The 42,835-nt window shown below is 53.9% G+C and carries 36 protein-coding genes; 31 read left to right on the top strand and 5 right to left on the bottom strand.

Translation table 11 applies throughout. The features are described 5' to 3' along the window. Positions 1–196: 196 nt before the first annotated feature. A complete protein-coding gene (gene pspF / locus M8370_RS17665; RefSeq protein WP_047023082.1) occupies positions 197–1,174 on the bottom strand; it encodes a phage shock protein operon transcriptional activator in 978 nt (325 codons plus the stop codon). 166 nt (positions 1,175–1,340) lie between these two features. On the opposite strand from pspF, the gene pspA reads away from it, so the two are divergent. From pspA to M8370_RS17740, 15 genes are all read left to right on the top strand, one after another. Beyond that, entirely contained in the window at positions 1,341–2,009 is a 669-nt protein-coding gene (gene pspA / locus M8370_RS17670) for a phage shock protein PspA (protein WP_013096403.1), read from the top strand. Between the two features lie 54 nt (positions 2,010–2,063). Beyond that, positions 2,064–2,288 (top strand): envelope stress response membrane protein PspB, encoded by a 225-nt coding sequence (pspB, locus tag M8370_RS17675; protein ID WP_013096404.1) that lies wholly within the window; start codon positions 2,064–2,066, stop codon positions 2,286–2,288. Further along, positions 2,288–2,647: an envelope stress response membrane protein PspC gene (gene pspC, locus M8370_RS17680; protein ID WP_250021509.1), complete on the top strand. Its 360-nt coding sequence runs from the start codon at positions 2,288–2,290 to the stop codon at positions 2,645–2,647. Before pspB ends, pspC begins: the two co-directional genes overlap by 1 nt. A gap of 12 nt (positions 2,648–2,659) precedes the next feature. Then, positions 2,660–2,881 carry a phage shock protein PspD gene (gene pspD / locus M8370_RS17685; protein WP_222168454.1) on the top strand — a complete coding sequence of 74 codons (222 nt, stop codon included), beginning with the start codon at positions 2,660–2,662 and terminating at the stop codon, positions 2,879–2,881. 209 nt (positions 2,882–3,090) lie between these two features. After that, positions 3,091–4,776 (top strand): sugar phosphorylase, encoded by a 1,686-nt coding sequence (locus tag M8370_RS17690; RefSeq protein WP_250021510.1) that lies wholly within the window; start codon positions 3,091–3,093, stop codon positions 4,774–4,776. A gap of 15 nt (positions 4,777–4,791) precedes the next feature. Then, positions 4,792–6,084: an ABC transporter substrate-binding protein gene (locus tag M8370_RS17695; protein WP_013096408.1), complete on the top strand. Its 1,293-nt coding sequence runs from the start codon at positions 4,792–4,794 to the stop codon at positions 6,082–6,084. A 23-nt stretch (positions 6,085–6,107) separates the two neighbouring features. Next, positions 6,108–6,989, top strand: coding sequence for a carbohydrate ABC transporter permease (locus M8370_RS17700; protein ID WP_250021511.1), 882 nt, complete (start codon positions 6,108–6,110; stop codon positions 6,987–6,989). Beyond that, positions 6,976–7,818, top strand: a complete 843-nt coding sequence (locus M8370_RS17705) for a carbohydrate ABC transporter permease (RefSeq protein WP_047361675.1) — start codon at positions 6,976–6,978, stop codon at positions 7,816–7,818. Before M8370_RS17700 ends, M8370_RS17705 begins: the two co-directional genes overlap by 14 nt. Before the next feature lie 28 nt (positions 7,819–7,846). Beyond that, positions 7,847–8,899: a D-guloside 3-dehydrogenase gene (gene ycjQ, locus M8370_RS17710; RefSeq protein WP_013096411.1), complete on the top strand. Its 1,053-nt coding sequence runs from the start codon at positions 7,847–7,849 to the stop codon at positions 8,897–8,899. Positions 8,900–8,917: 18 nt separating this feature from the next. Beyond that, complete coding sequence (ycjR, locus tag M8370_RS17715; protein ID WP_038420918.1) at positions 8,918–9,706, top strand: 3-dehydro-D-guloside 4-epimerase; 789 nt, start codon at positions 8,918–8,920, stop codon at positions 9,704–9,706. Between the two features lie 11 nt (positions 9,707–9,717). After that, on the top strand, positions 9,718–10,776 hold the full coding sequence (ycjS, locus tag M8370_RS17720) for a D-glucoside 3-dehydrogenase (RefSeq protein WP_248048530.1): 1,059 nt from the start codon (positions 9,718–9,720) through the stop codon (positions 10,774–10,776). Continuing rightward, positions 10,770–13,049: a glycoside hydrolase family 65 protein gene (locus M8370_RS17725; RefSeq protein ID WP_250021512.1), complete on the top strand. Its 2,280-nt coding sequence runs from the start codon at positions 10,770–10,772 to the stop codon at positions 13,047–13,049. Before ycjS ends, M8370_RS17725 begins: the two co-directional genes overlap by 7 nt. After that, positions 13,039–13,716, top strand: a complete 678-nt coding sequence (pgmB, locus tag M8370_RS17730) for a beta-phosphoglucomutase (protein WP_250021513.1) — start codon at positions 13,039–13,041, stop codon at positions 13,714–13,716. Before M8370_RS17725 ends, pgmB begins: the two co-directional genes overlap by 11 nt. Positions 13,717–13,718: 2 nt before the next feature. After that, entirely contained in the window at positions 13,719–14,801 is a 1,083-nt protein-coding gene (locus M8370_RS17735) for an ABC transporter ATP-binding protein (RefSeq protein WP_029883673.1), read from the top strand. A gap of 66 nt (positions 14,802–14,867) precedes the next feature. After that, on the top strand, positions 14,868–15,782 hold the full coding sequence (locus M8370_RS17740; RefSeq protein ID WP_038419574.1) for an OmpG family monomeric porin: 915 nt from the start codon (positions 14,868–14,870) through the stop codon (positions 15,780–15,782). Positions 15,783–15,816: 34 nt separating this feature from the next. Here M8370_RS17740 and M8370_RS17745 read toward each other — a convergent pair whose 3' ends face one another. Next, positions 15,817–16,827 carry a LacI family DNA-binding transcriptional regulator gene (locus tag M8370_RS17745; RefSeq protein ID WP_114518853.1) on the bottom strand — a complete coding sequence of 337 codons (1,011 nt, stop codon included), beginning with the start codon at positions 16,825–16,827 and terminating at the stop codon, positions 15,817–15,819. 151 nt (positions 16,828–16,978) lie between these two features. Between M8370_RS17745 and M8370_RS17750 the strand changes: the two genes are divergently transcribed. The 3 genes from M8370_RS17750 to tyrR all read left to right on the top strand — a co-directional run bounded on the left by M8370_RS17750 (position 16,979) and on the right by tyrR (position 21,080). Next, a complete protein-coding gene (locus M8370_RS17750) occupies positions 16,979–18,376 on the top strand; it encodes a YcjX family GTP-binding protein (protein ID WP_194500093.1) in 1,398 nt (465 codons plus the stop codon). Then, a complete protein-coding gene (locus tag M8370_RS17755; protein WP_161657673.1) occupies positions 18,373–19,425 on the top strand; it encodes a YcjF family protein in 1,053 nt (350 codons plus the stop codon). Before M8370_RS17750 ends, M8370_RS17755 begins: the two co-directional genes overlap by 4 nt. Before the next feature lie 113 nt (positions 19,426–19,538). Further along, positions 19,539–21,080: a transcriptional regulator TyrR gene (gene tyrR, locus M8370_RS17760; RefSeq protein ID WP_013096421.1), complete on the top strand. Its 1,542-nt coding sequence runs from the start codon at positions 19,539–19,541 to the stop codon at positions 21,078–21,080. Between the two features lie 35 nt (positions 21,081–21,115). Here the strand turns inward: tyrR and M8370_RS17765 are convergent, their stop codons facing one another. Beyond that, positions 21,116–22,324, bottom strand: coding sequence for an aldose 1-epimerase family protein (locus M8370_RS17765; RefSeq protein ID WP_095439533.1), 1,209 nt, complete (start codon positions 22,322–22,324; stop codon positions 21,116–21,118). Between the two features lie 319 nt (positions 22,325–22,643). Beyond that, positions 22,644–23,150 carry a thiol peroxidase gene (gene tpx, locus M8370_RS17770; protein ID WP_013096423.1) on the bottom strand — a complete coding sequence of 169 codons (507 nt, stop codon included), beginning with the start codon at positions 23,148–23,150 and terminating at the stop codon, positions 22,644–22,646. 107 nt (positions 23,151–23,257) lie between these two features. On the opposite strand from tpx, the gene ycjG reads away from it, so the two are divergent. Continuing rightward, positions 23,258–24,223, top strand: coding sequence for an L-Ala-D/L-Glu epimerase (gene ycjG, locus M8370_RS17775; RefSeq protein WP_250021514.1), 966 nt, complete (start codon positions 23,258–23,260; stop codon positions 24,221–24,223). On the opposite strand, the gene mpaA is transcribed toward ycjG, so the two are convergent. Beyond that, positions 24,214–24,927 carry a murein tripeptide amidase MpaA gene (mpaA, locus tag M8370_RS17780; protein WP_013096425.1) on the bottom strand — a complete coding sequence of 238 codons (714 nt, stop codon included), beginning with the start codon at positions 24,925–24,927 and terminating at the stop codon, positions 24,214–24,216. The two genes, ycjG and mpaA, sit on opposite strands and share 10 nt — an antisense overlap. 182 nt (positions 24,928–25,109) lie before the next feature. Here mpaA and M8370_RS17785 point away from each other — a divergent pair, with 182 nt between their 5' ends. The 12 genes from M8370_RS17785 (at position 25,110) to M8370_RS17840 (ending at position 42,742) form a co-directional block, all read left to right on the top strand. Continuing rightward, complete coding sequence (locus tag M8370_RS17785; RefSeq protein WP_250021515.1) at positions 25,110–26,726, top strand: peptide ABC transporter substrate-binding protein; 1,617 nt, start codon at positions 25,110–25,112, stop codon at positions 26,724–26,726. A gap of 584 nt (positions 26,727–27,310) precedes the next feature. After that, a complete protein-coding gene (gene tssB, locus M8370_RS17790; RefSeq protein ID WP_013096428.1) occupies positions 27,311–27,802 on the top strand; it encodes a type VI secretion system contractile sheath small subunit in 492 nt (163 codons plus the stop codon). A 41-nt stretch (positions 27,803–27,843) separates the two neighbouring features. Next, complete coding sequence (gene tssC / locus M8370_RS17795; RefSeq protein ID WP_045294366.1) at positions 27,844–29,379, top strand: type VI secretion system contractile sheath large subunit; 1,536 nt, start codon at positions 27,844–27,846, stop codon at positions 29,377–29,379. Between the two features lie 17 nt (positions 29,380–29,396). Then, positions 29,397–30,737, top strand: coding sequence for a type VI secretion system baseplate subunit TssK (gene tssK / locus M8370_RS17800; RefSeq protein WP_250021516.1), 1,341 nt, complete (start codon positions 29,397–29,399; stop codon positions 30,735–30,737). Further along, positions 30,734–31,426 (top strand): type VI secretion system protein TssL, short form, encoded by a 693-nt coding sequence (gene tssL, locus M8370_RS17805; protein ID WP_250021517.1) that lies wholly within the window; start codon positions 30,734–30,736, stop codon positions 31,424–31,426. The genes tssK and tssL overlap by 4 nt, the downstream gene beginning before the upstream one ends. Continuing rightward, positions 31,423–33,117, top strand: a complete 1,695-nt coding sequence (locus tag M8370_RS17810; RefSeq protein ID WP_250021518.1) for an OmpA family protein — start codon at positions 31,423–31,425, stop codon at positions 33,115–33,117. The genes tssL and M8370_RS17810 overlap by 4 nt, the downstream gene beginning before the upstream one ends. A 5-nt stretch (positions 33,118–33,122) precedes the next feature. Beyond that, a complete protein-coding gene (hcp, locus tag M8370_RS17815) occupies positions 33,123–33,614 on the top strand; it encodes a type VI secretion system effector Hcp (RefSeq protein ID WP_038985100.1) in 492 nt (163 codons plus the stop codon). Between the two features lie 172 nt (positions 33,615–33,786). Beyond that, positions 33,787–36,423 carry a type VI secretion system ATPase TssH gene (tssH, locus tag M8370_RS17820; RefSeq protein WP_250021519.1) on the top strand — a complete coding sequence of 879 codons (2,637 nt, stop codon included), beginning with the start codon at positions 33,787–33,789 and terminating at the stop codon, positions 36,421–36,423. Continuing rightward, entirely contained in the window at positions 36,420–38,792 is a 2,373-nt protein-coding gene (locus M8370_RS17825) for a type VI secretion system Vgr family protein (protein ID WP_250021520.1), read from the top strand. Before tssH ends, M8370_RS17825 begins: the two co-directional genes overlap by 4 nt. A 9-nt stretch (positions 38,793–38,801) precedes the next feature. Next, positions 38,802–39,662: a DUF4123 domain-containing protein gene (locus M8370_RS17830; protein ID WP_048970895.1), complete on the top strand. Its 861-nt coding sequence runs from the start codon at positions 38,802–38,804 to the stop codon at positions 39,660–39,662. A 1-nt stretch (position 39,663) separates the two neighbouring features. Continuing rightward, complete coding sequence (locus tag M8370_RS17835; protein WP_250021521.1) at positions 39,664–42,249, top strand: T6SS effector BTH_I2691 family protein; 2,586 nt, start codon at positions 39,664–39,666, stop codon at positions 42,247–42,249. A 1-nt stretch (position 42,250) separates the two neighbouring features. Beyond that, positions 42,251–42,742 (top strand): hypothetical protein, encoded by a 492-nt coding sequence (locus M8370_RS17840; protein WP_250021522.1) that lies wholly within the window; start codon positions 42,251–42,253, stop codon positions 42,740–42,742. Positions 42,743–42,835: the final 93 nt, after the last annotated feature.

Consider the following 42,835-nt stretch of genomic DNA (forward strand, 5'->3'; position numbering starts at 1 on the left):
ACATTGCCGATAATGACAGCTATCTCAACCACCTGTCGTTTGAAGGTGATAATGCCTTACTCACCTACGGCGACAGCAGCGTCACGCTGGTCGGTGTGAATACCGATATGCTTTCGCAGATGCATATTGCGGTAGCATGACTCTTATCCCCGCGGGATCCTCGCGGGGATAAATCCCGTCAGAATGGCTCTGCCCGTCAGCGCATCTGGTGCTTTTTGAGCAATGCTCTTAACTGGTGGTAGGTCAGCCCCAACAGTTCAGCTGCCCCTTTCTGGTTATATTTCGCCATCCTCAGGCTCTGCTCCAGTAGCTGTTGTTCCTGCTTATGCTGAAACTGGCGCAGATCGAGCGGGAGTGAGGGCCCATCGTTCGAACGCGCCGGCGCGGTAACAGATGGCGCGTTACGCTGAAAAGGATCGAGAATAATGTTGTCCAGTTCCGTTTCGCTGCTGCCGTGACGGTAGACAGAGCGTTCGACGACGTTCTTCAGCTCGCGAATATTCCCCGGCCAGGGGTAGTTAAGCAGCGTCTCCCGGGCATTATCGCTAAAGCCCGGAAAGAGCGGCAGACCCAGCTCACGGCACATCTGGATGGCAAACTGTTCCGCCAGCAGCATAATATCGCTGCGCCGTTCACGCAGCGGCGGAAGCTGGACGACGTCAAAAGCCAGGCGGTCGAGCAGGTCGGCGCGAAATTTATCCTCAGCCACCATTTCCGGCAGGTTGGCATTTGTCGCACAGACCAGACGCACGTTAACCTGTAGCGGCTGGCTGCCGCCGACGCGTTCCAGCTCGCCATATTCAATGACGCGCAACAATTTTTCCTGAACCAGCATTGGCGCGGTGGCCAGCTCGTCAAGGAACAGGGTGCCGCCGTCAGCACGCTCGAAACGGCCAGGGTGGCGCTTTTGCGCCCCGGTAAAGGCTCCCGCTTCATGGCCGAACAGCTCGGTATCCAGCAGGTTCTCATTCAGCGCGGCGCAGTTAAGCGAAATAAAAGGACCATCCCAGCGCCCGGACAGATAGTGGAGTCGGTTGGCGATCAGCTCCTTGCCCGTGCCGCGCTCACCGATAATCAGCACTGGTTTGTTGAGAGGGGCGAGGCGTGAAACCTGCTCCAGCACTTCGAGAAAGCTGTTAGCCTCACCGAGTAAATTATCTTTATATTCAGCCATGATGAAATTAACCACTCCTTAGCGAGATTCACCAGGTGAGCTTAGTTCCATAGTGAGCGAAAATCAATCACATTCAGTGAAATCAATAAGATAAAAAGTTGGCACGGGAATTGTATTATCTGTACAGCAGGGCATCGCCCGATAACAGAAATGTGAGGATTGAATTATGGGTATTTTTTCTCGTTTTGCCGACATCGTGAACGCCAACATCAACTCGCTGCTTGAGAAAGCGGAAGATCCGCAAAAGCTGGTGCGTCTGATGATTCAGGAAATGGAAGATACACTGGTTGAAGTGCGTTCTACCTCCGCCCGTGCGCTGGCTGAGAAAAAGCAGTTAACCCGCCGTATTGAGCAGGCTACCGCCCAGCTTAATGAATGGCAGGAAAAAGCCGAACTGGCGCTGCGTAAAGATAAAGAAGATCTGGCCCGTGCCGCATTGATTGAAAAACAGAAACTGGCGGATATGGTTACCGCGCTGGAACATGAAGTTACGCTGGTGGACGACACGCTCACCCGTATGAAGAAAGAGATTGGCGAGCTTGAGAACAAGCTGAGCGAAACCCGGGCGCGTCAGCAGGCACTTACGCTGCGTCACCAGGCGGCAAACTCTTCCCGCGATGTACGCCGTCAGCTGGACAGCGGTAAGCTTGATGAAGCAATGGCGCGTTTTGAGTCCTTCGAACGTCGTATCGATCAGATGGAAGCGGAAGCGGAAAGCCACAGCATCGGTAAGCAAAAATCGCTCGATCAGCAGTTCGCCGATCTGAAAGCGGACGATGAAATCAGCGAGCAGCTGGCGGCCCTGAAAGCCAAAATGAAGCAAGACAATCAATAATAATTCATGCGGCACCTGAGCGTGCCGCCACGCATCGTACGACAAGGAGTACACATGAGCGCGCTTTTTCTCGCTATTCCCCTGACCATTTTCGTGCTGTTCGTGCTACCGATTTGGTTATGGCTGCACTACAGTAACCGTTCTTCACGGGACGCCCTTTCCCAGAGCGAGCAACAACGTCTGGTACAGCTGTCCGATCAGGCGAATAAGATGCGTGAACGTATTCAGGCGCTGGAAGCTATCCTGGATGCGGAACACCCGAACTGGAGGGAGCGTTAATGTCAGGAGTGAATCTGAATAAAAAGCTGTGGCGGATCCCACAGCAGGGCATGGTTCGTGGCGTCTGTGCGGGGCTTGCCCACTATCTGGATGTACCGGTTAAGCTGGTGCGCGTGGTAACGGTGTTATCGATTTTCTTCGGTCTGGCGTTTATCACTCTGGTGGCGTACATCATATTGTCGTTTGTGCTCGACCCCATGCCGGAAGGCGAACTGGCTGCAGAAGGCGCACCGAGCAGTAGTGACATTCTGAACCAGGTGGATGCTGAACTCGCCGCAGGTGAAAAGCGGTTGCGCGAAATGGAACGTTACGTCACGTCTGATACCTTTACGCTGAGAAGTCGTTTTCGTCAGCTTTAAGAGAGAACATAGATGAACAAAAACTGGCAACAGGCCGGTCAGAAGGTAAAACCCGGCCTGAGAATCGCAGGTAAACTGGTCCTGCTGACGGCGTTACGTTATGGTCCGGCAGGCGTGGCTGGCTGGGCAATAAAATCTGTTGCCCGAAAGCCGGTAAGACTGTTATTGGCCGTGGCGCTGGAGCCGCTGCTGCAAAAACTGGCCAAACGTTTTTCCCGTCGATACTTATCCTGATCTCAATGTATACCGCAGTCTTTCTCTTATGAGAGGAGGGCTGCCGGCATTTCTCTTCGTTTTCTTCCTTTTCTGTCTTTCTTTGCGGCAGCTCACATTACTGCGCTGAGTTGCCTTGAGAAGACGTTTTTACCCCCTCAGGTCCGTTGACAGATATTTTTCATGGGAGTAGATTGCGTTCCGTGGGACCGCTACCATGGAAAAATAAAGTGAACGATAAAATTAAAAATTTAATCAATCTTGTTTACGGTGAATCGTTTTCTGAGGCGCACCGTGAAACACTGTCAGGGAAAATCTCCAGAGCTGTAGCTGTTATTACCGAAAGGCGTAAATCCGGTTGGGATGAAAAAGATATCGTCCTGATTACCTATGCCGATCAGTTCTACAATAAAGGGGAGAAAGCGCTGCCTGTTTTTACCCGTTTTTATAACAGATGGCTTTCTCGTTCATTTTCTCATGTGCATCTTTTACCTTTTTACCCGTGGTCCTCTGATGATGGTTTTTCCGTTATCGATTACCATGACGTTGCGCCTGAAACGGGAACATGGCAAGACGTTGCTGAATTAAAACAATATGCCAGTTTAATGTTCGATTTTGTTTGCAACCATATGTCAGCGAAAAGCCAATGGTTCGCTCATTATCTTGCGCAAAAACCGGGCTATGAAGATTTCTTTATTTCCGTGGATCCGCAAACTGATTTATCTGCTGTGACACGGCCTCGTGCATTGCCTCTCCTGACACCTTTTACACTTGATGACGGAAGCGTTCGGCATCTGTGGACGACCTTCAGCGATGATCAGATTGACCTCAATTTCGCCTCTCCTGAGGTGTTGATTGCAATGGTGGATGTGCTTCTCCATTACCTGATGGAAGGAGCGCGCTATATCCGCCTTGATGCGGTAGGTTTTATGTGGAAGATCCCTGGAACAAGCTGCATCCATCTTGAACAAACGCACCGTTTGATTCAGCTCTTCCGCGCCATTACGGACGCTGTGGCACCGGGTACGGTGATCATCACTGAGACCAATGTCCCGCATAAAGACAACGTTTCTTACTTTGGTGACGGCAAGAATGAAGCCCAGATGGTGTATCAGTTCTCCTTGCCACCACTGGTTCTGCATGCCGTTCATCGTCAGGATGTACGGGCACTTTGTCAGTGGGCCACATCGCTGGAACTGCCGTCAAAGCAAACCACCTGGTTTAACTTTTTGGCTTCGCATGACGGGATCGGACTTAATCCGTTACGCGGAATTTTACCGGAATCGGAAATTCTGTCGCTGGTGGAAACACTCCAGCAGGAAGGCGCGCTGGTTAACTGGAAAAATAACCCTGATGGTACGCGCAGCCCGTATGAAATCAATGTAACCTACCTGGATGCATTAAGTGCTAAGAAGGATGAGGATACTCTGCGCATAGCCCGTTTTATTCTGGCTCATGCCGTTCTGTTGAGTTTCCCGGGTGTGCCTGCAATCTATATTCAGAGTATTATTGGCTCCCGTAATGATTATGAGGGTGTGGAGCGGTTAGGGTATAATAGAGCAATAAACCGAAAGAAATATCAGGCCGGTGAAATTGATCATAAACTCGACGATATTAATAGCCTTCGTCATAAAGTTTATTCTGGATTGAGTGCGTTAATTTCGTTACGCCGTCAGGAAAAAGCGTTCCACCCGGACAGTCAGGCGCGCTTTGAAACATCCGGGGAGCATGTTTTGAAAATAGTTCGCATTGCCAATAACGGCGAGCGAATTACAGCGCTCTTTAATTTCAGTAATGATATTCAGCACGTCCCTTCAAATAGTCAGGCAGGAAAAGATTTAATAACCGGGAACAATATTAACGATACGACGTTGACCCTAAATCCATGGCAGGTTATGTGGATTAAAGAAAACTAAAAAAGGACCTTAACAATGAAAATGCCGAGAATTGTGCTGATTTCAGCACTGGTTTCGTGCGCCCTGTTATCAGGCTGCAAGGACGACACACAATCTTCTGTGACCATCGAGTTTATGCATTCGTCGGTGGAGCAGGAGCGTCAGGCCGTCATCACGAAACTGATTGAGAAATTCGAGAAAGAGAATCCCTCCATTACGGTGAAACAGGTGCCGGTGGAAGAGGATGCATACAACACCAAGGTCATTACCCTCGCGCGGACCGGCGCACTGCCGGAGGTGATTGAGGTCAGCCATGACTATGCAAAAGTGATGGATAAAGAGCAGTTGCTGGACCGTGACGCAATTGGCGAAGCCATTAAAGCCGTCGGTGAAAAGACATTTTATGACGGCATTCTCCGTGTTGTTCGCACGGAAGACGGCACCGCGTGGACGGGGGTGCCAATTAGCGCCTGGCTGTCAGGCGTCTGGTACCACAAAGATGTTCTCGCCGCGGCGGGTATTAAAGAGCCGCATAACTGGCAACAGCTGCTGAAAGCCAGTCAGATGCTCAACGACCCGGCTAAGAAACACTACGGTATCGCGCTTCCAACCGCTGAAAGCGTCATGACCGAGCAGGCCTTCTCCCAGTTTGCCCTTTCAGGTGGGGCAAACGTCTTCGACGCGCAGGGCAACATCCAGATCGATACGCCTGAAATGTTAAACGCGCTGGCGTTTTATAAAGAACTGGCGAAGAACACGATGCCAGGCTCGAACGACGTCATGGAGATCAAAGACGCGTTCATGAACGGTTCCGCGCCAATGGCGGTTTACTCCACCTACATTCTGCCTGCCGTGTTTAAAGAAGGGGATCCTGCCAACCTGGGCTTTGTGGTTCCAACGGAAAAATCGTCTGCGGTTTACGGCATGGTGACGTCGCTGACGATCACGACCGGCCAGACTGAAGAAGAAACCAAAGCCGCTGAGAAATTTGTGACCTGGATGGAGCAGGCTCAAAACGCCTCGGACTGGGTCATGATGTCTCCGGGGGCGGCGTTACCGGTGAACAAACTGGTGGTGGATACCGAGAGCTGGAAAAACAACGAGGTCATCAAAGCCTTTGGTCAACTGCCGTATGAGCTGATCGCACAGTTCCCGAATGTGCAGGTATTTGGGGCCGTGGGCGACAAAAACTTTACCCGCATGGGTGACGTGACAGGTTCCGGCATCATCAGTTCGATGGTGCATAACGTGACGGTAGGGCAGCAAGACCTCAACACCACGTTAAGCAACAGCCAGAAACGCCTGACTGACCTGGTTTCTCAACGATAGGAGCGCTTCTGCGGAAGGAAATTATGAAGACGTTGTTTTCTGGTCGTTCAGATATGCCTTTCGCCATGCTGCTGTTGGCCCCCAGCCTGATTTTGCTGGGGGGCCTTGTGGCCTGGCCAATGATTTCCAACATTGAAATCAGTTTCTTACGCTTGCCGCTCAACCCGCGCATTAGCGCGGTGTTTGTTGGGCTGGATAACTATATCCGTATTCTGAGTGATGCAGCGTTCTGGCACTCCCTGTGGATGACCTTCTGGTACACGGCCCTGGTGGTGATAGGTAGCACGGGACTCGGGCTGGCTGTCGCCATCTTCTTTAACCGGGAATTTCGGCTGCGCAAAACGGCGCGTTCGCTGGTGATTTTATCTTATGTCACGCCGTCTATTTCACTGGTGTTTGCCTGGAAGTACATGTTCAACAACGGCTACGGCATCGTGAACTACCTGGGGGTAGATCTGCTGCATCTGTATGACCAGGCACCGCTGTGGTTCGACAACCCCGGCAGCAGCTTTGTGCTGGTGGTGCTATTCGCCATCTGGCGCTACTTCCCGTATGCGTTTATCTCGTTTCTCGCGATCTTACAAACGATTGATAAAACGTTATACGAAGCAGCAGAAATGGATGGTGCGAATGGCTGGCAACGTTTTCGCATCGTCACGCTGCCCGCGATTATGCCGGTGCTGGCCACGGTCATCACGCTGCGCACCATCTGGATGTTTTACATGTTTGCGGACGTGTACCTGCTGACTACCAAAGTCGATATTTTGGGCGTCTATCTCTACAAAACGGCGTTTGCCTTTAATGATTTGGGTAAAGCTGCGGCTATCTCAGTGGTGCTGTTTGTGATCATTTTCGCCGTCATTCTGCTGACCAGAAAAAGGGTAAATCTCAATGGCAACAAATAAACGCATACTGGGTCGTATTGGCTTTTATCTGGGGCTCGCGGCGTTCCTGATCATCACACTGTTTCCGTTTTTCGTGATGCTGATGACCTCCTTTAAAAGCGCCAGAGAGGCGATATCGCTGCATCCGACCATTCTGCCGCAGGAGTGGACGTTACAGCATTACATCGACATCTTTAACCCGCTGATTTTCCCGTTTGTGGATTACTTCCGTAACAGCATGGTGGTGTCACTGACTTCGTCGATCGTTGCGGTGTTTCTCGGCACGCTGGGGGCTTACGCCTTATCCAAACTGCGTTTTAAAGGGCGCACGACGATCAACGCCAGTTTCTACACCGTCTACATGTTTTCAGGGATTTTGCTGGTGGTGCCGCTGTTCAAAATCATCACCGCGCTCGGCATCTATGACACCGAACTGGCGCTGATTATCACCATGGTGACTCAGACATTACCCACGGCGGTATTTATGCTGCGCAGCTATTTCGACACCATCCCGGACGAAATAGAAGAAGCTGCGATGATGGATGGTCTTAACCGCCTGCAAATCATCTTTCGCATTACCGTTCCGTTGGCGATTTCGGGCCTGGTGTCGGTCTTTGTCTACTGCTTCATGGTGGCATGGAACGACTATCTGTTTGCCTCCATTTTCCTGTCCAGCGCCAGCAACTTCACCTTGCCGGTCGGGCTGAACACGCTTTTCAGTACGCCAGATTACATCTGGGGCCGCATGATGGCGGCATCGCTGGTGACGGCACTGCCGGTGGTCATCATGTATGCGCTGTCTGAACGTTTTATTAAAAGTGGTTTGACCGCCGGTGGCGTTAAGGGCTGAGGCGGCCAATTTTAACAAGGAGTGAGTAATGAAGAAGTTAGTTGCGACAGCGCCGCGTGTGGCTGCGCTGGTCGAATATGAAGACCGTCCCGTTGCCGTTCATGAAGTGAAAATTCGCGCCCGCTTTGGCGCACCGAAACACGGCACCGAAGTGGTGGATTTCAGGGCGGCGAGTCCGTTTATCGATGAAGAGTTTAACCCTGACTGGCAGCTGTTTACGCCGCGTGAAGAGGGGGCGGCTCGCGGGATCGAGTTTGGCAAATTCCAGCTCGGGAACATGATTGTCGGGGACATCATTGAGTGTGGCGCTGACGTAACGGAATACCGTGTCGGAGACCGCGTTTGCTGTTATGGACCGCTACAGGAAACGGTCATTGTGAATGCCGTCAATAACTACAAACTGCGCAAAATGCCTCAGGGCGCCTCCTGGAAAAATGCGGTCTGCTACGACCCGGCACAATTCGCAATGAGCGGCGTACGTGACGCCAATGTGCGGGTAGGGGATTTTGTCGTCGTCGTTGGGCTTGGCGCGATTGGTCAGATTGCCATCCAGCTGGCAAAGAAAGCCGGTGCGTCAATCGTTATCGGTGTCGACCCTATCGCGCACCGCTGCGACATTGCCCGTCGCCATGGGGCAGACCACTGTCTGGATCCGATTGGCACGGATGTTGGTCTGGAAATCAAAAAACTGACCGGCAAGCAGGGCGCGGATGTGATTATCGAAACCAGCGGCTTTGCTGATGCGCTGCAGTCTGCGCTGCGCGGACTCGCTTACGGCGGCACCATCTCATACGTGGCCTTTGCGAAACCGTTCGCGGAAGGCTTTAACCTCGGCCGTGAAGCGCATTTCAATAATGCGAAAATTGTCTTCTCCCGCGCCTGCAGCGAGCCAAATCCTGATTACCCACGCTGGAACCGTAAGCGTATTGAAGAGACCTGCTGGGAATTGCTGATGAACGGCTATCTCAATTGCGAAGATTTAATCGACCCGGTCGTAACGTTTACCACCAGCGCTGAGAGTTACATGACCTATGTCGATCAGCATCCTGAACTGAGTATCAAAATGGGCGTCACGTTCTGAGCTAAGGAGAGCATGAAAATGAAAATCGCAACGCAAAACCAGGCTTTTTTCCCGACAAATATCCTGGAAAAATTCCAATACATCAAGGCCATGGGCTTTGATGGGTATGAGATAGACGGCAAGCTGCTGGTGGAGAACCTTGAAGAGGTTAAAGCGGCCATTAAGGCTACAGGGCTGCCGGTTACCACGGCCTGCGGCGGGTACGATGGCTGGATTGGTGACTTCATCGAAGAGCGTCGCCTGAACGGATTAACGCAGATCGAACGCATCCTTGAAGCGTTAGCAGAGGTGGGCGGAAAAGGAATCGTTGTTCCTGCCGCCTGGGGGATGTTTACCTTCCGCCTGCCGCCGATGACGTCGCCGCGTAGCCTTGAAGGAGACCGCAAGGCGGTGAGCGCCTCGCTGCGCTGGCTGGATGAGGTAGCGGCGCGTACCGGCACCACCGTTTACCTGGAGCCGCTGAACCGCTATCAGGATCACATGATCAACACCCTCGCGGATGCACGTCGCTACATCGAAGAGAATGGGTTGAAACATGTGCAGATTATCGGCGATTTCTATCATATGAATATTGAAGAAGACTCGCTGACGGAAGCGCTGCACCAGAACCGCGACCTGCTGGGCCATGTGCATATTGCCGATAACCATCGTTATCAGCCGGGAAGCGGCTCTCTTGATTTTGCCGCTCTGTTCGACCAGCTGCGTGCCGATTGTTATCAGGGTTACGTTGTTTACGAGTGCCGCGTTCGCGCTGACGATCCTGCGAAGGCCTATCAGGATTCTCTCACTTATCTGCGTGAATGCTAAGGATGACCAGCGTGATGAGTGCTTTAACACCTTCGCCTCTGCGTGTCGCCATTATTGGTGCCGGGCAGGTCGCGGACAAAGTGCATGCCTCGTATTACTCCACGCGCAGTGATGTTCAGATGGTGGCTGTCATGGACAGCCATCCTGAACAGGCTCAGGCTTTTGCTGAACGCCATGCCATTCCGTCGGCATGGCAGGACGTGAATGAAATGCTGCAAGCGGTCAAACCGGATGTGGTGAGCGTCTGTTCGCCCAACCGTTTTCATTTTGAACATGCGATGGCAGCCCTGGAAGCCGGGTGCCATGTAATGTGCGAAAAACCCCCGGCCATGACGCCACATGAAGCCGACCGGATGCGTGTGGCGGCCCGAACGGCGGGAAAGGTGCTGGCCTATGATTTTCACCACCGCTTTGCACGTGATACGCAACTGCTGCGTGAGGCGGTAATGAACGGGACATTGGGTGAAATCTACTTCACCACGGCGCAGGCATTGCGCCGCTGCGGCGTTCCCGGCTGGGGCGTATTCACCAATAAAGCACTGCAGGGGGGCGGGCCGCTGATTGATATTGGCATCCATATGCTCGACGCCGCGATGTATGTACTGGGTTTCCCGGCGGTAAAACGCGTGACGGCGCACAGCTTTCAAAAACTGGGAAACCGCAAAAACTGTGGCCAGTTTGGTGAATGGGATCCTGCACAGTTTACCGTTGAAGATGCCCTGTTCGGGACGATTGAATTTTGCAATGGCGGCATTCTGCGTCTGGATACCTCCTTTGCGCTCAATATCCGCGAGCAGTCCATCATGAATGTCGCCTTTTGCGGTGAAAAAGCGGGGGCAACGCTGTTCCCGGCCCATATTTACACCGATGAAGGCGGAGTTTTGCAGACCCTAACCCTGCGCGAAGAGGCAGACGATCAGCGGCATTTACGCAGCATGGATGCGTTTGTCCGTCACGTCATGGGAGAGCCGGTAATGATTGCCGATGCCGAACAAGGGCTGGTGATCCAGCAACTGGTCGCCGCACTGTACGAGGCGGCAGAAAAAGGGGAAAGCGTAACGTTATGCTGAACCTGTCTGTATTAAACGATCCGGGTTTTTGCCCTCACAGCCTCAATAAATACGCGTCAATCATGGCCTGCGGCAACGGCTATATGGGCATACGTGCGGCGCATGAGGAAAACTACACGCAGCAGACCCGGGGAATGTATCTTGCCGGGCTTTATCATCGTGCAGGTCGTAACGAGACCAACGAACTGATCAACGTGCCTGACATCATCGGCATGGATATCGAACTGGACGGCATCAATTTCACCTTGCTGTCAGGGGAGATTATTGACTGGCAGCGGGAGCTGGATTTTGCCAATGGCGAACTGCGTCGTCGCGTAGTGTGGCGCTCGCCAGACGGAAAGCGCTACCGTGTGGAAAGCCGCCGTTTTGTCTCACTGGATCAACTGCCGTTGGTGGCAATGCAGCTCTCCGTCACTCCGCTGGATGCCTCATCAGACGTTATGCTGAGCACGGGGATTGATGCGACGCAAACCAACAGCGGCCGTCAGCATCTGGATGAAATCTCGGTCAGAGTCTTTGACCAGCACTACATGCAGGGCGTGTATGAAACGCAGGATCGTGCTGCGGATGTGGTGATATCGGCATGCTGTCGTCTCTCAACCACCAGCGACAGCTGCTTTACCGCGAAAAACCGGCGTATCACGGTTCATCACGCCATAAAGGTCGCTCAGGGTGACACTGTCACGCTTGAGAAGCTGGTCTGGGTGACGCATCGCAGCGATAAAGCGCTTTCACAGGACACGTTTGCCCGCAATGCTCTGGCTAAGCTCAAAACCTGCGCGACAAGAGGGTATGCCGCGTTACTCGAAAGCGCGGCGTGCGCCTGGAAAAAGGTCTGGCATGACTGCCGGGTGGACGTCACGTCGACCGAACATCAGGATCAGCTGGCGCTGGATTACGCGGTCTGGCACCTCACGGCCATGACGCCTGCCCATGATGAACGGAGCAGTATTGCGGCCAAGGGCCTGACCGGGGAGGGCTATAAAGGCCACGTGTTCTGGGACACCGAAATTTTCCTGCTGTCTTTCCATCTCTTTACCCGACCAGATGTTGCCCGCCGTCTGCTGCGCTACCGCTGGCTTAACCTGCCGGGGGCCCGGGAAAAAGCACGCCGTAACGGCTGGCCTGGCGCCTTGTTCCCCTGGGAGAGTGCCGCGAGCGGTCAGGAAGAGACGCCGGAATTCGCAGCGATCAACATCCGCACCGGCGTTCGTCAGAAAGTGGCCTCCGCGCTGGCTGAACATCATATCGTGGCGGATATCGCGTGGGCCGTTGTCGCCTACTGGCAGGCAACGCACGATGACGCCTTTATGCGCAATGAAGGCCTGACGCTGCTCATGGAAACCGCGCTGTTCTGGATGGGACGCGCGACGGAAGTTGGCGACCGTCTGGAGATCCATGACGTGATTGGGCCGGATGAATACACGGAGCACGTGAATAACAACGCCTACACCAACTATCTGGCGTGGCACAACGTCGCCAGTGCCTGCCGGTTTATGTCGATGTTTGAGCGTGAAGATGCGCGTTTTATGGAAAATGCGCAACGGTTCCTGGCGCGCTTATGGCTGCCCGAGGCTAACGCCGACGGGGTCATACCGCAGGATGACACCTTCATGTCCAAACCGGCGATCGATCTGAGCCGCTATAAAGCCAAAGCGGGCAAGCAGACCATTCTGCTGGATTACTCGCGCGCTGAAGTTAACGAGATGCAGATCCTCAAACAGGCCGATGTGGTAATGCTTAATTACCTGTTGCCGGAACGCTTTACGCCGCAGCAGTGCGCGGCCAACCTGGCATTCTATGAGCCGCGCACAATTCATGACTCGTCTCTGAGCAAAGCCATCCACGGCATTGTTAACGCGCGCTGTGGTGATACAGAAGGGGCTTACGCCTTCTGGCGTGATGGCATTGCCATCGATCTGGGCGACGATCCGCACAGCAGTGATGACGGTATTCATGCTGCCGCAACGGGCGCGATCTGGTCAGGTGTTATTCAGGGATTTGCCGGGCTGCAGATCGTGGACGGGGAGCTACATCTGGCACCCAGGATGCCTGCGCACTGGCAAAGGCTGGCGTTTCCGCTGCGTTGGCAGAATGCGCAGCTGCACTTCATCGTGACGAAAGAGGCACTTTCGGTGACCAGTTCTGCTCCCGTCACGCTAACGCTCTGGGGTAAAACCCTCCAGCTTTCGGGACGGCAGGTCTTGTCCTGCAAGGATTTTCTTACGCCTGTTACTGGGACCGCTACCACGGAGGGAAGAGATGAACCTTAATGCCGTTGTATTCGATCTGGATGGGGTGATCACCGACACCGCTCATCTGCACTTCCTGGCCTGGCGCGCTGTCGCGAAGGAGGTCGGGATCACCATTGATGAAGCCTTCAATGAAACGCTGAAAGGGATTAGCCGCATGGACTCCCTGCAGCGGATCCTGCGTCACGGTGGCAAAGAAGACGCGTTCGATGAACAGCAGCGCCTGGCGCTTGCGCGTAAAAAAAACGCGCTCTATGTCCAGTCGCTGGCTTCGCTTACGCAAGCGTCACTGCTCCCGGGCATTCGTGAGGTGCTGGCCGACATACGCGCGGCAAACGTCAAAATTGGGCTGGCATCTGTTTCACTTAACGCTCCCGGCATTTTGCAGGCGCTGGGGATCCACAGGGCGTTTGATTTCTGTGCCGATGCGTCCCGTATTGCCCGCTCCAAACCGGACCCGGAAATCTTCCTTGCTGCCTGTGCGGGTCTTAACGTCCGCCCGGAGGAAGCTATCGGGATTGAGGATGCCGCCTCCGGCGTTGAGGCGATCAACGCCGCAGGGATGTTGTCGGTGGGAATAGGGGCAGGCCTCAACCATGCGGGACTTCAACTTCATTCAACGCGGGAGCTGACCTGGAAATGCCTGACAGATTTCTGGGCTTCCCGGACGGTACTGATAAGGAATTAAGAATGGCGCAACTATCGCTAAAACATATCCAAAAAATCTATGACAACCAGGTCCATGTGGTCAAAGATTTCAACCTCGACATTGAGGATAAAGAATTTATCGTTTTCGTCGGGCCATCGGGCTGCGGTAAATCGACGACGCTGCGCATGATTGCCGGGCTGGAGGAGATCAGCGCCGGTGAGCTGGTGATTGACGGCGTGCGTATGAATGATGTCCCGGCCAAGTCCCGGGATATTGCGATGGTCTTTCAGAACTATGCGCTGTATCCCCATATGACGGTGTACGACAACATGGCATTTGGGCTGAAGATGCAGAAGATCGCGCCTGCCGTCATTGAAGAGCGCGTTAACTGGGCCGCTCAGATTCTTGGGCTGCGCGATTACCTCAAGCGTAAGCCCGGTGCGTTGTCGGGTGGCCAACGCCAGCGCGTGGCATTAGGCAGGGCGATTGTGCGTGAAGCGGGCGTCTTCCTGATGGATGAACCGCTCTCAAACCTTGACGCTAAACTGCGTGTTCAAATGCGTGCCGAAATCAGCAAGCTGCATCAAAAGCTGAATACCACCATGATTTATGTGACGCACGATCAGACCGAAGCCATGACGATGGCAACCCGCATTGTGATCCTGAAAGATGGATACATTCAGCAGGTGGGCGCACCGAAGCAGGTCTATAACGAACCGGCAAATATGTTTGTGGCAGGATTCATTGGTTCGCCAGCAATGAACTTTATTCGGGGGGCGATCAATGAACGCTACTTCGTGACGGAAACGCTGCGCCTGGAGATCCCCGAAGATATGCTCTCGGTACTTAACGCTCAGGGGTATCAACGCAAAGCCGTGGTCTTTGGCATCAGACCGGAGGATATTTTCACCTCGCAAGCCAGCGGTGAGGCGATTGCCGCCAAAATCAGCGTTGCCGAACTGACCGGTGCTGAATTTATGCTGTATGCCACCGTCGGGGGCCACGAACTGGTCGTCCGGGCAGGGGCTGCCACTGATTATGCTGCAGGGGATAATATCGGCATTCAGTTCGATATGAATAAGTGTCATTTTTTTGACGCGGAAACAGAAGCGGCAATCAGATAATAAAAATGTTCGCCGGAAATATTAATTTCCGGTTTTTTTGTTTGTCCATTATAAAGGAATATTTTAATGAGTACTCTACTAAGAAGTGCTGCGCTTATTCTATGCGCAGGGGTTAGCTACGCACACGCCTCAGAACCGGCACCACACTGGAATTTTAATATAGGTGCCATGTATGAAATTGAAAACGTCGAAGGTCAGGGGGATGATAAAGACGGATTATATGAACCCTCCGTGTGGTTTAACGCCACATGGGATGCGTGGACGATTTCCCTTGCCATGTATCAGGAAGGCCCCGTTGATTACAGCAGTATGACCCGCGGGACCTATTTTGATCGTCCCGAATTCGAGCTGCGCTATCGTTTTATTGGAACCGATGATTTTACCCTCGGCCTGACCGGCGGCTTCCGTAATTACGGTTATCATTTCAAAGATGAACACGGCGCGAAAGACGGCAGCGCGAATATGCAGCGCTACAAAATACAACCAGACTGGGATATTAAGTTAAGCGATGACTGGCGTTTCGGCGGCTGGTTTGCCATGTATCAGTTTGCCAATGACCTGGAAAAAACGGGTTATGCCGACAGTCGCGTTGAAACAGAAACGGGCTTTACCTGGACCATTAATGAAACCTTCGCGGCAAAAGTGAATTACTATTTAGAGCGCGGTTTCAATATGGACAGTTCACGTAATAACGGTGAGTTTTCAACGCAGGAGATCCGCGCCTATTTACCCATTTCATTAGGCAATACCACGCTGACGCCGTATACCCGCCTGGGGCTCGACCGCTGGTCAAACTGGGACTGGCAAGACGATCCTGAGCGTGAAGGGCATGATTTCAACCGTCTGGGCCTGCTTTATGCCTACGATTTCAATAACGGTCTTTCAATGACGCTGGAGTATGCCTATGAATGGGAAAATCACGATGAAGGCGAAAGCGATCGATTCCACTATGCGGGCGTGGGCGTGAATTACGCCTTCTGATCGGCTGTTCACCAGGGGCTATCAGCCCCTGGTTTTAGCGAAGAGAATCAGCGAACGAAAAGTGGGTTTCAATCAGCACCTTATGCGGGGCGGGTTTACCGGAGATACGCCTGAAAAGCAGGTCGCAGCTCTCTTCGCCTAGCTTGCGGGTGGGAATATCAAATCCAGCTGGCGCAGGCGTCAGAATCAGGGAGAGCATCGGGTCGCTGTAACCCGCCACGGCAACCTGCTCAGGTAGCATTAAATTTAACTCATCCGCAGCGCGATAAAGACTCAGCAATTTCATGCTGTCGGTGGCGAATACCGCATCCGGTGGGGTGGAAGAAGACAACAACGTAATGGCCGCTGAAAGTGCGCTCTCATGGGTATAACCGCCATCAATGATCCAGTCCGGGTTAACAGCAATATTCGCCTTTTCCAGGCTGGCTTTATAACCCGCAAGACGATCAATAGACACGTGATAATCGAGTGGTGCATGCAGACAGGCAATTTTTTTCCGCCCGTTTTTAATAAACGTGTCGGTCAGCATCTCGCTGTCATGAAAATTGTCGGTATCGACGGAGTAAATATTCTGAAAGTCGCCTTCAACTTTACCGATTACGACTACCGGCACACCGTACATATCGAGCCGTGAGAAAAAGGATTCATTGGCAGGCGAACTCAGCATAATGACCCCTTTGATCATTTTCTGCTTTATTTTGCTTTCGCATTTTAGCAGGTCATCTTCACTGCTCTTTGACGTTTGCAAAATAACATCAAACCCTTCCTGTTCCGCCTTGGCGGTTATGGCGTGCAATACGTCGGAGAAAAAAGGATTACCGGCAGTGGTTTTTGTTGAGCGGGTGGAAATCACCATAATGGCGTCAAAGCCAGATGAGGTCAGAGCGCGGGCAAGTTTATTTGGTTGATAATTTAGCTCTTCAATCGCCTTCAGCACTTTCTCTCGCGCTTCAGGAGAAATATTGGTTTGTTTATTCAACACTCTGGACACGGTTGATTTAGAAACACCAGCAACGCGCGCAATATCATAGATGGTGGGTGACATACACCTTACTCACTCCGGGACGGCAATGTCGTTCATCTTACTGGAGAAAAAACGGCAATAGCAATAATTATGAATTGATAATCAACGATCTGCCCCCATTTACTGTATTCTGAAGCAAGTCATTCCAGGCTTCCAGCGACGAAGGACGGCGATGAAGCGACTTAAAAACGAACTCAACTCTCTGGTGAACCGAGGCGTCGATCGCCATTTGCGTCTGGCGGTCACCGGGCTTAGCCGCAGTGGCAAAACGGCGTTTATCACGGCGATGGTTAACCAGCTGCTGAACCTGCACGCCGGGGCACGCCTGCCGCTGCTCAGTGCGGTGCGGGAAGAGCGTCTGCTGGGCGTTAAGCGCGTTCCCCAGCGCGATTTCGGTATCCCTCGCTTTACCTATGATGAAGGGCTGGCACAGCTTTACGGTGACCCACCCGCGTGGCCGACACCCACGAGAGGGGTGAGCGAAATCCGTCTCGCGCTGCGTTTTCGTTCCAATGAATCATTGTTGCGCCACTTCAAGGATACCTCCACGCTCTATCTGGAGATTGTGGATTACCCGGGCGAATGGCTGCTCGATTTACCCATGCTGGCGCAGGATTATCTCAGCTGGTCGCGACAAATGACCGGTTTGTTACAGGGTCACCGCGCGGAGTGGTCGGCAAAATGGCGGCAGTTATGCGCAGGTTTAGATCCGCTGGCACCCGCAGATGAGAACCGCCTGGCGGCGATTGCCGAAGCCTGGACGGATTATCTGCATCAGTGTAAACAGGAAGGGCTGCACTTCATCCAGCCAGGACGGTTTGTTTTGCCGGGCGACCTGGCGGGTGCGCCTGCGCTGCAGTTCTTCCCGTGGCCCGACGTGGATGGCGTGGGAGAGGCAAAGCTGGCGCAGGCAGACAAGCACACCAACGCCGGGATGCTGCGCGAGCGCTACAACTACTACTGTGAAAAAGTGGTGAAAGGTTTTTATAAAAACCACTTTTTACGTTTCGATCGTCAGATTGTACTGGTGGACTGCCTGCAACCACTCAACAGCGGGCCGCAGGCTTTCAACGATATGCGCCTGGCGCTGACGCAACTGATGCAAAGTTTTCACTACGGACAGCGTACGCTGTTTCGCCGCCTCTTTTCCCCGGTGATCGACAAACTGCTGTTTGCGGCCACCAAAGCCGATCACGTAACGGTTGATCAGCATGCCAACATGGTGTCGCTGTTACAGCAACTGGTGCAGGACGCCTGGCAAAATGCGGCGTTCGAAGGGATCAGCATGGATTGTCTTGGGCTGGCTTCCGTACAGGCGACGCAAAGTGGGCTGATTGATCTTAACGGCGAGAAAATCCCGGCCCTGCGCGGGAATCGCCTCAGCGACGGCGAACCGCTGACCGTGTATCCGGGCGAAGTGCCTGCACGCCTTCCGGGGCAGGCATTCTGGCAGAGTCAGGGCTTCCAGTTTGAAGCCTTCCGCCCACAGGTCATGACCGTCGATCAGCCATTACCGCACATTCGTCTGGATGCGGCGCTGGAGTTTTTGATTGGAGATAAATTGCGATGACGGAACCGTTAAAACCCCGCATTGACTTTACCGGGACGCTTGAGCAGGCGCAGCAGGAGGCCTTTAAAACGGCGCAGACGTTCAGCGGCGAGCAGGCAGAACATTTTGCTCCGGCCCTGGCTGACGAGCCGTCCGTTGAGGAGGGCCAGGCGGAAGCGGTCGTTGAGGCGGCTTTACGTCCGAAACGTAGCCTGTGGCGTAAGATGGTTACGGCCGGGCTGGCGCTCTTCGGCGTAAGCGTGGTGGGACAAGGCGTGCAATGGGGTATCAACGCCTGGCAAACCCAGGACTGGGTGGCGCTGGGCGGTTGTGCCGCGGGGGCGTTGATCGTGGGGGCAGGCGTAGGGTCGGTTGTCACCGAGTGGCGTCGACTGTGGCGTCTGAGGCAGCGTGCGCATGAACGGGATGAAGCACGCGATCTGCTGCACAGCCACGGTACCGGAAAAGGCCGGGCATTCTGCGGAAAGCTGGCGGCGCAGGCGGGGATTGACCAGTCGCACCCGGCACTGCAGCGCTGGTATGCCGCCATTCACGAAACGCAAAATGACCGGGAGGTGGTGACGCTCTACTCGCATATGGTGCAGCCTGTGCTGGATGCTCAGGCGCGGCGCGAGATTAGCCGCTCTGCGGCGGAATCAACGCTGATGATCGCGGTCAGTCCGCTGGCGCTGGTGGATATGGCGTTCATCGCCTGGCGTAACCTGCGCCTGATAAACCGTATCGCCAGTCTTTACGGTATTGAGCTTGGCTACTACAGCCGGCTGCGGCTCTTTAAATTGGTGTTGCTGAACATCGCCTTCGCCGGTGCCAGTGAGCTGGTGCGCGAAGTCGGCATGGACTGGATGTCGCAGGATCTGGCGGCCCGTCTCTCAGCGCGTGCCGCGCAGGGAATTGGGGCAGGGTTGTTAACCGCACGTCTGGGCATTAAAGCGATGGAAGTCTGCCGACCACTGCCGTGGATCGACGGAGATAAACCGCGCCTGGGCGATTTTCGTCGTGAATTGATTGGGCAGCTCAAAGAGACGCTCAATAAAAAACCAGTTCAGTAACCGGTTTGTTTACTTATCGTGCTGGCTGTCAATCTTTCTTGACAGCCATCTTCCGCATCACCGTGTTCTGACATATCATTTTAAGGTTATTGGCTTAAAACGGTGAATTTCCCATGCGTCTTGAAGTCTTCTGTGAAGACCGTCTCGGTCTGACCCGCGAGTTACTCGATCTCCTTGTTTTACGTAGCATTGACTTACGTGGCATCGAGATTGATCCTGTCGGGCGAATTTACCTCAATTTTGCCGAAATTGAATTTAATACTTTTAGCAGCCTGATGGCTGAAATCCGCCGTATCGCTGGCGTTACGGATGTACGCACCATTCCCTGGATGCCGTCTGAGCGTGAGCACCTCGCATTGAGCGCCTTGCTTGAAGCCATGCCAGAGCCTTTCCTGTCACTGGATTTGAAAAGCAAAGTTGAGCGGGTAAACCATGCGAGCTGCCAGCTGTTCGCCCAGAGCCAGGACAAGCTCACTCATCACCATGCCGCGCAGCTGATCCCGGGGTTTAATTTCCAGCGCTGGCTGGACAGCAACCCGCAAAATACGCATAGCGAGCATGTGGTGATCAACGGGCAGAATTTCCTGATGGAGATTACGCCGGTGTACCTGAAAGGAGAGAACGACACTCGCGTTCTGACCGGGGCCGTTATCATGCTGCGCTCTACCGTGCGGATGGGCCGTCAGCTGCAAAATCTCTCCAGCCAGGATGTGGGAGCGTTCAGCCAGATCATTGCCGTCAGCCCGAAAATGCGTCATGTGGTCGATCAGGCCCGTAAGCTCGCCAGCCTGACCGCGCCGCTGCTGATTACCGGTGATACCGGGACCGGGAAGGATCTGCTGGCCCACGCCGTGCATCTTGCCAGCCCACGCGCGGCAAAACCGTATCTGGCGCTGAACTGTGCCTCTATTCCTGAGGATGCGGTCGAAAGCGAGCTGTTTGGCCACGCCCCGGAAGGCAAAAAAGGCTTCTTCGAGCAGGCGAACGGCGGTTCCGTGCTGCTGGACGAAATTGGCGAAATGTCGCCGCGCATGCAGGCCAAACTGCTGCGCTTCCTGAACGATGGGACCTTCCGTCGCGTAGGGGAGGATCACGAAGTTCACGTGGATGTGCGCGTGATTTGTGCCACTCAGAAAAACCTCGTTGAGCTGGTACAGAAAGGGATGTTCCGGGAAGATCTCTACTATCGACTGAACGTGTTGACGCTAAACATTCCGCCGCTGCGCGATTGTCCGCAAGATATCATTCCGCTGACGGAGCTGTTTGTGGCACGCTTCGCCGACGAGCAGGGGGTACCGCGTCCGAAACTGTCAGCCGATCTGGGTACGGTGCTGACGCGCTACGGCTGGCCGGGAAATATTCGTCAGCTGAAAAACGCCGTTTATCGTGCGCTGACGCAGCTGGAAGGGTACGAGTTGCGTCCACAGGATATCCTGTTGCCGGATTACGATGCCGGAACGGTATCGGTGGGCGAAGAGGCGATGGAAGGCTCGCTGGATGATATTACCAGCCGTTTCGAGCGTTCCGTGCTGACACAGCTTTATCGCAGCTACCCAAGCACGCGTAAGCTGGCAAAACGCCTGGGGGTATCCCATACCGCGATTGCGAATAAGCTTCGCGAATATGGACTCAACCACAAGAAGGGTGACGAATAACGATAAAAGCCTCTGTAAAGAGGCTTTTTTTGCACTTACTCTTTCGCCAGAGGCGTGGTAACTACCTCGACTTTTGTCTCTCCCTGAATCCCCGCAATTTTCTGTTCAACCTCTTTCACCTGTTCCTTGCTGTGAAGCAGGGTATAGGTCAGGTCGAACTGCGTGCTGGCGCCAGGTTGTAACTGCTTAACGCGTTTCTGCTCGCGTTCAATGGTGACGGGATAGGCGTAGCTGGTTCCCGGCTCAATACCAGTGACATAGCCCTGTTTGAGCGTATCGGTATTTTTCCATAAGGTCAGGACAGGCAACTGCCGCGTGTCGAACTGAATTGACGCACCTTTGTCTCCCGCTTTATTGACCACTGCCGCCAGGGTTTCATGATTATTATCCGCGAGCGGTTTGATATTGAAGACCATTTCATCAAAGCCCTGAGTGGGGCCGGCGTAGGTTTGCCAGTTATCCAGACCCGCTTTGGCATAGTCATTGAAAGGACCAATGCTGGCGGCCGGCGCAAGGAAGCGGGCACCTTCTTCGAGGATTGGCGTACCAAAGTTGCTGTGATAGATAATCTGATAATCATGAGGATAATCAGCATGGTTAGTCAGAACATCATGCAGGCTGAACTGGTTGCTGCCCGGTACGTAACGCAGTTCGGTCATCGTCTGCAGATCTGCTTTTTTAAACGTGCTCTCTTTGATTAATCCGCGAATACGAATTTCATGCGGTGCGGCATCAGCAACATCGACTTCCACCTGCGACGCAGGCGTATTTCCCGCCTTGCCGTGCAGGGTATAAATCTGACCGTCAGCCGTGACCGGGTGGCCTGTCCATTCATAGCCGCAACGAACCATCATTTCGTTGAAACCTTCCAGCCAGCCAAGTCCGTTTCGACTTTCCAGATTGATATAGGCCGGATTCACCACCTCTTTGACAGGAGAATCCCACCCCATTCGGGTACCAAAGCCTTCGACATGCAGCAGATTCATCCCACGCGTCGGGCTGAGGGTAATTGTCAGACCATTTTTGCTGCTGATAACAATTACCTTGCTGCCTTCCTGCTTGCCACCATGCAGGACTTTTTGCTCGATGCTGAAAGGCTGTCCCTGAAACTTCAGCTCATCGCTGGAAATTTTCCAGTTTCCTTTCTCCACGCCGCTTTCAGCGCTTGTCAGCACCCAGGTTTTAGCGGCGGCATGTCCAGATATCAGTACCGCAAGAACCGTAAAAGCCAGTTTAATCTTCATATTTAATTCCTTTTGCTGAAACGATTTTTGATCACGTAAGCAAATCTAATGTTTAGGCGAGAAGGGAAATGTGATGGGCTTCACTGGCGGAGAAATTGCGTTTTTTAAACCTTTATTATGCGTGAGCGATCTCGTTATGGTGAGAATGGAACGTTTTTATTTCATGATATATGTGATTTTAGAACGTTTTTGCTTTAACGATTCAGCTGTTGAGGCAATAAAAAACCCCGCATCGGCGAGGTTTGGAACGCAAGGTCTATTCTTAAATAAACCTTTTATTTCATTACATTGCTAAGCTTTATAAAATGCCTGTAAATAATCAGGCTTTCAGCGATTCCAGCGCAGCGGTGTAGTCAGGTTCGGTGGTGATTTCGTTGACCAGTTCGCTGAACACGACGTTATCGTTTTCATCGATTACCAGCACGGCACGCGCCGCCAGGCCTTTCAGTGGGCCTTCAGCAATGCCAACGCCGTATTTTTCCAGGAAATCCGGGCTGCGCAGAGTTGAAAGGGTAATGACGTTGCTCAGACCTTCAGCACCGCAGAAACGGGACTGCGCGAATGGCAGGTCTGCTGAAACGCACAGCACCACGGTGTTGTCCATTTCAGTGGCCAGCTGGTTGAATTTGCGCACGGATGCGGCACAGACGCCGGTATCAATGCTTGGGAAAATGTTCAGTACTTTGCGTTTGCCAGCAAACTGGCTCAGTGTGACGTCAGACAGATCTTTAGCCACCAGAGTAAAAGCCTGCGCTTTGCTGCCAGCCTGAGGAATGGAACCTGCTACAGCAACCGGGTTGCCCTGGAAATGAACGAGTTGTGACATAGATATCTTCCTGTTTACATATAGTTAACGTCGAGGCTAGTGTATGCCATCAGCGGATAACACGGCAAACCAATTTTTTCGCCTTACCGGGCTGCAAGGAGTCAGTGATGAGAAGCGTTAAGGTCTATGAAGAAGCCTGGCCATTGCATACCCCGTTTGTGATCTCCCGTGGCAGCCGAAGTGAAGCCTGCGTGGTGGTGGTCGAAATAGAAGAAGAAGGGGTTAAAGGGGTTGGTGAATGCACGCCTTATCCTCGCTACGGAGAAAGCCTTGCCTCGGTGATGGCGCAAATTATGACCCTGGTAACTGACCTGCAAACCGGGTTGACTCGTGAGGCGTTACAGCAGCGTTTACCTGCCGGGGCGGCTCGTAATGCAATTGACTGTGCGCTGTGGAGTCTTGAGGCGGCGAAGCAGCAGATATCCTTACCGTCGCTGGCTGGCGTGACGCTTCCGGAGAAAGTGGTGACCGCGCAAACCGTGGTGATTGGCGAGCCGGAGCAGATGGCTGCCAGTGCAAAAGCGCTCTTTGAGGCTGGTGCCACGCTGCTTAAGGTGAAACTCGACGATCGCTTGATCAGTGAACGCATGGTCGCCATTCGCGCGGCGGTGCCGGACGCAACGCTGATTGTCGACGCCAACGAGTCATGGCACCCGGAAGGGCTGGCCGCGCGCTGCCAGCTGCTTGCCGATCTGGGTGTGGCTATGCTGGAGCAACCGCTTCCGGTACAGGATGATGCGGCATTGAAGAACTTTATCCACCCATTGCCGATCTGCGCCGATGAAAGCTGCCATACCCGCGAGAGTCTCGACGGTTTAGCGGGCTGCTATGAGATGGTGAATATCAAACTCGATAAAACCGGTGGGCTGACCGAGGCGCTGGCGCTGGCGTCGCAGGCACAGGCGAAGGGGTTTACGTTGATGCTGGGATGCATGCTCTGTACTTCCCGGGCGATTAATGCGGCGCTACCGCTGGTGAATCAGGTCCGGTTTGCCGATCTCGATGGCCCAACCTGGCTGGCGGTTGACGTTTCGCCTGCGCTCACCTTCACCAGCGGAGTGCTTCATCTCTGAGGCTGCCAGCGCAGAAGATCTACCATCGCTTTCAGGTATTTTTCGCTGGCTTCGTCGGAAGATATCGGGGGAAATTCAGCGGTGATGCAGTGCAAATCCAGATCGGCGCACCAGCTACCAAATGACCCCGGGGTTTCATAACCGACGCTGCTGACCAGAGGCAGGGCGAAGGCATCGGCAAGCCACTGCCCCAGTGCGGAGTGACGGGGATCTTCAATACAGGCCAGCGGATCGTGAAATGAGACAACCCATGCGGGGTGGATTTTGTGGATTAACTGGCAGAGCGCCTGTGTTTCTGGCTCTGAGCCGGGTTTTTCTCCCGTCAGTAACACCACGTCACGCTCTTCAGCCGAGCTGTTCCAGCGGTATACCGTTTCACCGGCGCGCCAGTTGGCCGCCGGGAAGTTGCGGTTTAAATCTATCCCTCTCGCATTCGCCCTCAGCCCAAGCTGACAGCCATCCGGGTTGACGGTCAGGATCACATGATGCCGGCGTAGTGTCGGTGCAAGGGTGCGTAACGCACAGGAGAGGGTGACGATCGAGGAGTTCTCATCGCCGTGCGTTCCCGCAATAATCAGGCCGCTATGACGATCGGCATCCGGTGCGGGAAACCAGATTAGCGGTGCACCTAAGAAAGACTGGCCATAATGTTCGGTGCCTGGCGGGAAAGCGCCACGTTCCGTTCTTGGTCGGGTAACTGCCATAGGAAATCCTGATAAAGAAGTGCTTACTGGCAGTGTTGTGCAAAACCCACGTTTAATCAAATAGTTTCATCGAAGAACGAAGATTGCCAGATATCACCTTTCCGGCTTAAGGTATTTGCATTTCGCCGTTTCGAAACAAATAATTACGCATTCGCGTATTACCGATTTCTAAAGGGGATCTCATGAAGCATCCTGTTTCGCTGCTTTTTTCTGCACTGTGCCTTTGCGGGCTATCGTCATTTTCTTACGCTGCTGATGTGCCAAAGGGGACGGTGCTGGCGCAAAAACAGGAGCTGGTCAGACACATCAAAGACGAGCCCGCGTCGCTTGACCCGGCCAAGGCCGTGGGGCTACCCGAGATTCAGGTGATTCGCGATCTGTTTGAAGGCCTGGTCAATCAGAATGAGAAAGGGGAGTTGACGCCGGGCGTGGCGACGCGCTGGCAGAGTAACGATAACCGCATCTGGACATTTACCCTGCGCGATGATGCAAAATGGTCTGACGGCACGCCAGTCACGGCGCAGGATTTTGTCTACAGCTGGCAGCGTCTGGTTGACCCGAAAACCACCTCGCCGTTTGCCTGGTTTGCTGCTCTGGCAGGCATTAACAACGCTCAGGCGATTATTGATGGCAAAGCCGCGCCCGATACGCTGGGGGTAACGGCGGTGGATGCCAGAACGTTACGCGTTCAGCTCGATAAACCGCTGCCGTGGTTTAGCAACCTGACGGCAAACTTCGCGTTCTATCCGGTTCAGAAAGCGAACGTCGAAAGCGGTATAGAGTGGACGCGTCCGGGCTCCCTTGTGGGCAATGGTGCCTATGTGCTGAAAGATCGTGTGGTGAATGAGAAGCTGGTCGTTGTGCCGAATACCCACTACTGGGATAACGCGAAAACTGTTCTCCAAAAAGTGACGTTTATTCCGATCAATCAGGAGTCTTCCGCCACCAAACGCTACCTGGCAGGTGATATTGATATCACCGAGTCGTTCCCGAAAAACCTGTACCAGAAATTGCTCAAGGATATTCCTGGACAGGTATACACGCCGCCGCAGCTGGGAACGTATTACTATGCATTTAACACGCAAAAGGGCCCGACCGCCGATTCCCGCGTGCGTCTGGCGCTGAGTATGACCATCGATCGCCGGATTATGGCGGAAAAAGTGTTAGGTACGGGAGAAAAACCAGCCTGGCATTTCACGCCTGATGTGACGGCAGGTTTCACGCCAGAGACATCACCGTTTGAGCAGATGTCGCAGCAGGAGCTAAACGCGCAGGCCAAAACCTTGCTGCAGGCGGCGGGATATAGCCCTCAGCGTCCACTGAAGCTGACCCTGTTGTATAACACTTCAGAGAACCATCAGAAAATCGCGATTGCGGTGGCTTCGATGTGGAAGAAGAATCTGGGGGTAGACGTCAAACTGCAAAACCAGGAGTGGAAAACCTATATCGATAGCCGAAACACAGGGAATTTTGATGTGATCCGCGCGTCCTGGGTCGGGGACTACAACGAGCCATCTACCTTCCTGTCGCTGCTGACATCAACCCACAGCGGCAATATCTCCCGCTTTAACGACCCGGCTTACGATAAGATCATCAATCAGGCGACGCTTGAAACCACCGCGGAAGCCCGTAATGCGGATTACAACCGGGCGGAGAAGATCCTCACGGAAAAAGCGCCAATTGCGCCGATCTACCAGTACACCAACGGACGTCTGATTAAACCCTGGGTGAAGGGATATCCGATCAATAATCCTGAAGACGTGGCGTACAGCCGTACGATGTATATTGTGAAGCACTGAAAAACGAGAGTCCGCTAATTTATTTCCCCTCCTGATACTGCGCTGGCCCGATATCACGTGCCAGCGCTTTTCTGTTCATTCTAGATCGTGAAGATGGCGCTGCATTGATACTGTGTTTTACAGCGCTGGGTGTTGCTCAGTTTTTTTAAATTAAGCGAAATATTCATAATTTGAATATATCGCATCTCGTTAAAAAAACTGTCCACTATTGGACTTTTTAATGGGTGTCGCGTCTTGCGGAAGCGTGTAAACATTGATGCGGGTCATACTATTAGGTAGCGCTGTAGATATTTTCTCTTGTATTGATTTAAATCAATAACGTTGCTTTGTTTGGATATGGATCTTCATTTTTTCGCAGAAATAGCCACTAACGCTGACTATTTTCGGAGTTGTGGTTGATATTTCTTTATGAAAAGGCATGCTGCAAAACCATATTTTATTTATATAGAGTAAAATTCTTAAGGAATGTCTTAATTTGGCCTTTGATTCCAGGTGGTTGATCTATTGTAGCGTTTTGTTCTAATATCGATTTATTCAGAAACGTCGTTAACTTCAACAAACATTCCTTAAGGAAAGGGACTGCTATGGCTGATACGTTCCAGAACGAAGTGCCTAAGGCACGCATTAATTTAAAACTTGCATTGCATACCGGAGGGGCGCAGAAGAAAGTTGAGCTACCCCTTAAATTACTCACTGTCGGTGATTTCAGTAACGGTAAAGAGAGCCGACCATTATCTGAAAGAAAGAAAATTAACGTCAACAAAAATAACCTCAACAGTGTACTTTCGGAATTTAACCCGGAGGTCAATATGACGGTTCCGAATACGCTGGCGGGTGAGCGTACGGAAGAGAATGTGACGCTGCGCTTTTCAGATATGAAAGATTTTGAACCCGAACAGGTGGCCCGACAAATTCCTCAGTTACGTGCCATGCTGGCGATGCGTAATTTATTACGTGACCTCAAGTCCAATCTGCTGGATAACGCCACTTTCAGAAAAGAGCTCGAGAAAATTCTTAAGGACCCGGCGCTGTCTCAGGAATTACGTAACGAAATGAGTGCCCTGGCCCCGAAATAAAAACGGGCGCGTCTTTTAATGGATTAAACGAGAGAATGCTGATGTCTGTTAATACTGAAAATGGCTCCGCGCAGGGGCAGACCACTGTGCTGGAAAAAGAGAGCGTCTACGCCTCCCTGTTCGACAAAATCAACCTGACCCCGGCCACAAGCCTGGGCGATATCAATGCGTTTCTGGACGATGCCGCACTGTCTGATGCTCCGGCAGGTGAGCGCCTGACAGCGGCAATGCAGGTATTTATGGACTGCATCCGCAAATCCGGCCAGCCAGTGGAAAAACTCGATAAAACCCTGATTGACCACCATATTGCAGAGCTGGATTTCCAGATCAGCCGCCAGCTGGATGCGGTGATGCATCATGCAGAATTCCAGAAAGTGGAATCCCTGTGGCGCGGCCTGAAGCAGCTGGTGGACAACACCGACTACCGCCAGAACGTGAAAACGGAAATTCTGGATGTGTCCAAAGACGACCTGCGCCAGGACTTCGAAGATGCGCCGGAACTTATCCAGAGCGGCCTGTACTGGCACACCTATACCGCTGAATACGACACCCCGGGCGGCGAGCCGATTGGTTCAGTCATTTCCGCCTATGAGTTCGATGCCAGCCCGCAGGACGTGGCGCTGCTGCGCAATATCTCTAAAGTCTCTGCCGCCGCGCATATGCCGTTTATCGGTGCCGTCGGGCCGAAATTCTTCCTCAAGGAATCGATGGAAGAGGTGGCCGCGATTAAGGACATCGGTAACTACTTCGACCGTGCCGAATACATCAAATGGAAATCCTTCCGCGACACCGACGATGCCCGTTATATCGGCCTGGTGATGCCGCGCGTGCTGGGGCGTCTGCCTTACGGTCCGGACACGGTGCCGGTGCGCAGTTTCAACTACGTTGAGCAGGTGAAAGGTCCGGACCACGAAAAATACCTGTGGACAAGCGCATCTTTCTCCTTCGCCTCCAACATGGTGAAGAGCTTCATCAACAACGGCTGGTGCGTGCAAATTCGTGGCCCGCAGGCAGGTGGGGCTGTGAAAGACCTGCCGATCCACCTGTACGATCTGGGTACCGGCAACCAGGTGAAGATCCCGTCAGAGGTGATGATCCCGGAAACCCGCGAGTTTGAATTCGCCAACCTGGGCTTTATACCGCTGTCGTACTACAAGAACCGTGATTACGCCTGCTTCTTCTCGGCGAACTCGGCGCAGAAACCGGCGCTGTACGACACCGCCGACGCCACCGCCAACAGCCGCATCAACGCCCGTCTGCCGTATATCTTCCTGCTGTCGCGCATTGCGCATTACCTGAAGCTGATTCAGCGCGAAAATATCGGTACGACGAAAGATCGCCGTCTGCTGGAGCTGGAACTCAATACATGGGTACGCAGTCTGGTGACCGAAATGACCGATCCGGGCGACGAACTGCAGGCCTCACACCCGCTGCGCGATGCGAAGGTGGTGGTGGAAGATATTGAGGACAACCCGGGCTTCTTCCGCGTGAAGCTGTTCGCGGTGCCGCACTTCCAGGTGGAAGGCATGGACGTGAACCTGTCGCTGGTGAGCCAGATGCCGAAAGCGAAAGCGTAAGTTAAGGCAGGAAGCCAATGAAAACGGAACAACCGTTATGGGGCAGGGGCCAGATGGTCTCTCCCCAGCACTTCCAGCAACAGGCCGCGTATGCGGCCTGGTCTGCGGAATGCATCGCCCGGTTAGGTCTCTCCCATCCCTGGGGAGTGATTGATGCCACTTTCGAACCGGATGTACTGAAACTGGGCCGCCTGCAGGCTCGTCATCTGCACATTCGTTTCCCTGACGGGACGCTTATCGACACTGATAATGCTGACGATCTGCCACCGGTGCTGGCGCTTGAGAGTGGATCGCAGGATGCGGTGGTGGTGCTGGCCCTCCCGCTGCTGCGGGCGAATGGCGGCAACTGTCTTACACCCGATGCGGTGGCCGAACGCCCTGTTCGCTATCGCCAGCGCTGGCGGGATATCCGCAACGCTTATGGGGACGATACCCGCCAGATTGCGGTGATGAAACCTGAGTTGACGCTACGGTTTGCCTGTCAGGACAACAGCGATTATCTGACCTGCCCGGTTGCCCGCCTGCAGCAGGATTCGCAGGGTGCATGGTTACTGGATGAGACGTTTCTTCCGCCACTGCTGGCTCTGCAGGGCAGTCGCTGGCTGATGACCCAGCTGGAACAACTGATGAGCCAGCTACGTGTACGCCTGAGTCGGCTTATGGCCATGCGCCGGGAAAGTAATGAGCGGATGGCCGATTTTGCCGTGGCGGATGTGTCCCTGTTCTGGCTGCTCAATGCCCTGAACAGCGCAGAACCCGTGCTCGGACAGTTTCAGCGCCACCCGCAAAGCCCGCCGGAGCGTCTATATCCGGAACTGGCACGCCTGGCGGGCAGTCTGCTGACTTTCTCGCTGGAGCATCAGGTGAGTGCGATCCCGGTCTGGCAGCACGAGCAACAGAATAACGTATTCCCGCCGCTGTTTGATTTACTGGGTGACCTGCTCGAAGCCAGCCTGCCGTCGCGGGTGGTAGCGATTGAGCTTGAGCATGATGCCCGGCTTCACTTCTGGCAGGCCCGTCTGCATGACCCACGTCTGCGTGAAGGGGCTGATTACTACCTCTCGGTGCGTTCAACGGTACCGGTGGCACAACTGCAGGAGCATTTCCCGCGCCAGTGTAAGGTCGGCAGCCCCGATCATGTCAGAAGTATCGTCAATTCATCGCGGGTCGGCGTGCCTCTGACGCCGCTGCGCCATGTACCGGCAGCCATTCCGTTACGTCTGGAAAATCAGTATTTCAGTCTTGATGTCTCTCATCCTCAGGCCACTGAAATGCTTCAGGGCGGTACCTGCATGTTTTACGTTCCGGGCATGCTCGGCGAGCCTGAACTTGAACTCTTTGCGGTGTTGAGAACATGAGTGAGCGTAAACGCGGCACTGCCGCGGCCATTGATATTGATGCCCTGCTGCAGGACACCTGGCTGCAGGTGATCAGCCTGCGTCACGGTCCGACGTTTCAGGCGGGCGAAGGGCGCACGCTGTGGGAGCGCTGTATTGCTGATGTCGAACGTGTGCAGCGTGAGCTGAAAGCGAGCGAACTCGATGAAGCCAGCTGTCAGCATATTCTTACTGCACAGTGCGCCTTGCTCGATGAGGCGGTGAAAGGTCGTGGTGTGGAAGATGACGCCTGTGTGCAGTGGTATGACATTCCCCTGCAGGGGCACTTCCTCGGCACTATGGACGCCGGCGACACGCTGTGCGATCAGATGCGCGATGTGCTGCGTGAACCGGCGCCTGACCACGCTGTCGTGACCTGCTTCCAGCGGGTCATGATGCTGGGTTTTCTCGGCAGTTACCGCTCACTGAATGACCCGGAGCGCCAGAAACTTGTCAACGCACTCAGTGAATATGTCACGCCGTTCAGCTATCCACAGTCCCACCCCGTACTGGCGGAAAGTCATACCGGGCGGGGAATCATGGGCGGCTGGCTGGCGTCATGGCCCGTACGTATTGGTCTGAGCGTGATAGTGGTCGCTGCACTCTGGTGGGGACTGGATCGCTGGCTGGACCAGTTGCTGCTAACCCTTTTACCGGGGGCCGTGAAATGAGTCCTGCACAACAGCGCGGGCTGGCGTTGTGGGCCGTCCTGCTAAGTGCCGTGGTCTGCCTGAGTTTTCTGCCGGTATCCAGGTGGGTTTCTGTGCTCATTCTGCTGGTGGTACTGGGGGTTATCCTGGCGTTCCGGACTGTCGCCCGTCGCCGTGAACAGCATGATGTCACCCTGCGCCTGGAGGACCTGCCTGACGCCACTTACCGTCAGCCCGTAGTGCTGGTTTGTGGCGATCTGCCTCTGGCCTGGCCACATTCGTCACCGGTACTCACTGTCACGCAGGGATGCTGGATCCGCGTGGAGGATCATCATGATCTGGCGCAGGTCGCCCGTCAGATACTGTGGTTACGTCCTGACTGGGGACGTCAGCTGTCGGTGATGGTCAGCGTCTGCCCGCAGCAGCACCCTGACAGCGAAGCCCTGACCAGTCGACTGCTGACCCTGCGCTGGCACATCAGTCAGCTGCGTAAAGCAACCGGTCACTCTGTGCCGCTGGTGCTGAATGGTCAGGTCGGCAGCGCGATGACGAATGACATGTTCTGGCAGGCGGTTTTCCCGGGAGAAGGGGTGAGGGTCTGGCGTGAATCTTCAGCCCCGGGTTCTGTTGCTGAATGGGTTACCTCCGGCGGAACGCCTGCGGTGCAGCAACAGGTGCTGATGAACTGGTTTCGTCAGCATGTCCAGGCAGTTTTTATGGATGAGAACCCCGATGTGCCGGTCATTGCACCTGTTGCGGTGCTGTGGGGAATGGGGCCGATCCTGGCCGGAAGCCTGGCCACATCGGCCTGGACGACGTGGCTTTCCCGTCACACCGCGATGCAGCAGGTGTCTGGCTGGCAGCCGGTGGGAACGGACAGTACGGTCATCTCCCTGTTCCCGGATTTTATTCTGCCATTACTGCCGGAAGGGCGGGGCCTGACACCGCGTGAGCGAACCTGGCGTTGTGCGCTCGGGATTTTCACGCTGGCGGCCATTGCTGCACTGCTCAGCAGTGGCTGGAACAACCGCCAGCTGCTGCAACGCGTGAGCTTCGATATTGTCCGTTACAACAGCATCGCCATGGATGATTACGGTCCTAAAGCCAGCGCCGTACAGGTGCTGCGCGAGGATGCGGCGCTGCTGGATGAGCAGGCACGCAATGGTGTACCGGCCCGGCTGGGCCTGGGGCTTTATCGGGGGGTACGTCTGCGAATACCGGTGCTGGAAGCGATCCGCTCGTATGTGCCACCACCTCCTCCACCGAAGCCTGTGGAAAAGGTCGCGCCGAAAATCATCCGCCTCGACAGCATGTCGCTGTTCGACACCGGCAAATGGGCGCTGAAACCCGGCACCACTAAGCTGCTGGTGAATTCGCTGGTGGGAATTAAGGCGAAGCCCGGCTGGCTGATTGTGATAGCGGGTCATACCGACAGCACGGGCGATGACCCGTCCAACCAGGTGCTGTCGCTTAAGCGTGCGGAGTCCGTGCGCGACTGGATGCGCGACACCGGCGACGTGCCGGAGAGCTGCTTTGCGGTGCAGGGCTACGGCGAGAGCCGTCCTGTCGCCACCAACGACACGCCGGAAGGCCGGGCGCTGAACCGCCGTGTCGAAATCAGTCTGGTGCCGCAGGCGAATGCCTGTCAGCTGCCGGGCAATACCCCCGCGCCATCGCAGGATGATGGCGTCTCAAAAAATGAAATGGAGTAATTAACATGGCAATTCCTGTTTATCTGTGGCTGAAGGACGATGGCGGCGCGGACATCAAAGGTTCCGTGGACGTTCAGGATCGTGAAGGCAGCATCGAAGTGGTGGCGCAGGAACACAACCTGTACATCCCGACCGACAACAACACCGGCAAGCTGACCGGCACCCGTATCCACACGCCGTTCCTGTTCACCAAGGAGATCGACTCCTCCAGCCCGTACCTGTACAAGGCGGTGACCACCGGTCAGACCCTGAAGTCTGCGGAATTCAAGTGGTACAAAATCAACGATGCCGGCCAGGAGGTGGAGTACTTCAACACCAGACTGGAAAACGTGAAGGTGGTGAAGGTGAATCCGGTGATGCATGACATCAAGGATCCGTCTTTCGAGAAGCACAACCACCTCGAGCAGATTGAGCTGCGCTACGAAAAAATCACCTGGACCTACAAGGACGGCAACATCATTCATTCCGATTCCTGGAACGAACGCGCCACCGCCTGAGTCTCGTGCGGACGGGTCCTCCCGTCCGCCGTTTTTGCTGAACGCCTGTAACCGCGGACGTTCAGCAAAGAAAAACACAATCTGCCTGCCCGACCTTATGCGCTTTGGGTTCCTGAATGACAGGAAAAGCGACGGGCGGTAGCGTGCCCGGAACTGATAAAGAGAGAGTCTCATGGAAAATCCAGCCAGCCTGTTACGTCGTCTGAACCCCTACTGCGCCCGTGCGATGGAAGGCGCGGCTTCCCTGTGCCAGACCCGCGCCCATGCGGAAATCCTGCCCGAGCACTGGCTGCTGAAGCTGCTGGAGCAGGGGGAGGGCGATCTCACCGTGCTGGCCCGCCGCTACGAGTGGGATATGGACGCCATCTGGCAGGATTTGCTGAATTTTCTGGAGAAGCTGCCCCGTTCAGTGCGCGGCCGTCCGCAGCTTTCGGACAGCACTCAGACCCTGATGCAGGACGCGTGGCTGCGCGCCTCGCTGGCGGGCGAAGAGCAGATACGCAGCATTCACCTGCTGATGGCGCTGGTGGACCGGCAGAGCCTGGTGCGCTGCGACGGTTTATGGCCGCTGCTGACGCTGGGGGTGAGCCAGCTTGAGCGTCTGCGACCGCTGCTGGATGCGCAGTCAGACGAGCGCGAAGAGGTACAGCAGGAAGAAGAACTGGCGCAGGGCGGCAGCGTGCCGCTGTCCGGCAGTGAGGTGAAAGAGGGCGAACTGAATCCGGCCCTGCAGAACGCGCTGGACAAATTCACCCTTGATGTCACCGCTAACGCGCGTGAGGGCAAAATCGACCCGGTTTTCGGCCGCGACAATGAAATCCGCCAGATGGTGGATATTCTCTCGCGGCGTCGCAAGAACAACCCGATTCTGGTCGGCGAGCCGGGCGTGGGGAAAACCGCCCTGGTCGAAGGGCTGGCGCTGCGCATCGCCGAAGGGAATGTACCGGAACCCCTGCAAACGGTGAGCCTGCGCACGCTGGACCTCGGTCTGTTACAGGCGGGGGCAGGCGTGAAGGGGGAGTTTGAACAGCGCCTGAAAAACGTCATTGATGCGGTACAGCAGTCTCCGTCCCCGGTGCTGCTGTTCATCGACGAAGCGCACACCATTATCGGTGCGGGTAATCAGGCCGGGGGCGCGGATGCGGCCAACCTGCTGAAACCGGCGCTCGCCCGCGGCGAACTGCGGACCATCGCGGCCACCACCTGGAGCGAGTACAAGCAGTACTTTGAGCGCGACGCGGCACTGGAGCGGCGCTTCCAGATGGTGAAAGTAGATGAGCCGGACGACGACACCGCCTGCCTGATGCTGCGTGGTCTGAAATCACGCTACTCACAGCACCACGGTGTGCACATTACCGATGAGGCGGTCAGGGCGGCGGTGACCCTTTCCCGTCGTTACCTGACCGGCCGTCAGCTACCGGACAAGGCGGTTGACCTGCTGGATACCGCCTCGGCCCGCGTGCGGATGAGCCTCGACACCGTGCCGGAGACGCTGACCCGGATGAAGGCGCAGCTCACGGCCCTGGCGATGGAAAAGCAGGCGTTACTGGAAGATATCGCGGTGGGTAACATCACCCACGGTGAACGTCTGGCGGCCATTGAACAGGATGAAGTCCGCATTATTCTGGAGCTCGACGAACGGGAAGCGCAGTACGGCCAGGAGCTGAAACTCACGGAAGCGCTGCTGGCCTGCCGCGCGGACCTTTCCCGTCAGGCGGAGATTGCCGGCCTGCAACAGCAACTGAGTGACGTTCAGCAGGGTAACCCGCTGCTGGGGCTGGATGTGGATGCGCGTACCGTCGCCACGGTGATTGCCGACTGGACGGGAGTACCGCTCTCATCATTAATGAAGGATGAGCAGACGGAACTGTTACACCTCGAAGAGCACCTCGGTAAACGCGTGGTGGGCCAGGATGCGGCGCTGAACGCCATCGCCCGGCGCCTGCGCGCGGCAAAAACCGGGCTGACACCAGAAAACGGCCCACAGGGCGTGTTCCTGCTGGTCGGCCCGAGCGGCACCGGCAAGACCGAAACCGCGCTGGCGCTGGCGGACGTGCTGTACGGCGGTGAAAAGTCGCTGATTACCATCAACCTGTCCGAGTACCAGGAGCCGCACACCGTTTCCCAGCTGAAAGGTTCACCGCCGGGCTATGTCGGTTACGGCCAGGGCGGCATTCTCACCGAAGCCGTGCGCAAGCGTCCCTACAGCGTGGTGCTGCTGGACGAGGTGGAAAAGGCCCACCGTGACGTGATGAACCTGTTCTATCAGGTCTTTGACCGCGGCTTTATGCGCGACGGCGAGGGGCGTGAAATCGACTTCCGTAACACGGTAATTCTGATGACCTCCAACCTCGGCAGCGACCACATCATGCAGCTGCTGGATGCACAGCCGGAAGCCACCGAACCGGAGCTGCACGAGCTACTGCGTCCGCTGCTGCGCGACCACTTCCAGCCAGCCTTACTCGCCCGTTTCCAGACGGTGATTTACCGTCCGCTCACGCAGGAAGCCATGCGTACAATTGTCGGGATGAAGCTCGGTCAGGTGAGCAGGCGGCTGAGCCGACACTACGGTTTGACCACCAAAATTGATGAGAGCCTGTATGACGCCCTGACCGCGGCCTGCCTGTTGCCGGATACCGGTGCGCGTAACATCGACAGCCTGCTGAACCAGCAGATTTTACCGGTGCTGAGCCAACAGTTGCTGACGCACAAGGCGGCGGGGCAAAAGCCACAGCATCTGACCCTGAACTGGAGTGAGGAGGCGGGGATCGGACTGGAGTTTGACTGTACAGAAGGAGTGCACGCATGAGCAGTAATCCCCCGCTGAGATTCAGCCACAGCCATCACCTGCTTTCGGTGAAGGGCTGTGACGCAGGGCTTGATGTGCTGGCGTTTGAGGGCGATGAAGCCCTGAGCAAACCCTTCCGCTACCGTATTGAGTTCACCAGCGCGGACCATGCCATCAGCAAAGAGATGATGCTGATGAAAGCGGCTTCCCTGACGCTGCAGGCTCCGGTTGACCAGGGTTATGGCATTAAGGTGCAGCAGCCGGTGCGGGTGATACAGGGGATGGTGAGCGGGCTTGAGCGTCTTGGCACCTCAAAAGATGAAACCCGCTACGCGGTCACGCTTGAGCCGCGTCTGGCACTGCTTGACCGCTCTCACCAGAACGCCATTTACCAGGACATGTCCGTCCCGCAGATTGCGGAGAAAATCCTGCGCGAGCGCCACGGCATGCGCGGCCAGGATTTCCTGTTTTCGCTCACCCGAGAGTATCCACGTCGTGAGCAGGTGATGCAGTACGGTGAGAACGACCTGCACTTTATCACCCGCCTGCTGGGTGAGGTCGGTATCTGGTTCCGCTTCACCACCGACACGCGGCTGAACATCGACGTGGTGGAGTTTTACGACAGCCAACAGGGGTATGAGAAAGGTCTGGCGCTGCCGTCGGTGCCGCCGTCAGGGCAGCACTCACAGGGTGTGGACTCAGTGTGGGAGATGGAGAGCCACCATAACGTGGTGCAGAAGGCGGTCAGCACCCACGACTACAACTACCGCCAGGCCACGGAAGACATGAATACCCTGGTGGATGCGACCTGCGGGGATACCACCACATATGGTGAGGCCTATCACTGGGCCGATAACTACCTGACACCCGGCAGCGCGTATGACCGCAACCCGGCGCCGGAGTCCGGGGCGTTTTACGCCCGCATTCGTCACGAACGTTACCTGAATGGCCAGACGAAGACCAGGGCCTTCACCAGCTGTCCGGTGCTTTCTCCTGGTCAGGTAGTGAAAGTCACCGGTGGTTATGAAGTGGCTGAGGTGTTTGCGCAGGGCGTGGTTGTTACGGCGATGCACAGCCATGCCCGGCGTGATGAAGATTTTGGCGTCAGGTTTGACGGTATCCCGGACAGCACCGATTTTTGTTTCCGCCCGGCGCCCGGCAGCCGCCCGGTGATGGCCGGCACCTTACCGGCCCGCGTCACCAGTACCACTGAAAATGACATCTACGGGCATATCGATAAGGACGGTCGCTACCGCATCAACATGCTGTTCGACCGCGATAACTGGGAAACCGGATTCGAGAGCCTGTGGGTCCGTCAGTCCCGCCCGTATGCCGGCGACACGTACGGCCTGCACCTGCCGCTGCTGGCGGGTACAGAAGTGGCGATTGGTTTTGAAGATGGCAACCCGGACCGGCCGTACATCGCCGGTGTGCTGCACGACTCAGCGCACGGTGACCACGTCACCATCCGCAACTACAAACGTAACGTCCTGCGCACCCCGGCGAACAACAAAATCCGCCTCGACGACGAGCGCGGGAAAGAGCATATCAAGGTCAGCACGGAATACGGCGGCAAGAGCCAGCTGAATCTCGGCCACCTGGTCGACAGCGAAAAACAGCAGCGCGGCGAGGGGTTTGAGCTCAGGACGGACAGCTGGGGCGCCATCCGGGCGCAGAAAGGGATATTCATCTCGGCGGACGGTCAGACAAAGGCGCAGGGCCAGGTGCTGGAGATGACTGCGATTAAACGCCAGTTATCCGACGCACTTTCTTTGGCCGAATCGCTGTCAAATATCCTGGAAACTGCAAATATCGCTCCATTGGATAATTGCTCACAGCAAACTCTTTTACAGCAAAGTGTGGATACCCTGCAACAGCCGGTAATTGTTGCTGGTGCGCCAGCAGGGATTGTACTTTCTTCGCCTCAGCATATTCAGTTTAGTTCCAACCAGAATCAGATATTAACCGCAGGCGGGGATACAGAAATATCAGCACTGAAACGTATTGCCTTAGTCGCGAAAAAAGCGGTGGTGGTGTTTGCCCATGAGATGGGGATGAAACTGGTTGCGGCGGCTGGAAAAATCGAAATACAGGCGCAGACAGATGGGATTGATATCACAGCCGCGAAAGGGTTAACCATTACGAGTACCGAAGATGAAATCCTTATCACGGCGAAAAAGAAAATCACCGTTCAATGTGGTGGTTCCTATCTGACGATTGACCCGACCAAAATTGAACACGGCACCCAGGGTGACTTTAAGGTAAAAAGTGCTGATTTTGACTATGCGGGTCCAGTGAAAATGGATGTTCCTTACCCAAAATTTACCGCCTGCGAATCTATGGCTTCTGATGCGGCAAGCCGGGGTGATGCAACCATGTCTTTGAGCTAAGGACGGCTGATGATTAATTACCTGGAGTATCCTTTACAACTGGCGGACCATCAATATGCGGTGATTGACCGCATGCGGGTGCCGGAACTGCCAGAAAACTGGCCGCATATGGAACTGGTTTCGCCGATGCTAGCACCACAGGCCCATCTTTACCCGTGGCTGATACCGTTGCATGAGCTTCCACCTGGTGAGTGGAGAACATTTATGGCAGACCTTTCACAATGTGCAGACCCTACTTTACCGCCGACGTGCGTCCTTTTATTGTCCTGTCAGCGCCCGATTAAGATCGTACACAATCTGATGGTCAATGCCCTGTTTTTAAAGGATACAAACCAAAAGGGACATATCCTGCGTTATTACGATCCGCGAGTGTTGTTTCATCTGCACTGGATGTTGAGCCCATGGCAATTGTTTAACCAGCTACCCGCCCAGGAAATACCATACTGGACATTCTGGCTGGAGGGAGAGTGGCACACACTGGCATTCCCGGCTCGGGTTTCTTGCCAACCCGGAGACCAAACAGAAATTCCGCTGGAACAATTACAGCGTTGTGGGCAGATAAACCTTACTTTGGAAAAACTGCCACATAGTGTCGATATGGCGCAGCGTCAGGAAAGCAGTCGCAAAATAGATGCTTTGCTTGTGCAGGCGAAGACATGTGGACTGCCGACCCAGGAAGATCGTATTGCATTTGCGCTGCATGGATTAGTGCAGCCAGAAGGTTTCTGGATGGCTCCGAAGATGGCGGCATTCCTGGCACTGTCCCGACAGGCTCCAGACTATTATCGTGATGTAACCAGTAACTGGGATGAACATCTCTGGCAGGAGATGACCCAAATGCAGCCCTATAATAATGTATGGGACAATTAATATGAGTACACAAAAAGGCTGTAAATTCTGTATTCGCTATGGGTTGCCAATTTTACCCGTTCGCCCAGCGGTTGTGGCAAAGGATGATGCACTACCTCTTTTGCCAGGCAGCGTCACCGTACCTGCAGTAGCAAAGGGCGAAACTGTATGGACGGGCCGCTTGCTGCGTGAGGGCTATTTATACATCTGGTCTGAGTCAGGTAACCGCTGGATAAATTACTTTGTCACTCGCGATGGATATTATTATCCGCTGCCTGAAAATGGAGATGTGCCTCCTGATATTGCAAATGGCAAGTCCAAGCCATGCGTTACTCAGCCAGAAGAACTGGCGAGTGCATCACTGATAACGCTACCGGTAAAGCCCTTGGGTATGAAAAACGGCGTGTTCTGGTTCTGCTGGTCCGAAGTGGAATGGACACCTGCGGTCCGCACAAAACATGAAGATGTGTCTTATCGCATCCAGTATATGCAACGTTTTGACATGGATGCCTGGATTAATAGCGGCAAGGCTGACCAGACTATTGCAATATCAGCGCTGACAGAAACAGTGGCTGAATACAGCAAATCAGGAGAAAGTTGCAGTGCCAGAATATGGTCCCGCGCCCCCTGGAAAGCGGCCACGACATTTGAAGCCCTTTTAATCAAAAAATCGGCGGACAAGCTTTACCCAAAGAAGGGGGCAATGATTTTGCTACAGGATCCACCTGCCGTCTTGCAGGATCTCTCCGCCATTATAGACTATGAATTGCAAAAAAATGTCTACAAAAAAGCCGAATATCAACGCGAGCTTGCTCTGGCCTCTGCAATTACTGGTTTGAAAGAATCGATGAATCGCCAGTTTGAACGAGACTCTATTGAGAAGAGTGAGAGCGAAGAGCGAATGGCACTTTATGGTCCCTTTGGCTACGCCGGGAATAGCGATGTTCCGGATAATATGTACACTTCGATCGGCGACAAAAAAATGAAGGCTGAAGCAGCCCGGAGGTGGGCGGAATATGAACAATATTATGAACCTTCACAAGTGGCTGACTTTCAGAAGAAATTTAATCAAATTTTACAGCAGTATAATGAAAGAATCGTAAGCCCACGTACTGAAATGTATCTTGAGTGGATAAAGGGCAGCGCCTTGCTCGGATATTTTAAGCATAATTTTGATACCCAGGAATTGAAAAGTGGTATTGAGTATGTCCAGACGCTGAATTACTGCATTGCCGGGATGCAGGACAAAGTGGGGGTCATTCGCCATTTTAATGATTTGTTGTCAGGGACACCTACAGATGCAACAAATATACTGGCTCGTGCTTTAATATTAAATCAGGATGTTCTGGCTAAAAAGTTAGCTAAAGCTACTGAAGGCTTTTCGGACTGGTTTGCCATTCCCTGGAGTGGGATTGCCGATGCCTTTAAAGATGGTATCGAAAAAATGCGTGACAATGCTGCCGGTGTGGCAGGAATTTTCATTGGGTTACTTTCAGGTATATTAACAAAACAGATCGCACAGGCATTAGAATCAAACAAAGTCTACGGCTGTTTAGTTGCGATGGGTGCAATAACAAATAAAGCACTGGTGCCTTTAGAAAAAACAGGGAAATATAAAGAGTTTGTTTCTCAAGTGGTCACGCAACTGGCTAAGGAAAGCGGACTGGACAGCAGAGCAAATAAAGACAGCTTACGACATTATGTTAGACGGGAGTTAAGACGACTCAGAATCGACGGGTTGCCAATGGAAGTTGAGGAAACAAAGAAATTTCTGGTCATGGTTGATATTGACAAAGTACACGAGATGGCATCGCTGCCACCCAAAGAGCGTGCTATTGCATTGAGTAAATTACTTCGAACATCAGCAGATGTTGAGGCTCAGCAATTTAGCCGCTGGCAGGGCGCCGTTCAGCGTGGAGTCACAAAAGCCGGGCAGGCTATGCCATTTACATTGGGGGTATGTTCCGGGATTCTTCAGGTTGCAGCACTTTTTATTTCTGCTGATATTCACAATAAAAAAACGCTCACTGCCGATCAGGGAGAAGCGCATTCCCGATTTTGGGCGGGCGTATTAGGTCTTGGAAGCACGACATTAGGCATTATTGAGACCGGTATTAAACAATTTCGGTTATTTGCTAATGCTGCGTCGAGGCTCCGGGTTTTCAGCTCTGAAACCTTTCTCAGATGGGTTGGTTATGTGGGGAAAGCATTTGGTGTGGTGGCTGGGGTGATTGCAGTGGGATATGATATTTTCCATTCGTTTAACGAATTTAACAAAGGGCATACCGGACTTGCTGTTGCTTACGGTCTTTCAGGGTTCGCTGGTGCTTGGGTGGCTGTTGCAGTCGTTGCCGCTTTACCTGTTATCGGAACGTTTATTGCCGTTGCGATTTTAATAGGTACGGCTATTTATCTGGCGTTTCAAAATCGCGACAATATTCAAAAGTGGCTGGTACAATGTAAATGGCGAAGAATACCTATTGACCCAGATGATACAAAAGAGAAACAAGATAAATATAAGAAGATAGTGGCAGCCGAACTGCCTGTATGGCCAACCATGAAAATGGAAATGGATGAGCTTAAATTAGCTCTCGGAGTGGAGGGGTAAAATGGATTATTACGGTCTTTTCCCTAAGTTTAAATTAAATCGTGAGCTTAATGATGAAGAGATAAAGCATCAGCTAAAACAACACCAGTTAATTAAACTGGATGGGCAATCTTTAGTTCCCGATATGAAAGTGATAACACTAAATTCCCATTATCTGGAACTGGTTGATAAATACTTCTCAGCAAAAGGGTTTCTGAGTCTGATTGCTGCATTTGTTTTTTTTTCAGCATCTCTGTTTTACCTTGCTGTTCTTCTTGACACCGTTCCATATCTCCGGTTGATGTTTTCGAAAAATGAAAAATCTCTTTTGATTTTCACTTTAATGTTGATTCCGGCAATTCTGTTTTCATTCAAGCTTCTTAAAACAGAATGGTTTGCCTGGACACATTACCCCGTTCGCTTTGACAGAAAAAAAAGACTGGTGCACGTATTCCGGTTAAATGGTTCAACCTACAGCGTTCCCTGGGATAGCGTTTTTTCACCACAGGACTGAGCCACAGAAAAGATGCGAACAAAGATTACTACATCAGCGGTCATGTGCTGGCAGATGATAACAAAACCGTGATTGACACCTTCTGTCTGCCGA

Origin of the sequence: Enterobacter cloacae complex sp. OE43NF (assembly GCF_023544405.1) — a bacterium.
Classification (GTDB): Bacteria; Pseudomonadota; Gammaproteobacteria; order Enterobacterales; family Enterobacteriaceae; genus Enterobacter; species Enterobacter cloacae.

What these genes read in the sequence shown, in the direction of transcription:
- tpx (WP_013096423.1), bottom strand. Translation starts at nt 23,150, where the DNA reads ATGTCACAACTCGTTCATTTCCAGGGCAACCCGGTTGCTGTAGCAGGT.
- M8370_RS17735 (WP_029883673.1), top strand. Translation starts at nt 13,719, where the DNA reads ATGGCGCAACTATCGCTAAAACATATCCAAAAAATCTATGACAACCAG.
- tyrR (WP_013096421.1), top strand. Translation starts at nt 19,539, where the DNA reads ATGCGTCTTGAAGTCTTCTGTGAAGACCGTCTCGGTCTGACCCGCGAG.
- pspD (WP_222168454.1), top strand. Translation starts at nt 2,660, where the DNA reads ATGAACAAAAACTGGCAACAGGCCGGTCAGAAGGTAAAACCCGGCCTG.
- ycjQ (WP_013096411.1), top strand. Translation starts at nt 7,847, where the DNA reads ATGAAGAAGTTAGTTGCGACAGCGCCGCGTGTGGCTGCGCTGGTCGAA.
- M8370_RS17810 (WP_250021518.1), top strand. Translation starts at nt 31,423, where the DNA reads ATGAGTCCTGCACAACAGCGCGGGCTGGCGTTGTGGGCCGTCCTGCTA.
- ycjG (WP_250021514.1), top strand. Translation starts at nt 23,258, where the DNA reads ATGAGAAGCGTTAAGGTCTATGAAGAAGCCTGGCCATTGCATACCCCG.
- tssL (WP_250021517.1), top strand. Translation starts at nt 30,734, where the DNA reads ATGAGTGAGCGTAAACGCGGCACTGCCGCGGCCATTGATATTGATGCC.
- M8370_RS17840 (WP_250021522.1), top strand. Translation starts at nt 42,251, where the DNA reads ATGGATTATTACGGTCTTTTCCCTAAGTTTAAATTAAATCGTGAGCTT.
- M8370_RS17740 (WP_038419574.1), top strand. Translation starts at nt 14,868, where the DNA reads ATGAGTACTCTACTAAGAAGTGCTGCGCTTATTCTATGCGCAGGGGTT.
- M8370_RS17700 (WP_250021511.1), top strand. Translation starts at nt 6,108, where the DNA reads ATGAAGACGTTGTTTTCTGGTCGTTCAGATATGCCTTTCGCCATGCTG.
- M8370_RS17755 (WP_161657673.1), top strand. Translation starts at nt 18,373, where the DNA reads ATGACGGAACCGTTAAAACCCCGCATTGACTTTACCGGGACGCTTGAG.
- hcp (WP_038985100.1), top strand. Translation starts at nt 33,123, where the DNA reads ATGGCAATTCCTGTTTATCTGTGGCTGAAGGACGATGGCGGCGCGGAC.
- M8370_RS17765 (WP_095439533.1), bottom strand. Translation starts at nt 22,324, where the DNA reads ATGAAGATTAAACTGGCTTTTACGGTTCTTGCGGTACTGATATCTGGA.
- tssB (WP_013096428.1), top strand. Translation starts at nt 27,311, where the DNA reads ATGGCTGATACGTTCCAGAACGAAGTGCCTAAGGCACGCATTAATTTA.
- M8370_RS17725 (WP_250021512.1), top strand. Translation starts at nt 10,770, where the DNA reads ATGCTGAACCTGTCTGTATTAAACGATCCGGGTTTTTGCCCTCACAGC.
- tssK (WP_250021516.1), top strand. Translation starts at nt 29,397, where the DNA reads ATGAAAACGGAACAACCGTTATGGGGCAGGGGCCAGATGGTCTCTCCC.
- pgmB (WP_250021513.1), top strand. Translation starts at nt 13,039, where the DNA reads ATGAACCTTAATGCCGTTGTATTCGATCTGGATGGGGTGATCACCGAC.
- pspC (WP_250021509.1), top strand. Translation starts at nt 2,288, where the DNA reads ATGTCAGGAGTGAATCTGAATAAAAAGCTGTGGCGGATCCCACAGCAG.
- pspB (WP_013096404.1), top strand. Translation starts at nt 2,064, where the DNA reads ATGAGCGCGCTTTTTCTCGCTATTCCCCTGACCATTTTCGTGCTGTTC.
- M8370_RS17695 (WP_013096408.1), top strand. Translation starts at nt 4,792, where the DNA reads ATGAAAATGCCGAGAATTGTGCTGATTTCAGCACTGGTTTCGTGCGCC.
- M8370_RS17705 (WP_047361675.1), top strand. Translation starts at nt 6,976, where the DNA reads ATGGCAACAAATAAACGCATACTGGGTCGTATTGGCTTTTATCTGGGG.
- tssH (WP_250021519.1), top strand. Translation starts at nt 33,787, where the DNA reads ATGGAAAATCCAGCCAGCCTGTTACGTCGTCTGAACCCCTACTGCGCC.
- tssC (WP_045294366.1), top strand. Translation starts at nt 27,844, where the DNA reads ATGTCTGTTAATACTGAAAATGGCTCCGCGCAGGGGCAGACCACTGTG.
- M8370_RS17785 (WP_250021515.1), top strand. Translation starts at nt 25,110, where the DNA reads ATGAAGCATCCTGTTTCGCTGCTTTTTTCTGCACTGTGCCTTTGCGGG.
- pspF (WP_047023082.1), bottom strand. Translation starts at nt 1,174, where the DNA reads ATGGCTGAATATAAAGATAATTTACTCGGTGAGGCTAACAGCTTTCTC.
- pspA (WP_013096403.1), top strand. Translation starts at nt 1,341, where the DNA reads ATGGGTATTTTTTCTCGTTTTGCCGACATCGTGAACGCCAACATCAAC.
- M8370_RS17830 (WP_048970895.1), top strand. Translation starts at nt 38,802, where the DNA reads ATGATTAATTACCTGGAGTATCCTTTACAACTGGCGGACCATCAATAT.
- M8370_RS17750 (WP_194500093.1), top strand. Translation starts at nt 16,979, where the DNA reads ATGAAGCGACTTAAAAACGAACTCAACTCTCTGGTGAACCGAGGCGTC.
- mpaA (WP_013096425.1), bottom strand. Translation starts at nt 24,927, where the DNA reads ATGGCAGTTACCCGACCAAGAACGGAACGTGGCGCTTTCCCGCCAGGC.
- ycjR (WP_038420918.1), top strand. Translation starts at nt 8,918, where the DNA reads ATGAAAATCGCAACGCAAAACCAGGCTTTTTTCCCGACAAATATCCTG.
- M8370_RS17835 (WP_250021521.1), top strand. Translation starts at nt 39,664, where the DNA reads ATGAGTACACAAAAAGGCTGTAAATTCTGTATTCGCTATGGGTTGCCA.
- M8370_RS17745 (WP_114518853.1), bottom strand. Translation starts at nt 16,827, where the DNA reads ATGTCACCCACCATCTATGATATTGCGCGCGTTGCTGGTGTTTCTAAA.
- M8370_RS17825 (WP_250021520.1), top strand. Translation starts at nt 36,420, where the DNA reads ATGAGCAGTAATCCCCCGCTGAGATTCAGCCACAGCCATCACCTGCTT.